The 47,887-nt window shown below is 71.0% G+C and carries 44 protein-coding genes (1 of these 44 only partly in view); 33 read left to right on the top strand and 11 right to left on the bottom strand.

Annotated features, from left to right (window positions below; all coding sequences use genetic code 11):
* Positions 1-240, top strand: partial view of a dicarboxylate/amino acid:cation symporter gene (locus tag ACIHEI_RS00765; protein ID WP_396605152.1) — the 3' portion only. Its footprint begins 1,077 nt before the window's first position; only the last 240 of its 1,317 coding nucleotides appear in the window; the start codon falls outside the window, past its left edge; it ends in the stop codon at positions 238-240.
* 120 nt (positions 241-360) lie between these two features.
* Positions 361-921: a Uma2 family endonuclease gene (locus ACIHEI_RS00770; RefSeq protein WP_387865722.1), complete on the top strand. Its 561-nt coding sequence runs from the start codon at positions 361-363 to the stop codon at positions 919-921.
* A gap of 56 nt (positions 922-977) precedes the next feature.
* Here the strand turns inward: ACIHEI_RS00770 and ACIHEI_RS00775 are convergent, their stop codons facing one another.
* The 5 genes from ACIHEI_RS00775 to ACIHEI_RS00795 all read right to left on the bottom strand — a co-directional run bounded on the left by ACIHEI_RS00775 (position 978) and on the right by ACIHEI_RS00795 (position 5,383).
* A complete protein-coding gene (locus ACIHEI_RS00775; RefSeq protein ID WP_396605153.1) occupies positions 978-2,510 on the bottom strand; it encodes an FG-GAP-like repeat-containing protein in 1,533 nt (510 codons plus the stop codon).
* A gap of 107 nt (positions 2,511-2,617) precedes the next feature.
* Positions 2,618-3,979: an FG-GAP-like repeat-containing protein gene (locus tag ACIHEI_RS00780; protein ID WP_396605154.1), complete on the bottom strand. Its 1,362-nt coding sequence runs from the start codon at positions 3,977-3,979 to the stop codon at positions 2,618-2,620.
* Between the two features lie 320 nt (positions 3,980-4,299).
* Complete coding sequence (locus tag ACIHEI_RS00785) at positions 4,300-4,710, bottom strand: hypothetical protein (RefSeq protein WP_396605155.1); 411 nt, start codon at positions 4,708-4,710, stop codon at positions 4,300-4,302.
* Positions 4,711-4,836: 126 nt separating this feature from the next.
* Positions 4,837-5,148 carry a hypothetical protein gene (locus tag ACIHEI_RS00790; protein ID WP_396605156.1) on the bottom strand — a complete coding sequence of 104 codons (312 nt, stop codon included), beginning with the start codon at positions 5,146-5,148 and terminating at the stop codon, positions 4,837-4,839.
* A 4-nt stretch (positions 5,149-5,152) separates the two neighbouring features.
* Complete coding sequence (locus ACIHEI_RS00795) at positions 5,153-5,383, bottom strand: hypothetical protein (RefSeq protein ID WP_396605157.1); 231 nt, start codon at positions 5,381-5,383, stop codon at positions 5,153-5,155.
* A gap of 377 nt (positions 5,384-5,760) precedes the next feature.
* Between ACIHEI_RS00795 and ACIHEI_RS00800 the strand changes: the two genes are divergently transcribed.
* Positions 5,761-6,762, top strand: coding sequence for a LuxR C-terminal-related transcriptional regulator (locus ACIHEI_RS00800; RefSeq protein ID WP_396605158.1), 1,002 nt, complete (start codon positions 5,761-5,763; stop codon positions 6,760-6,762).
* 32 nt (positions 6,763-6,794) lie between these two features.
* On the opposite strand, the gene ACIHEI_RS00805 is transcribed toward ACIHEI_RS00800, so the two are convergent.
* From ACIHEI_RS00805 to ACIHEI_RS00815, 3 genes are all read right to left on the bottom strand, one after another.
* A complete protein-coding gene (locus tag ACIHEI_RS00805) occupies positions 6,795-7,346 on the bottom strand; it encodes a DUF1707 domain-containing protein (protein WP_396605159.1) in 552 nt (183 codons plus the stop codon).
* A complete protein-coding gene (locus tag ACIHEI_RS00810) occupies positions 7,343-8,374 on the bottom strand; it encodes a bile acid:sodium symporter family protein (RefSeq protein WP_396605160.1) in 1,032 nt (343 codons plus the stop codon). Before ACIHEI_RS00810 ends, ACIHEI_RS00805 begins: the two co-directional genes overlap by 4 nt.
* Before the next feature lie 225 nt (positions 8,375-8,599).
* Positions 8,600-8,803, bottom strand: a complete 204-nt coding sequence (locus ACIHEI_RS00815) for a cold-shock protein (protein WP_031063656.1) — start codon at positions 8,801-8,803, stop codon at positions 8,600-8,602.
* Between the two features lie 389 nt (positions 8,804-9,192).
* On the opposite strand from ACIHEI_RS00815, the gene ACIHEI_RS00820 reads away from it, so the two are divergent.
* From ACIHEI_RS00820 to rarD, 28 genes are all read left to right on the top strand, one after another.
* Positions 9,193-10,092: a menaquinone biosynthetic enzyme MqnA/MqnD family protein gene (locus ACIHEI_RS00820; RefSeq protein ID WP_392946783.1), complete on the top strand. Its 900-nt coding sequence runs from the start codon at positions 9,193-9,195 to the stop codon at positions 10,090-10,092.
* A gap of 33 nt (positions 10,093-10,125) precedes the next feature.
* Positions 10,126-11,814, top strand: coding sequence for a serine/threonine-protein kinase (locus ACIHEI_RS00825; protein WP_396605161.1), 1,689 nt, complete (start codon positions 10,126-10,128; stop codon positions 11,812-11,814).
* Between the two features lie 75 nt (positions 11,815-11,889).
* On the top strand, positions 11,890-13,098 hold the full coding sequence (gene mqnC / locus ACIHEI_RS00830; protein ID WP_387638433.1) for a cyclic dehypoxanthinyl futalosine synthase: 1,209 nt from the start codon (positions 11,890-11,892) through the stop codon (positions 13,096-13,098).
* A gap of 10 nt (positions 13,099-13,108) precedes the next feature.
* A complete protein-coding gene (locus ACIHEI_RS00835) occupies positions 13,109-13,708 on the top strand; it encodes a hypothetical protein (protein ID WP_396605162.1) in 600 nt (199 codons plus the stop codon).
* Positions 13,709-13,980: 272 nt separating this feature from the next.
* Complete coding sequence (locus ACIHEI_RS00840) at positions 13,981-14,550, top strand: hypothetical protein (RefSeq protein ID WP_387638428.1); 570 nt, start codon at positions 13,981-13,983, stop codon at positions 14,548-14,550.
* A gap of 44 nt (positions 14,551-14,594) precedes the next feature.
* The gene (locus tag ACIHEI_RS00845) at positions 14,595-15,290 is read left to right on the top strand and encodes a demethylmenaquinone methyltransferase (protein WP_387638426.1); all 696 of its coding nucleotides are present in this window, start codon (positions 14,595-14,597) and stop codon (positions 15,288-15,290) included.
* Between the two features lie 90 nt (positions 15,291-15,380).
* Positions 15,381-16,661: a geranylgeranyl reductase family protein gene (locus tag ACIHEI_RS00850; protein ID WP_100587508.1), complete on the top strand. Its 1,281-nt coding sequence runs from the start codon at positions 15,381-15,383 to the stop codon at positions 16,659-16,661.
* Positions 16,662-16,868: 207 nt separating this feature from the next.
* Positions 16,869-17,807: a restriction endonuclease gene (locus ACIHEI_RS00855; RefSeq protein ID WP_396605163.1), complete on the top strand. Its 939-nt coding sequence runs from the start codon at positions 16,869-16,871 to the stop codon at positions 17,805-17,807.
* 531 nt (positions 17,808-18,338) lie between these two features.
* A complete protein-coding gene (locus tag ACIHEI_RS00860) occupies positions 18,339-18,698 on the top strand; it encodes an NADH-quinone oxidoreductase subunit A (RefSeq protein ID WP_014137597.1) in 360 nt (119 codons plus the stop codon).
* 66 nt (positions 18,699-18,764) lie between these two features.
* Positions 18,765-19,319, top strand: coding sequence for an NADH-quinone oxidoreductase subunit B family protein (locus ACIHEI_RS00865; protein ID WP_035865125.1), 555 nt, complete (start codon positions 18,765-18,767; stop codon positions 19,317-19,319).
* Complete coding sequence (locus ACIHEI_RS00870) at positions 19,316-20,035, top strand: NADH-quinone oxidoreductase subunit C (RefSeq protein ID WP_387638421.1); 720 nt, start codon at positions 19,316-19,318, stop codon at positions 20,033-20,035. The genes ACIHEI_RS00865 and ACIHEI_RS00870 overlap by 4 nt, the downstream gene beginning before the upstream one ends.
* Positions 20,035-21,363: an NADH-quinone oxidoreductase subunit D gene (locus ACIHEI_RS00875; RefSeq protein ID WP_392946794.1), complete on the top strand. Its 1,329-nt coding sequence runs from the start codon at positions 20,035-20,037 to the stop codon at positions 21,361-21,363. Before ACIHEI_RS00870 ends, ACIHEI_RS00875 begins: the two co-directional genes overlap by 1 nt.
* 17 nt (positions 21,364-21,380) lie before the next feature.
* Entirely contained in the window at positions 21,381-22,100 is a 720-nt protein-coding gene (gene nuoE, locus ACIHEI_RS00880; RefSeq protein WP_392947236.1) for an NADH-quinone oxidoreductase subunit NuoE, read from the top strand.
* Positions 22,100-23,458: an NADH-quinone oxidoreductase subunit NuoF gene (gene nuoF, locus ACIHEI_RS00885; RefSeq protein WP_392946796.1), complete on the top strand. Its 1,359-nt coding sequence runs from the start codon at positions 22,100-22,102 to the stop codon at positions 23,456-23,458. The genes nuoE and nuoF overlap by 1 nt, the downstream gene beginning before the upstream one ends.
* Positions 23,455-25,902: an NADH-quinone oxidoreductase subunit G gene (locus ACIHEI_RS00890; protein ID WP_396605164.1), complete on the top strand. Its 2,448-nt coding sequence runs from the start codon at positions 23,455-23,457 to the stop codon at positions 25,900-25,902. The genes nuoF and ACIHEI_RS00890 overlap by 4 nt, the downstream gene beginning before the upstream one ends.
* On the top strand, positions 25,899-27,233 hold the full coding sequence (nuoH, locus tag ACIHEI_RS00895) for an NADH-quinone oxidoreductase subunit NuoH (RefSeq protein WP_387638411.1): 1,335 nt from the start codon (positions 25,899-25,901) through the stop codon (positions 27,231-27,233). Before ACIHEI_RS00890 ends, nuoH begins: the two co-directional genes overlap by 4 nt.
* Before the next feature lie 8 nt (positions 27,234-27,241).
* On the top strand, positions 27,242-27,823 hold the full coding sequence (nuoI, locus tag ACIHEI_RS00900; RefSeq protein WP_387638409.1) for an NADH-quinone oxidoreductase subunit NuoI: 582 nt from the start codon (positions 27,242-27,244) through the stop codon (positions 27,821-27,823).
* On the top strand, positions 27,820-28,671 hold the full coding sequence (locus ACIHEI_RS00905; protein WP_396605165.1) for an NADH-quinone oxidoreductase subunit J: 852 nt from the start codon (positions 27,820-27,822) through the stop codon (positions 28,669-28,671). The genes nuoI and ACIHEI_RS00905 overlap by 4 nt, the downstream gene beginning before the upstream one ends.
* Positions 28,668-28,967: an NADH-quinone oxidoreductase subunit NuoK gene (gene nuoK / locus ACIHEI_RS00910; protein ID WP_043915678.1), complete on the top strand. Its 300-nt coding sequence runs from the start codon at positions 28,668-28,670 to the stop codon at positions 28,965-28,967. The genes ACIHEI_RS00905 and nuoK overlap by 4 nt, the downstream gene beginning before the upstream one ends.
* A gap of 15 nt (positions 28,968-28,982) precedes the next feature.
* On the top strand, positions 28,983-30,878 hold the full coding sequence (nuoL, locus tag ACIHEI_RS00915) for an NADH-quinone oxidoreductase subunit L (protein ID WP_387865690.1): 1,896 nt from the start codon (positions 28,983-28,985) through the stop codon (positions 30,876-30,878).
* Positions 30,878-32,491, top strand: a complete 1,614-nt coding sequence (locus ACIHEI_RS00920; RefSeq protein ID WP_387638399.1) for an NADH-quinone oxidoreductase subunit M — start codon at positions 30,878-30,880, stop codon at positions 32,489-32,491. The genes nuoL and ACIHEI_RS00920 overlap by 1 nt, the downstream gene beginning before the upstream one ends.
* Positions 32,488-34,125 (top strand): NADH-quinone oxidoreductase subunit NuoN, encoded by a 1,638-nt coding sequence (gene nuoN / locus ACIHEI_RS00925; RefSeq protein WP_396605166.1) that lies wholly within the window; start codon positions 32,488-32,490, stop codon positions 34,123-34,125. Before ACIHEI_RS00920 ends, nuoN begins: the two co-directional genes overlap by 4 nt.
* A gap of 144 nt (positions 34,126-34,269) precedes the next feature.
* A complete protein-coding gene (locus ACIHEI_RS00930; RefSeq protein WP_396605167.1) occupies positions 34,270-34,854 on the top strand; it encodes a Uma2 family endonuclease in 585 nt (194 codons plus the stop codon).
* 163 nt (positions 34,855-35,017) lie between these two features.
* Entirely contained in the window at positions 35,018-36,031 is a 1,014-nt protein-coding gene (locus ACIHEI_RS00935) for a polyprenyl synthetase family protein (protein ID WP_387865687.1), read from the top strand.
* A 115-nt stretch (positions 36,032-36,146) separates the two neighbouring features.
* Positions 36,147-36,806 (top strand): response regulator, encoded by a 660-nt coding sequence (locus ACIHEI_RS00940; RefSeq protein ID WP_387638885.1) that lies wholly within the window; start codon positions 36,147-36,149, stop codon positions 36,804-36,806.
* A 171-nt stretch (positions 36,807-36,977) separates the two neighbouring features.
* Positions 36,978-38,900, top strand: a complete 1,923-nt coding sequence (locus ACIHEI_RS00945) for a 2-oxoacid:acceptor oxidoreductase subunit alpha (protein WP_396605484.1) — start codon at positions 36,978-36,980, stop codon at positions 38,898-38,900.
* Positions 38,897-39,934 carry a 2-oxoacid:ferredoxin oxidoreductase subunit beta gene (locus ACIHEI_RS00950; RefSeq protein WP_392946815.1) on the top strand — a complete coding sequence of 346 codons (1,038 nt, stop codon included), beginning with the start codon at positions 38,897-38,899 and terminating at the stop codon, positions 39,932-39,934. The genes ACIHEI_RS00945 and ACIHEI_RS00950 overlap by 4 nt, the downstream gene beginning before the upstream one ends.
* Positions 39,935-40,036: 102 nt before the next feature.
* Positions 40,037-40,972, top strand: coding sequence for an EamA family transporter RarD (gene rarD, locus ACIHEI_RS00955; protein ID WP_387638387.1), 936 nt, complete (start codon positions 40,037-40,039; stop codon positions 40,970-40,972).
* A gap of 52 nt (positions 40,973-41,024) precedes the next feature.
* Here the strand turns inward: rarD and ACIHEI_RS00960 are convergent, their stop codons facing one another.
* Positions 41,025-42,224: an outer membrane lipoprotein carrier protein LolA gene (locus ACIHEI_RS00960; RefSeq protein WP_396605168.1), complete on the bottom strand. Its 1,200-nt coding sequence runs from the start codon at positions 42,222-42,224 to the stop codon at positions 41,025-41,027.
* A gap of 183 nt (positions 42,225-42,407) precedes the next feature.
* Here ACIHEI_RS00960 and ACIHEI_RS00965 point away from each other — a divergent pair, with 183 nt between their 5' ends.
* Both ACIHEI_RS00965 and ACIHEI_RS00970 read left to right on the top strand, forming a co-directional pair.
* Positions 42,408-44,996 (top strand): bifunctional FO biosynthesis protein CofGH, encoded by a 2,589-nt coding sequence (locus tag ACIHEI_RS00965; protein ID WP_396605169.1) that lies wholly within the window; start codon positions 42,408-42,410, stop codon positions 44,994-44,996.
* A 273-nt stretch (positions 44,997-45,269) separates the two neighbouring features.
* On the top strand, positions 45,270-46,370 hold the full coding sequence (locus ACIHEI_RS00970) for an ADP-ribosylglycohydrolase family protein (protein WP_396605170.1): 1,101 nt from the start codon (positions 45,270-45,272) through the stop codon (positions 46,368-46,370).
* 70 nt (positions 46,371-46,440) lie between these two features.
* Here the strand turns inward: ACIHEI_RS00970 and ACIHEI_RS00975 are convergent, their stop codons facing one another.
* The gene (locus ACIHEI_RS00975) at positions 46,441-46,647 is read right to left on the bottom strand and encodes a DUF397 domain-containing protein (protein ID WP_396605171.1); all 207 of its coding nucleotides are present in this window, start codon (positions 46,645-46,647) and stop codon (positions 46,441-46,443) included.
* A complete protein-coding gene (locus ACIHEI_RS00980) occupies positions 46,644-47,501 on the bottom strand; it encodes a helix-turn-helix domain-containing protein (RefSeq protein ID WP_387638375.1) in 858 nt (285 codons plus the stop codon). Before ACIHEI_RS00980 ends, ACIHEI_RS00975 begins: the two co-directional genes overlap by 4 nt.
* Between the last annotated feature and the right edge of the window lie 386 nt (positions 47,502-47,887).

Here is a 47,887-nt window from a genome sequence, read left to right on the forward strand (position 1 = left end):
ATCGTGATGCTCACCCTGACCCTCTCCACCCTGGGCCTCCCGCTGGAGGGCGTCGGCCTGCTGCTGGCCATCGACCCGATCCTCGACATGATGCGCACCGCCACCAACGTGGCCGGTCAGGTCGTCGTCCCGATCCTGGTCTCGGCCCGTGAGAAGACCCTCGACCTCACTGCCTACAACCGCCCCACCGGCGACCTCCTCACCGAGGACCGTCCCGCCGCGGTTCCGGCCGCCGCCTGACACACACCCTGCCCGACGGCCCGCACCCCCCTGGGGGTGCGGGCCGTCGCTCGTTGGGGTGAGATTCCTTTGGGACGAGCAGGGACGATCGGTAGCGTGGAGCCGACGAAGGAGGGGTCGATGAGTGCTCTGCCCAGCGAACTGCCGTACAACTCGGTCGATCCGGAACAGGCCCTGAAGTACGCGATCCAGCATCACGCCGGTGAACGCGTCCAGATCATTGAGGGGGTAATCGAGCCGATGGCACCGGGGTGGGACCACGAGGCGATCGCCAGTCATGTGCGCCGCCAACTGAACGACAAGGTCCACGCGCTCGACTGTGTGATGGGCGCGGGCGATCTCGATCTTCCAGGGTCCAGCAACTGGTTCATCCCGGACGTGGCCGTCGTACCCACCCCGTTGGCCAAGGGCAGCGGCGCACTGCTCCCCGACCAGACCTTGCTGGTGGTCGAGGTGACGTCCGACTCCAACGGCGACACCGACCGGGTGGTGAAGCGGCGGCGGTACGCCGAGTACGGGGCTCCGCTCTATCTGCTGATCGACCGCCGGGACCGGGCCTGCACGCTGTTCTCAGAGCCTGGCCCGCTCGGGTACACCCGGGCGATCGGCCCGCTGCCCTTCGGGGAGCCGGTCGAACTGCCGGAACCGTTCGGGCTGCGGCTGGACACCTCGGACTTCTGACCGCCCGACGGCCCGCACCCCTTTCCGGGGGTGCGGGCCGTTCTGCTGGGTGGGGGTCAGACGCCGGTGGCGATCTGGCCGAGGTCGGTCCAGCCGCCGCCGGTGTCGTCGCCGCCGTTGTTGGCGAAGGCGCGGGTGGGGCCGTTGACGATGAGGTAGTCGGCGCGGGCGTCGCCGGTGATGTCGGCGAGGTGGACGGTGTTCTGGTCGGTGGTGAGGCCGGCGGCGATCTTGGGGCGGAGGGTCCAGCCGCCGTGGGTGTCGCCGCCGTTGTTGGTGTAGCTGGTGATGGAGCCGTCCGGGTTGATGACGTTGTAGTCGGCGCGGCCGTCGCCGGTGACGTCGGCGAGGCGGACCCGGGAGCGGTCGGTGGTGACGCCGCCGGCGACCTTGCCCTGGACGTTCCAGCCGCCGTGGCCGTCGCCGCCGCGGTTGAGGAAGACGTTGACGGCGCCGTCGTCGCCGATCGTCACGTAGTCGGCGCGGCCGTCGCCGTCGAAGTCGGCGAACCGGACCTGGTCGGGGTTGCTGGTGGTGCCGCTGGCGACCTGACCGTAGTCCTGCCAGCCGCCGCGGCCGTCGCCGCCCTTGTTGAGGAAGACGTTCACCGCGCCGCCCGGCTGGATGACGAGGTAGTCGGCCTTGCCGTCGCCGTCGAAGTCGGCGAACCGGACGCGGGACTTGTCGCTGGTGAGGCCGGTGGCGACCTGGCCGAGGTCCTGCCAGCCGCCGTGGCCGTCGCCGCCCTTGTTGAGGAAGACCCGGACGGCGCCGGAGTCCTCGACCACGATGTAGTCGGCCTTGCCGTCGCCGTCGAAGTCGGCGAACCGGGCCCGGCCCGCGCCGCCCGCCTCGGTGCCGGCCCGCGGGGCGGCGGGGCGGACGGCCAGGCCGTCGGTGAACGCCTGGTCGAGGCCGGCGGTGAAGACCTGGGCCATCCGCGCGTAGCCCTTGTCGTTGGGGTGCAGACGGTCGTTCATCTCGGCGGTGGTGAGCGCGGGCGGCGTGAGGTAGCGGACCTTGCGGCCGGCGTCGGCGCGGCTCTGGAGCTGGGCCTGGACGGCGGCGTTGAAGGTCTGGGCGGCGCTCTCCAGCTGGCCGGTGGTCGGGATGAGGCCCTGGACCAGCACGGTCGCGGTGGGCCGGTCGGCGGCGATCCGGTCGACCAGGGCGGCGAGCCGGTCGGGGGCGTGGGTCCGGTCGCCGCGGTCGAGGTCGTTGATGCCGAGGTGCAGCAGGACCACGTCGGGCTGGGCGCCGGCCAGCCAGCTGTCGATGTTCTGGGTGATCTCGTCGATCAGCGCGCCGCTGTGGCCGTCGTTGTCCGGGTCGCCGACCGCGCCGCCGGACCAGGAGCCGACCAGGTCGAAGCGGTAACGGGACTGTCCGGACAGCGTGTTGTAGAGCGGCAGCCGGTAGCCGGCGCCGGAGGTGCTGCCGACGCCCGCGGTGATGGAGTCGCCGAGCGGCATGACGCGCAGCGGGGCCGGGGTGGGCGGAACGGTGGCGGCGGAGGAGGGGGCGGCGGTCGCGGAGAGGACGCCCACGGCGATTGCGGCGGCCAGGGCGAGGGAGGTGGGGCGCTTCACAGCGATGTCCTTCGGCTCGTACGGGTGCGGTCGGAGGGCGGCGCCGGCCGGCCGCTCCCCGGGCGGGGACGGCGGGCCGGCGCTGCGGCGATGCGGTGCTGCGGGGGTCAGACGCCGGCGGCGATCTGGCCGAGGTCGATCCAGCCGCCGCCGGTGTCGTCGCCGCCGTTGTAGGCGAAGGCGTTGGTCGGGCCGTTGACGACCAGGTAGTCGGCGCTCCCGTCGCCCGTGACGTCGGCGAAGTGGACGACATTCTGGTTGGTGGTCAGGCCGGATGCGATCTTGGCGCGCAGGGTCCAGCCGCCGCCGGTGTCGCCGCCGTTGTTGGTGTAGCTGGTGATCGAGCCGTCCGGGTTGATGATGTTGTAGTCGGCCCGGCCGTCGCCGTTGATGTCGGCCCAGCGGATCCGGGAGCGGTCGGAGGTGACGCCGCCCGCGACCTTGCCGAGGTCCTGCCAGCCGCCGGCGCCGTTGGTGTTGCGGAAGACGCCCACCGAGCCGTCGGCCTGGGTCATGACGTAGTCGGCCTTGCCGTCGCCGTCGAAGTCCGCGAACCGGACCTGGTCGGGGTCGGTGGTGAGGCCGGTGGCGACCTGGCCGAGGTCCTGCCAGCCGCCGCGGCCGTCGCCGCCGTTGTTCTTGAACACGCCGACGGCCCCGTTCGGCTGGATGACGATGTAGTCGGCCTTGCCGTCGCCGTCGAAGTCGGCGAACCGGACCCGGGACTTGTCGTTGGTCAGGCCGGAGGCGACCTGGCCGAGGTCCTGCCAGCCGCCGTGGCCGTCGCCGCCCTTGTTGAGGAAGACCCGGATCGCGCCGGAGTCCTCGACCAAGATGTAGTCGGCCTTGCCGTCGCCGTCGAAGTCCGCGAACCGGGCCCGGCCCGCGCCGCCCGACTCGGTGCCGGCGCTGCCGTTGATGACCTTCTTGTAGCGCAGCGCCTTGTAGTCACCGTTCGGGTGCGAGTCGAAGGTGGCGGCGTTGATCGACTGGCCGGTGACGTGCTTCACCGGGGTGGACCCGAAGGAGTAGTAGGAGAAGGTGGTGTGCGCGGCGTCGTCCCATTTCTCGAACAGCAGCACGTGGTCGTAGAAGCTGTTGAGGATGTCGCCCGGCTTGAGGTCGCTGCGCGAGATCTCGGTGGCGACGCCCGGCAGGGTCTGGGTGCTCAGGCTGGAACCCAGGTGCCAGGCCATCGAGACGTAACCCGAGCAGTCGGTGCGGTAGCTGCGGCCGGAGGAGTCGCCGTACGAGCCGCCCTGGTTGTAGGGGATCGACTTGCCCAGCCAGTACTGGGCGCGCTGGATGATCTCGCTGCGGGTGATCGGACCGTCCACCGAGGACGTGGTCGCGGCGTGCGCCGAGGTGGCGCCGAAGACGGCCGTGGCGGCGGTGGTGGCGACCGCACCGGAGAGCGAGACGGTGGCGGCCAGGGCGAGGCGGGCGAGCTTGGACGCGTTTGCGGGCATGGTGAATCTCCTTGTGGCGCGGGTTGGTTGATGGGCTGTGCCGCCGATGGGGCGGCGTGCTCGGGTGGACGGCTGTCCTGCAGGGCCAGCGGTCGGGTCTGCGCGGGTGAGCGAACGGGCTTGCCCGGCGCGGGAGTTCAAGCGCTCGGGCGGGGCGGGTTCCCGTGCCGCGCCAGGAAGCGTCGGCGTGGCGCGGGGGAGGTGCGGATGCTGCGATTGGATGCGCGAACGTCGGTGCCCGGTGTGGGAGTTCAGTGCCCGGGCGGGGCGGGCGTCGGTGCCCGGAAGTGGCGAGGTCCGGCGGCCGCGGTGTTGCCGGGTCAGACGCCGGTGGCGATCTGGCCGAGGTTGATCCAGCCGCCGGCGTCGTCGCCGCCGTTGTAGGCGAAGGCGGTGGTGGGGCCGTTGACGACGAGGTAGTCGGCGTGGCCGTCGCCGGTGACGTCGGCGAAGTGGACGGTGTTCTGGTCGGTGGTCGTACCGGTGGCGATCTTGGCGCGCGTGGCCCAGCCGCCGCGCCCGTCGCCGCCCTGGTTGTAGGGGATCGACTTGCCGTACCAGTACTGGGCGCGCTGGATGATCTCGCCGCGGGTGACCGGGCCGTCCACGGCCGAGGCGGCCCGGGCGGTGGTGGCGGTGGCGAGGGTGACGGCGGTGGCGGCGACCGAGCCCGAGACGGCGATGGCGGTGGCCAGGGCGACGCGGGCGAGCTTGGACGTGGCGGCGGGCATGACGGATCTCCTTGTGGCATCGAACGGTTGACGGGCGATGCCCCCGAGGGGCGACGTGCGCGGGCGGACGGCTGTCCTGCAGGGTCAGCGGTCGGTTGTGCGAACGGGCTTGCCTGGTACGGGAGTTCAGTGCTCGGTCGGAACGGGCTCCGGGGTCGGCGCCTGGAAGCGTCGGCGCAGCACGGGGGAGGCCTGGTGGCTGCGGACGAGCAGGCTGTGGGCGGCGGCCACGGGTGGTGGCGTGGCGGCGCCGGGCCGGGGGGTGAGCAGGTAGAGCAGCAGGTCGAGGCGGTCGCGCTCGCTGCGGGCGCTCACGTGCTCGAGGTTCTCCTCGGGGCGGGCGTGCGCCCACAGGATGCCGAGGACCTCGCCCACCTCGTTGGGCGGGACCGGGTCGGTGGTGTTTCTGCGATGCAGGCTGGCGTAGACGATTTCCATCGGGTCAGCTGCCCCAGCCGAGGCTGTCGCCCTGGGCGATGTTGCCGCCCCAGCCGAGGCTGTCGCCGCTGACGATGTTGCCGCCCCAGCCGAGGCTGCCGTCGATCGGGCCGTCGGCGACGGTGGTGCGGGTGGTCGGGGCGGAGTCGGCGGCGGCCAGGGCGGCGGGGGCGGTGATCAGGGCGCCCAGGGCGAGCGGGACCGCGGCGGCCTTGGCGAAGTGCTTGCGAAGCATCGATTTCTCCTCAACTGTCGGTTTCGGCAAAGGGGTTGGTCGTTCCCGTGGGGGCGTCCCGCGGTTGACGCGCTCTCCGGTTCGCCGCCCGGCCGGTTCTCCCTGGCGGCGATGACTACTCTCGTCGCCCGGCCGCCCGTCGAGAAGGCTTCCGGGCCGTCCCCAATCCGCCTGTCCGACTTCGGACACGGAGACATGTCCATGTCAATAGTCTCCCCGCAATGCGGCCATATCGGCTGCAACGGTGATGTGCCGCACACGCAGGATCCTTCCGGCATCCGGTGCGAGAGCCCAGCAATGCCACATATTCGATCTTGTGAGCGATTCTCTGTGCTGAGAGGATTCCGTGACGCTTCGTGTGGGGGAGCTCACGAGGCATGCACGTCCGCCACCTGGAGGGGGTACTCATGCTGGAAGCACTCGGACTGTCGGCCCGTGCCGGTCGGGTCTATCAGGCCATGCTCGACCACCCGGCCGATTCGGTGACCGACGTGGCAGTGCGCTGCGGCCTGGCACCCGGAGACGTCCACGACAGCCTGGACGAGCTCGGCGCGCTGATGCTGGTCCGCGCCTCCGCCGAGCAGCCGGGCCGGATGCGCGCGGTCGACCCGTCGATCGGCCTGGCCGACATGCTGGCCCGGCAGGAGGCCGAACTCGCCTCCCGGCAGGCCGCGCTGGCCGCCTCCCGGGCCGCCGTCACCCGCATGGTCGCCGACCGCGCCGAGCACCACGCCGCGCACGGCGAGCGGCTCACCGGCATGGACGCCATCCACCGTCGGCTGGAGCGGATGGGGCGCGCCGCCGCCGTCGAGGTGCTGAGCAGCCAGCCGGGCCAGCAGTTCGCGGAGGACCTCGACGCGTCCCGGCCCGCCGATGCGGAGGTGCTCGACCGCGGGGTGGCCGTCCGGACGCTCTATCAGGACTCCACCCGCAGCCAGCCGCACGTGTCCGGATACGCGCACTGGTTGCTCAGCCGCGGCGGCGAGGTCCGCACCGCACCCGTCATCCCGCAGCGGATCGTGCTGGTGGACCGGCGGGAGGCGCTCGTCCCGATCGACCCGGACGACAACCGCAAGGGCGCGCTGCACGTCACCGAGCCCGGCATCCTGCGCGCCCTGGCGGACCTCTGCGAGCAGGCCTGGAACACCGCCGTCCCGCTCGGCGCCGCCACCCCCGACGACCCCGCCACCGGACTCACCCCCACCGAGCGGGAGTTGCTGCGGCTGCTCGGCACCGGGCTCACCGACGACACCGCCGGGCAGCGGCTGGGCATCTCCTCGCGCACCGTCGGCCGGCACATGGCGTCGATCATGGAGCGGCTGAGCGCGGCCAGCCGGTTCGAGGCGGGCATCAAGGCGGCGCAACGCGGCTGGCTCTGAACGGCCGGCTTCGGAGCGGCCGGCCGCGCAGGTCAGCGGCCGCGGGCGTGCCGGACGCGCAGGCGGCCGAAGCCGGGGGTGCCCGTGATCCGGATGAGCGGGCCGCCCGGGACGGCGTGCCGGGGTGGCCGGTAGCGGACGTCCTTCCAGCCGCCCTGGACGCCGGACACGTCGACGGTGGCGTTGTGCGGGACGGTGATGGTGGCGCGGCCGAAGCCCAGGCCGAGCTCGATGTCGACCACCGGGTGGTCGATGATCGCGTGCGACAGGTCGAGCCGGACCTTGCCGAACGGGGAGGCGACCTTCAGGACGCGCGGCACCCGCCAGGCGCCGCGGCGGACGATCCGGCCGCCGGCGGCCGCGATGGTGGCGGTGTCGTCCTCGACCGGCCGGTCCGCGGGCAGATCGGCGGTGACCAGGTCGAGTTCGGCCCGGGTGGTGGCGGTGAGCGCCTGCTGCAGGCGCTGCTCCATCTCCTCGTGGGTGATCCGTTCTTCGGCGTACGCCTGCTGGAGGCGTTCCGTGGTGGCGTCGCGCTCGGCGGAGCCGACCCGGGTCTGCGGGGTGTCCGGCAGTGAGGTCACCCGGGCAGCGTAGTGGCTGATGCCCCGTCAGGGACATTCCTCGCCCAGCGTTGGGCGAGGACGGTGCAGACCATCAGCTGGATCTGGTGGAACAGCATCAGCGGCAGCACCGTCAGCCCGACCGCGCCCGCCGGGAACAGGATGGTGGCCAGCGGCAGGCCGTTGGCCAGGGACTTCTTGGAGCCGCAGAACTGGATGGTGATCCGGTCCGGGCGGGAGAAGCCGAGCCGCCGGGAGGCCACGTGGGTGAAGCCGAGGACGGTGGCCAGCAGCACCGAGGACAGCACCACGAGAGCCAGCAACTGCCCGACCGTGACCCGGCTCCAGATGCCCTCGCGGACGCCCTCGCCGAACGCGCTGTAGACGATCAGCAGGATCGAACCCCGGTCCACCAGCCGGGTCACCAGCCGGTGCCGGGCGATCCACGGCCCGACCCAGCGGCGCAGCAGCTGACCGGCGGCGAACGGGACCAGCAACTGCAGCACCACGTCCAGCACCTGGCCGCCGTCCACCGAGACGCCGGACGCGCCGGAGAGCAGCCAGGCGGCGAGCAGCGGGGTCAGCACGATGCCCAGCAGGCTGGAGAAGGTCGCGGCGCAGATCGCGGCGGCCACGTTGCCGCCGGCGATCGAGGTGAACGCGATCGAGGACTGCACGGTGGACGGCAGCAGGGTGAGGAACAGGACGCCGGTGAACAGCTCCGGCGGCAGCACCGCGTCGGGCAGCAGCCGGGTGGCCTTGCCGAGCAGTGGGAACAGCACGAAGGTGCAGCCGAGGATCAGCAGGTGCAGCCGCCAGTGCCGGGCACCGGCCAGCGCCTCCTGCGGGGAGAGCCGGGCGCCGTACAGGAAGAACAGCAGGCCGACGGCGAGGTGCACACCGCCGGTGACGGCACTCGCGGCGGCGCCCCGGGCGGGCAGCACGGTGGCCAGCAGGACGGTGCCGAGCAGCAGCAGGAGATAGGTGTCGATACCGATCCGGCGCAGCGTGCGGTCGAGGGTGCGGTGGGCGGATCGGAGGCGGTGCATGCCTCGATGATCCCCCCGTCGGGCCGCGGCCCGGATAGCGGGGTCGGGGCCGCTCCGGCGGTGGGGCCGGAGGTTTATCGGAAATGCGTCCGGAATGCGGACGGAATGTGTCGGGAGGGGAAATTCGGGCGGAAAAGGCAGGGGGCCCGCCGATGGGCGGGCCCCCTTGGGGACTTCAACTCATACGGACCCGAGGGGCCGTGAGCGATCAGAAGTGCAGAGATGTCAGATAGCGACGACGTTCTCGGCCTGCGGGCCCTTCGGGCCCTGGGTGACGTCGAAGCTGACCGCCTGGTTCTCCTCCAGCGAGCGGAAGCCGCTCGCGTTGATGGCGGAGTAGTGGACGAAGACGTCGGGGCCGCCGCCCTCCTGGGCGATGAAGCCGAAGCCCTTCTCGGCGTTGAACCACTTGACGGTTCCGGTCGCCATACCGTTCTCCTTGCAAGGGACGTAGTGGACACCACACCTTGTGGCGCCCGGGTCCGCTGCGCTGATCGCCCTGCCTCCGGACGAGCCCGGAGTTTTTTCGCACAGTGCTCAATCAATGCTCAATTGATGCCTGATACTGCTGAAAAATTACAAAAAGCCCGCGGTTACATGCTCCGCAGGCTCCAAGTACTGCAAGGGGAATCAAACTGCAACTGGTGTGAACGGTAGCACGCGGTGGCGGCCCCGACCAGGGGCCGACGGAGGTGTCGGAGAGCGTGTCGGAGAGCATGTCGGAGCGCCCCCGAACGGTGTGTCGGGCACCGGGTGCGAGCCCCCCGGAGCGGCAGGCATACGCTGCCCGGAGAGCACCAACGGCAAGGGAGTACACGGTGAGCAGTCGGGAAGCCGAACGGCCGGCGGCCGCGGTCAGGCCGCGGGTCGGACACATTCAGTTCCTCAACTGTCTTCCCCTCTACTGGGGGCTGGCGCGCACGGGGAACCTGCTCGACCTCGACCTCACCAAGGACACCCCGGAGAAGCTGAGCGACCGGCTGGTGGCCGGCGAACTCGACCTCGGCCCGATCACCTGCGTGGAGTACCTGCGCAACGCGGACCGGCTGGTGGTCCTCCCCGACATCGCGGTGGGCAGCGACGGCCCGGTGATGTCCTGCGTGATCGTCAGCAAGGTCCCGCTGGACCAACTGGGTGGCCGCAAGGTCGCGCTCGGCTCGACCAGCCGCACCTCCGTCCGGCTGGCCCGGCTGCTGCTGGAGGAGCGCGAAGGGGTGCGCCCCGAGTACTTCAGCTGCCCGCCCGACCTGGACGCGATGCTCGCCGAGGCCGACGCCGCCGTGCTGATCGGCGACCCCGCGCTGCGCGCCTCGCTGGAGCAGGCCCCCCGGCAGGGGCTGGCCGTGCACGACCTCGGCGCGATGTGGAAGGAGTGGACCGGCCTGCCCTTCGTGTTCGCGGTCTGGGCCGCCCGCCGCGAGTACGTCGAGCAGCACCCGGAGCTGACCGCCGCCGTGCACCGGGCGTTCCTGGAGTCCCGCGACCTCTCGCTGACCGAGGCCGCCAAGGTCGCCGAACAGGCCGCCCGCTGGGAGGAGTTCGACGCGCCGCTGCTGGAGCGGTACTTCAGCGAGGCGCTGGACTTCTCGCTGGGCGAGCGCCAGTTGGCCGGTCTGGCCGAGTTCGCCCGCCGGGTCGCGCACGACAGCGGCTTCGCGCCGGACGTGGAGATCCGGCTGCTGGAGCCGGTCGGGGCCGAAACGGCCGTTCCTGCCTGAGAATTGACGCGCCGGACCTCCGATCATTTTGGGATGATCGCACCGGTCCTGGTGGGTTTCGCCGGCGGTCGAGGGGCGGCGGCCGGCGCCGGAGGGGGAACGGTCATGGAGCTGCTGACGGCTGACGACCCGTCGACGATCGGCGACTACCGGCTGCTGCGGCGGCTCGGCGCCGGCGGCATGGGGCGGGTCTACCTGGGCCGGACGGCGGGCGGGCGGACCGTCGCCGTCAAGGCCGTCCGCCCCGAACTCGCCGACGACCCGGAGTTCCGGGCCAGGTTCCGCCAGGAGGTGTCCGCCGCCCGCAAGGTCGGCGGCCGGTGGACCGCGCCCGTCCTGGACGCCGACACCGAAGGCCCCCGCCCCTGGGTGGCCACCGGCTACATCGCCGGCCCCTCGCTCGGCGCCGCCGTGCACACTGGCGGACCGCTGCCCGCCCCCTCCGTGCACGCCCTCGGCGCCTGGCTGGCCGAGGCCCTGGACCAGGTGCACACGCTCGGCCTGGTGCACCGGGACGTCAAACCGTCCAACGTGCTGCTCACCCTGGACGGCCCCCGGCTGATCGACTTCGGGGTGGCCCGGGCGCTGGACGCCGCCGCCTCGCTCACCCACAGCGGGTACGTGGTCGGCTCGCCCGGCTTCATGTCGCCCGAGCAGGCCGCCGGTTCGCCGGTCGGACCGGCCGGCGACGTCTTCTCGCTGGGCGCCCTGCTCGCCTTCGCCGCCACCGGCACCGCCCCGTTCGGCGAGGGCGTCAGCGCCGCCGTCCTGCTCTACCGGGTGCTCCACGAGGAACCGGAACTGCGCGGCCTGGACGGTGAGCTGCGCGAGATCGTGACGGAGTGCCTGGCCAAGGACCCGGACCGCCGCCCCACCCCCGCCGAACTGCGCGCCCGGCTCGCCCCCGGCGCCGCCGCCGTCGGCCCCGAGACCTGGCTGCCCGGCCCACTGGCCGCCGCGGTCGGCCGCGCCGCCGTCGAGCTGCTCGACCTGGAGGCCGACGGCGCGCCTGGCGTCGCCGGCCCGGCGACGCCCGCCGTCGTGGACCGGGTGCCCACCGCGCTGGACGGCGGAGCGGCGCGGGTCGCCCCGGGCGCGGTGACGGAACAGCTGGAACGCGGGCGGCGGAGCCGGGTGTGGATGGCGGTGGCGGCCGGGGTGGTGCTGCTGGGCGCGCTGTACGGCGGGCTGGCCGCGACCGGGAACCTGCCCTGGCAGTCCGGGACGCCGGGCGCCACGCAGTCTCCTGCCGCGCCGGCTCCTCCGTCGGGCGCCACGCAGTCTCCTGCCGCGCCGGTTCCTCCGTCGGGCGCGGCCAGTAGCAGCCCGTTCGGCGGCAGTTCCGGTTCGGCAAGCAACGGGAAAGCGCTTCCCGGCGCGTTCCTCGGCACCTGGAAGGGCACCATCACCACCAAGGTGGTCGCGCTGCCGTCCACGTTCACGGCCACCTTCACCGCCGGGAAGGTCGGCGAGGACGTCGGACGGACCAGCAACGCCTCGGCGTTCAGCAGCACCGTCTGCCGCGGCGTGCTGACCCTGGTGTCGGCCGACGCCCGGACGATCACCCTGCGGGAACGGCTGGACGGTCCGCAGTCCGGGTGCGGCGTGGTGTCCGAGACGCAGACGTACACCGTCCTGGACAACGGTGCGGGCCTGCACGTGTCGGTCACCGGGGCGCAGCTCGGCACCGACCCGGAAGGGGACTTGCTGAAGCAGCAGTAGGGCTGAGCAGGGGCGGAAATGCCCTGGCGTAGTCTGGGCGGGACGCCCCTCCGACGATGAAAGCAGGCCCGCCAGGTGTCCGAGCAGAACCTTTCCGCCGCCCAGCTGCAGGCCGTTCTGGACCGTGCGGCCGAGGGCGGCCGGATCACCGCCGAAGAGGCGCTGGAGCTGTACCGTTCGGCCCCGCTGCACGCGCTCGGCGCGGCAGCCGACGCGGTGCGCCGGCGGCGGTACGCGGGCGTGGAGCACATCGCCACGTACATCATCGAACGGAACATCAACTACACCAACGTCTGCGTGACGGCGTGCAAGTTCTGCGCGTTCTACGTCCCGCCGAAGAGCGACAAGGGCTGGTCGCGGGACCTCGAGGAGATCCTGCGCCGCTGCGCGGAGACCGTCGAGCTCGGCGGCACCCAGATCATGTTCCAGGGCGGGCACCACCCCGACTACGGGGTCGAGTACTACGAGCGGAACTTCTCCGCGATCAAGGAGCGCTTCCCCGAGCTGGTGATCCACTCGCTGGGCGCCTCCGAGGTCGAGCACATGGCGAAGATCTCCGGCGTCTCCATCGAAGAGGCGATCACCCGAATCCACGCCGCCGGCCTGGACTCGTTCGCGGGCGCCGGCGCCGAGCTGCTGCCGGAGCGGCCGCGCAAGGCGATCGCCCCACTGAAGGAGTCCGGCGAGCGCTGGCTGGAAATCATGGAGACCGCGCACCGCCTCGGCGTCGAATCCACCTCCACCATGCTGATGGGCACCGGCGAGACCAACGCCGAGCGGATCGAGCACCTGCGGATGATCCGCGACGTGCAGGACCGCACCGGCGGCTTCCGGGCCTTCATCCCCTACACCTACCAGCCGCAGAACAACCACCTGAAGGGCTCCACCCAGGCCACGGTGTTCGAGTACCTGCGGATGATTGCCATCGCCCGCCTGTTCCTCGACAACGTCGCCCACATCCAGGGCTCCTGGCTGACCACCGGCAAGGAGGCCGGCCAGCTGTCGCTGCACTACGGCGCGGACGACCTCGGCTCGGTCATGCTCGAGGAGAACGTGGTCTCCGCGGCCGGCGCCAAGCACCGCTCCAACCTGCACGAGCTGATCCACCTGATCCGCACGGCCGGCCGCGTCCCCGCCCAGCGCTCCACCACGTACCAGCACCTGCGCGTCCTGGACGACCCCGCCAACGACCCGGTGGACCCGCGAGTCGCCTCGCACATCGCCTCCACCGCGATCGAGGGCGGCACCGCGCACCCCGAACTGACCATCCTGGCCACGAACTGACCACTGTCCCGTGCTGACGCTTCATCGCGCCCGCGAGGTCGTGGCCGACCCTGCCGCCCCGTCGATCGTGGACGGGGCGGTGCTTGTCGCTGACGCGACGGTCACTGCGATCGGGCCGTTCGCCGAGCTGGCCTCCGGGTCGGCCAGGGTGCGTGAGTGGGACGGCGTGCTGGTGCCCGGGCTGGTCAACCGGCACGGGCGGTGGCTGCTGGAGAGCGCCTACCACCCGGACCCGCGCGAGGAGTTGGGGGACCGGCCGCTGCTGCCGTCCGGCGAGTTGAGCGAGGAACGGTGGGGCGGGAGTGCCCGTCGGGGCCTCCAGCGGATGCTCGGGTTCGGCGCGACGGCCGTGACGGGCCCGTTCGACCGGGCGTCGGTGCGGACCGCGGTGGCGCGGTCCGGGCTGCGAGCGCTACCAGGGACCGGGGAAGCGGGGGAGCTCGATCCGCTGGACGGTCAGTCGCTGCGTGCTGCCGTGCATGGGCCGTTGACGGTCGGCGGGGCGGCGGACTTCGCGGTGTTCGACGCCCGGACGCTGGAGGAGCTGGAGACCGGGGCGAGCTGCTTGGCGACGGTCCTCGGCGGACGGCTGCTTTTTCGCAGAAGGTGAGGAAAGCCAGGGGCCCGGGGAACGGCGGGGCCGGGCTGCGGGGGGTCGTGGCTGCGGCGGGTCAAAGGCGGGGACCAGAAACGACGGGACCTCTTCGCACCCTGTTGATCCTCCGCGGACTCGCCCTCGCCGTTCTCCCCCAGCCCTGGGGGCTGGGAGGTGCCCCCACGAGCCCCTGGTCGTTGACCCCAAATCCTGACGCATCGTGACCTGATGGCCTACCAGCGGCTACGATCCCGATTCAGTACTTCGCCGAGTCAGGAACAGGACGCATGCGACCCGCCACCTCCGATTATTCGCGGACCAGGTCCGGCCGGGGGTGGTACGTGGGGGCGGTGCTGAGTGCCGTGGTGGCCGTCACGATGTGTCTGCTGGGGTGGCGGCAGGCGGACCAGGCGGACCGGATCAATGCGCATCCGGTGCGGGTCGAGGGCACGGTGACCCAACTGCCGGGTGGCAGCGGGACGTACAGCCAGGTGAGCTATCTCGCGGACGGGCGGAAGCTGACGGCCGCGGACCTGTGGCTGCCGGAGGGCGCGAAGGTCGGCGATCCGATCTGTCTGGAGCGAGCGGCGGACGACGCGGGTGCGGTGCGGGTGTGCGGGAAGCGGTATCCGCAGCCGGTGGGTGTCGGGTTGGCGCAGACGAGTGTGCCGGTGGCGGTGCTGCTGTGCCTGGTGTGCGTGTTGCGGATCCGGCGGCTGAGGCGGGCGTACCCGGCGGACGGGCAGGCGGGGGCGGCCGGGATCACGGTGGCGTTCGCGGCGGAGGGGATGCCCGCGCTGACGCACGGGAAGCGGTCGCGTCGGCGCCGCAAGGGGGGCCGCCGCGCGCTGCGGTGAGCCCTGGTGACGGTCGTCCGGGGGGCTGGGTTAACAATGGGGGCGTGACCCGAGCCCATCTGGACAAGCAGCCGCACGATGTCGCCGCCATGTTCGACGACGTCGCGGCCAAGTACGACCGCACCAACGACGTGCTCTCGCTGGGCCAGGCCCGGCTGTGGCGCCGCGCGGTGGCCGATGCGGTGGGGGCCGTCGCGGGCCAGCGCATCCTGGACCTCGGTGCGGGCACCGGGACGTCCTCGCTGCCGTTCCTGGAGGCCGGCGCGGATGTCGTGCCGTGCGACTTCTCGATCGGGATGCTGACCGAGGGCAAGAGCCGGCACCCCGAACTGGCGCTGACCGCCGGCGACGCGACCCGGCTGCCGTTCGCGGACGAGTCGTTCGACGCGGTGACGATCTCCTTCGCGCTGCGCAACGTGCAGGACCACCAGGGCGCGATGCGCGAGATGCTCCGGGTCACCAAGCCCGGTGGCAAGGTGGTGATCTGCGAGTTCTCCACGCCGACCTGGACGCCGTTCCGCACCGTGTACACCGAGTACCTGATGCGGGCGCTGCCGCCGGTGGCCACCAAGGTGTCCTCGAACCCGGAGGCGTACGTCTACCTCGCCGAGTCGATCCGGTCCTGGCCCGACCAGCCTTCGCTGGCCGCCGAGTTGCAGCAGGCCGGCTGGACGAAGGTGGCCTGGCGCAACCTGACCGGCGGCATCGTGGCCCTCCACCGCGGCTTCAAGGCCCCGTAGACTGCGAGGGTTCGGCACTCCGGGCCGTTTCCGACGACGGAGGGTCCGGACCCGACCCCCGTGACCCCGACGCGCTCAGGAGAGAGCCGAATGACCGAGACCGCCGTGGAGTCCACCGCCGACGTCATCGTGGTCGGGGCCGGTCCGGCCGGCTCCACCACCGCGTACTGGCTGGCCCAGGCGGGCCTGGACGTACTGCTGCTGGAGAAGACCGAGTTCCCGCGCGAGAAGGTGTGCGGCGACGGCCTGACGCCGCGCGCCGTCAAGCAGCTGGTGGACATGGGCATCGACGTGTCCACCGAGAACGGCTGGCTGCCCAACAAGGGCCTGCGGATCATCGGCGGCGGCGTCCGGCTGGAGCTGGACTGGCCGGAGCTGGCCTCGTTCCCCGACTACGGACTGGTCCGCAAGCGCGCCGACTTCGACGAACTGCTGGCCCGTCAGGCGCAGAAGGCCGGCGCCCGGCTGTACGAGAACTGCAACGTCAGCGGCCCCATCCAGGACCGCACCGGCCGGATCACCGGCGTCACCGCCAAGCTCGGGCCGGAGAAGCGCGAAGTCGCCTTCCACGCCCCGCTGGTGGTCGCCGCCGACGGCAACTCCACCCGGCTGTCGCTGGCCATGGGCCTGCACCGGATCGAGTCCCGGCCGATGGGCGTCGCCTACCGGACGTACTTCACCTCGCCCCGGCACGACGACGACTACCTGGAATCCTGGCTGGAGCTGTGGGACACCCGCGGCGGGCAGAAGAAGCTGCTGCCCGGCTACGGCTGGATCTTCGGCATGGGCGACGGCACCTCCAACGTCGGCCTCGGCATCCTCAACTCCTCGCCGGCGTTCGGTGACCTGAACTGGCGCGAGGTGCTGAAGAGCTGGTGCGCCGGCATGCCCGAGGAGTGGGGCTACACGCCGGAGAACATGACCGAGCCGATCCGCGGCGCCGCCCTGCCGATGGCCTTCAACCGCCAGCCGCACTACACCCGGGGCCTGCTGCTGGTCGGCGACGCCGGTGGCATGGTCAACCCGTTCAACGGCGAGGGCATCGCCTATGCGATGGAATCCGGCCAGCTCGCCGCCGGCGTCATCGTCCAGGCCATGGCCCGCATCACCCCCGAGGGCCGCGAGCGGGCCCTGGCCCGCTACCCGCAGATCCTCAAGGACACCTACGGCGGCTACTACACCCTCGGCCGCGCGTTCGTGAAGATGATCGGCAACGACCGCGTGATGCGCATCGCCGCCGAGCGCGGCCTCACCCACCCGGTCCTGATGAAGTTCGTCCTCAAGCTCCTGGCCAACCTCACCGACCCCACCGGCGGCGACGCCGCCGACCGCATCATCAACGGCCTCGCAAAGGTCGCCCCCCGGGCCTGAGGACGCAGCGCCCTCAACAGGGCCCGCCGGAAGTACCGATCGCCTGAAGGACGCCCGCCGCACTCGATGCGGCGGGCGTCCTTTTCGTTGCCGCCACCGGCGGGTCCACCAGGAGCCAGGGACGACGGGCGAAAAGGTCTGGCGGACGCTCGGGGCGATCGGGTACTTTTATAGGGTTAGATTTTCACCTAAACGCAGGGGGATCCAGTGAGCGACTGGAACATCGAGATCGGGCGCGAGCTCAAGCGGGTGGACATCCATGCCGAGTACGGCGGTCGCAGGCAGGGCGGGATCGGGCCGTCGCGCGTCGCGCCGGTCGTCCTGCTCTTCACCGACCCGGTGAAGGGGCACCGCCACGGTTACTTCGACGGGTGGGGCGAGGACGGCTGCTACCACTACGCGGGGGAAGGCCAGGTGGGCGATCAGAAGATGACCCAGGGCAACCTCGCGATCCTGAACCACCGCAAGGACGGAAGGGATCTCCACCTCTTCCAGGGCGTGTCGTCGGGGGTGACCAGGTACATCGGGCAGTTCGAGCTCCCCGCGGACGACCCGTGGTACCTGACGGACGCGCCCGAGACGAACGACGGCCCGGTGCGCAGTGTGATCATGTTCCGCTTGCAGCCGGTGAAGGCCGCACCGCCCAGCGGCGTGCAGCTTCCGCACACGCCCGAGCCCAAACTCCTCGTGCGGGAAGTGGAGATCGAGCAGCAGTACGTCGAGCGAACCTACGTCGAGCCGCACCGTGAGCCGTACGAGGCCGAGCGCCGTGAGGCCAAGCTCGTCCGGGACTACGCGGATCACCTCCGTGCTGCCGGGCACGTTGTGGTCCGGCAGCGGATCGAGCCTGCCGGCGAGCTCAAGCCGATCATCACGGACCTCTTCGACAAGACGGCCAACCGCCTCGTCGAGGCCAAGGGCACGGTCACTCGCGAAGCGGTCAGGATGGCCGTTGGCCAACTGTTCGACTACGGGCGTCACTTCGAGCCGATCCCGAGCTGGGCCCTGCTGGTTCCGTCGAAGCCTCGACCGGACCTGATCGCGCTCTGCGGCTTCGCGGGGGTGGAGGTCATCTGGCCCGAGGATGGCGGGTTCCACGAGGCGGGCAACCTGCGGGCTGCCGAGGAGCGAGGAGCGGGCGCCTAACGGGGAGTCGTGGTGCCGAGGGGCGGCGGGCGGACGGAAGCGTCTGTTCGCCGCCTTTTGCGTGCCGTGGGGGCGGTACCGCGGTGCCGGCGGCCGGTCGTTCTTGAGTGCTTGTGAACGAAGGGTCAAGCGGGTGGGGGTCGGGGTCCATCGGGTGGGTGAGGGGCTTTATCACGTAAACGTGATCATGCAGAAATTTGCTTGTTCCGCCGCACAATTGATATAGGCCGTGGCCGAACAGCGGTTGTTTCGCGTTGAGTTGCGACTGTATGTGGCCAAGTGCCTGCTCTGGGTCGAACAGTGGTGCCCTGTGCCGGTCTGTGCGGTTCGTCGGGTGGCGAAGATCACAAAGATCGTCGGGAACTGCGTGTCGCAGATCACAAGCAGACAGGCATAGGATGCGCTCCAACCTGGCTTTGTGAACTGCCTCACATGGAGCCGGATCTCACGAAGTGGATCATCGGTTCACCGCTGGTGACCTGGTGGTTCCGATCTGCAGTCAAGGACGACTGGACGGAGGGAGCGGGGGCTATGAATGCCTACGCGCCGATCCTCGTACTCGGTGCCATTGCCGCGGCGTTCGCGGTCGGCTCCGTGGTGATGGCCTCGCTCACCGGCCCGAAGCGCTACAACCGGGCCAAGTTGGAGGCGTACGAGTGCGGCATCGAACCGACCCCGCAGCCCGTGGGCGGCGGTCGGTTCCCGATCAAGTACTACCTGACGGCGATGCTGTTCATCGTCTTCGACATCGAGATCGTCTTCCTCTACCCGTGGGCGGTCAGCTTCGACGCCCTGGGGATCTTCGGGCTGGTCGAGATGCTCCTGTTCATCGCCACCGTGTTCGTCGCCTACGCCTATGTGTGGCGCCGCGGCGGCCTGGAGTGGGACTGACCCCCGACCCCGTGTTTGTGAACGGGCGGACAAGCCACCGGACTCGAAGGCATTGAGAGGGAACTGATGGGTATCGAGGAGAAGCTGCCGAGCGGCTTTCTGCTCACCAGCGTGGAGGCCGCCGCGGGTTGGGTGCGGAAGGCTTCGGTCTTCCCGGCCACCTTCGGGCTCGCCTGCTGCGCGATCGAGATGATGACCACGGGGGCGGGCCGTTACGACCTGGCCCGGTTCGGCATGGAGGTGTTCCGCGGGTCGCCGCGGCAGGCCGATCTGATGATCGTGGCGGGCCGGGTGAGTCAGAAGATGGCTCCGGTGCTGCGCCAGGTGTACGACCAGATGCCGAATCCCAAGTGGGTCATCTCGATGGGCGTGTGCGCCTCCTCCGGCGGCATGTTCAACAACTACGCGATCGTCCAGGGCGTCGACCACATCGTGCCCGTGGACATCTACCTGCCGGGCTGTCCGCCCCGTCCGGAGATGCTGCTGGACGCGATCCTCAAGCTGCACGACAAGATCCAGCACGAGAAGCTCGGCGTGAACCGCCGCCGGGCCGAGGAGGAGGCCGAGCGCCTCGCGCTGCAGGCCACCCCGACCAGTGAGATGCGGGGGCTGCTGCGATGAGCGAGCAGGAGAAGGGCGAGCAGGCCGAGGTTCCGGCGACGCGGCGGGAGATTCCGGTCGAGGTGGTCGGCACCCGGCAGGGGATGTTCGGTGCGCACGGTACCGGCGACACCTCGGGTTTCGGTGGACTGAACGCCGCGATCGTGCTGCCCGGCCCGAGCGAGCGGCCGTACGGCGGCTACTTCGACGAGGTGGCGGACGAGTTCGAGGGCGCGCTGGAGGAGCAGGGCCTCGACGTCGACGACGTGATCGAGAAGACCGTCGTGGACCGCGGCGAACTGACCTTCCACGTCGCCCGCGAGCACCTGCTGAAGGCGGTGCGGATCCTGCGCGACGACCCGGCGCTGCGGTTCGAACTGTGCCTGGGCGTCAGCGGCGTGCACTACCCGAGCGAGGTGGGCCGGGAGCTGCACGCGGTCTACCACCTGCGTTCGATCACCCACGGCCGGCTGATCCGGATCGAGGTGACCGCGCCGGACGCGGACCCGCGGATCCCGTCCGTGGTGAGCGTCTACCCGACCAACGACTGGCACGAGCGGGAGACCTACGACTTCTTCGGCCTGGTCTTCGAGGGCCACCCGGCGCTCACCCGGATCATGATGCCGGACGACTGGCTGGGGCACCCGCAGCGCAAGGACTACCCGCTCGGAGGCATTCCCGTCGAGTACAAGGGCGCCCAGATCCCGGCGCCCGACCAGCGGAGGTCGTACACCTGATGAGCAGCACACAATACGAAGCGGGCTCCAGGGAGACCACCGAAGGACGGGTGTTCACCGTCACCGGTGGCGACTGGGGCGAGGTCGCCGAGGCCGTCGTGGGCGCCGACGACGAGCGGATCATCGTCAATATGGGCCCGCAGCACCCGTCCACCCACGGCGTGCTGCGGCTGATCCTGGAGATCGACGGCGAGACGGTCACCGAGGCCCGCTGCGGCATCGGGTACCTGCACACCGGCATCGAGAAGAACATGGAGTTCCGCAACTGGGTGCAGGGCACCACGTTCGTGACGCGGATGGACTACCTCACTCCGCTGTACAACGAGACCGCCTACTGCCTGGCCGTGGAGAAGCTCCTCGGGATCACCGCTGACATTCCCGAACGGGCTTCCGTGATCCGGGTGTTGATGATGGAGCTGAACCGGATCTCCTCGCACCTGGTGGCCCTCGCCACCGGTGGCATGGAGATCGGCTCCACCACCCTGATGATCTACGGCTTCCGCGACCGCGAGACCATCCTGGACATCTTCGAACTGGTCACCGGCCTGCGGATGAACCACGCCTACGTCCGCCCGGGCGGGCTGGCGCAGGACCTGCCGCCCGGCGCGGTCGACAAGATCCGCGAGGGCGTCAAGCTGCTCCGCTCCCGGATGCACGAGTACGACAAACTCGCCACCGACAACCCGGTGTTCAAGGCCCGCCTGGTCGACGTCGGCTTCCTCGACCTGCCCGGCTGCCTGGCGCTCGGCGCCACCGGCCCGATCCTGCGCTCCACCGGGCTGCCGCACGACCTGCGCAAGACCGACCCGTACTGCGGGTACGAGAACTACGAGTTCGACGTCGCGACGGCCGACAGCTGCGACTCCTACGGGCGGTTCGTGATCCGCCTGGAGGAGATGAAGCAGTCGCTGCGGATCGTCGAGCAGTGCCTGGACCGGCTGAAGCCCGGACCGGTGATGGTCGCCGACAAGAAGATCGCCTGGCCCGCCCAACTCGCCGTCGGCCCCGACGGCATGGGCAACTCGCTGGACCACATCCGGAAGATCATGGGCACCTCGATGGAGGCCCTGATCCACCACTTCAAGCTGGTCACCGAGGGCTTCAAGGTGCCGGTCGGGCAGGCGTACGCGGCCGTCGAGTCGCCCAAGGGCGAGCTCGGCGTGCACGTGGTCAGCGACGGCGGCACCCGGCCCTACCGGGTGCACTTCCGCGACCCGTCGTTCACCAACCTGCAGACGATGGCGGCGATGTGCGAGGGCGGCCAGGTGGCCGACGTGATCGTGGCAGTGGCCGGGATCGACCCGGTGATGGGAGGCGTGGACCGGTGAGCAGCACAGAACTCGGCCTGCCGGCGCTGCCGGCCAAGCCCTACCCGCCGGAGGTCGAGCAGCGACTGGCCGCCGACGCCGCCGAACTGATCGCCCGCTACCCGCACTCCCGCTCCGCGCTGCTGCCGCTGCTGCACCTGGTGCAGGCCGAGGAGGGCTTCGTCTCGGCGACCGGAATCCGGTTCTGCGCCGAGCAGTTGGACCTCACCACCGCCGAGGTCACCGCGGTCGCGACCTTCTACACCATGTACCGGCGCCGCCCGGCCGGCGAGTACCACGTCGGGGTGTGCACCAACACGCTGTGCGCGGTGCTCGGCGGCGACCAGATCTTCGACGAGTTGAAGCAGCACCTGGAGATCGAGAACAACCGCACCACCGAGGACGGCGCGATCTCGATCGAGCGGATCGAGTGCAACGCGGCCTGCGACTACGCGCCCGTGGTGATGGTGAACTGGGAGTTCTTCGACAACCAGACACCGGAATCCGCACGGGAGTTGGTGGACCGGCTGCGCGCGGGCGAAGAGGTCCGGCCGACCCGCGGCGCGAAGCTCTGCTCGTTCAAGGAGACCTCCCGGATCCTGGCCGGTTTCGCCGACGAACGCGAGGGCGCGGTCGACGAGTCCGGGGCCGGCGGCGCGCCCTCGCTGGCCGGCCTGCGGCTGGCCAAGGGCGAGGCACTGCCCGGCACCCCGGGCGCCAAGGTGGTCTCCCCCCGGCACGAAGGGACGGAAGCGTGATGACCTCCGCCGAGCCGGCCGAGAAGCTGCTCTCCCCGGTCCTCTCCGCGTTCTGGGACGACCACCGCCCCTGGACGCTCGAAACCTACCGCCGGCACGGCGGCTACGACGGCCTGCGGGCCGCCCTGGCGATGGCCCCGGACGACGTGATCGCCCTGGTCAAGGACTCCGGCCTGCGCGGCCGCGGCGGCGCCGGCTTCCCCACCGGCATGAAGTGGCAGTTCATCCCGCAGAACGACGGCAAGCCGCACTACCTGGTGGTCAACGCCGACGAGTCCGAGCCGGGCACCTGCAAGGACATCCCGCTGCTGTTCGCCAACCCGCACTCGCTGATCGAGGGCATGGCGATCGCCTCCTACGCGATCCGCTGCAACCACGCCTTCATCTACCTGCGCGGCGAGGTCGTCCCGGTGCTGCGCCGCCTGCAGGCCGCCGTCGCCGAGGCTTACACGGCGGGGTTCCTCGGCAAGGACGCCCTCGGCGAGGGCATCGACCTCGACATCACCGTGCACGCGGGGGCCGGCGCGTACATCTGCGGCGAGGAGACCGCACTGCTGGACTCGCTGGAGGGCCGCCGCGGCCAGCCCCGGCTGCGCCCGCCGTTCCCGGCGATCGCCGGCCTGTACGCCTGCCCGACGGTGGTCAACAACGTCGAGTCGATCGCCTCGGTGCCGCCGATCCTGGCCCGCGGCAAGGAGTGGTTCAAGTCGTTGGGCACCGAGAAGTCGCCCGGCTTCACGCTGTACTCGCTGTCCGGGCACGTCACCAACCCCGGGCAGTACGAGGCCCCGCTCGGCATCACGCTGCGCCAGCTGCTGGACATGTCCGGCGGCGTCCGGACCGGGCACCGCCTCAAGTTCTGGACGCCGGGCGGCTCGTCCACCCCGATGTTCACCGACGAGCACCTCGACGTCCCGCTCGACTACGAGGGCGTCGGCGCGGCCGGCTCGATGCTCGGCACCAAGGCCCTGCAGGTGTTCGACGAGACCACCTGCGTGGTGCGGGCCGTCACCCGGTGGACCGAGTTCTACGCCCACGAGTCCTGCGGCAAGTGCACCCCCTGCCGGGAGGGCACCTACTGGCTGGTCCAGCTGCTGAAGCGGATCGAGGCCGGCCAGGGCGTGCCCGGCGACCTGGAGAAGCTGCTGGACATCGCCGACAACATCAACGGCAAGTCCTTCTGCGCGCTGGGCGACGGTGCCGCCAGCCCGATCGTCTCCTCGCTCCAGCACTTCCGTGCCGAGTACGAGCAGCACATCAACGAGCACCGCTGCCCGTTCGACCCGGCGGCCTCCACCGTCTGGGCCGACCGGGCCTCCGTCCACGAGTCCGCCACCGAGAGGGAGGTGCACGCGTGACGGTCACGGAGCCTTCGTCCACCCAGACCGAGCTGGTCACGCTCACCATCGACGGCGTCGAAGTCAGCGTCCCCAAGGGCACGTTGGTGATCCGCGCCGCCGAGCAGATCGGCACCCAGATCCCGCGCTTCTGCGACCACCCGCTGCTCGACCCCGCCGGGGCGTGCCGCCAGTGCATCGTGGAGGTCGAGGGGCAGCGCAAGCCGGTCGCCTCCTGCACCATCCCGGTCGCCGAGGGCATGGTGGTGCGCACCCAGCTGTCCTCGCCGGTCGCCGAGAAGGCGCAGCGCGGCGTGATGGAACTGCTGCTGATCAACCACCCGCTGGACTGCCCGGTCTGCGACAAGGGCGGCGAGTGCCCGCTGCAGAACCAGGCGATGACCAACGGCGACGCGGAGTCCCGGTTCGAGGGCGTCAAGCGGACGTACGAGAAGCCGATCCCGCTCTCCACCCAGGTGCTGCTGGACCGCGAGCGGTGCGTGCTGTGCGCGCGCTGCACCCGGTTCTCGCAGCAGATCGCCGGTGACCCGTTCATCGACCTGGTCGAGCGCGGCGCGCTCCAGCAGGTCGGCACCGGCGTCGACCAGCCGCTGGACTCGTACTTCTCCGGCAACACCATCCAGATCTGCCCGGTCGGCGCGCTCACCTCCGCCGCCTACCGGTTCCGCTCCCGCCCGTTCGACCTGGTGTCCTCCCCGTCCGTGTGCGAGCACTGCTCGGCGGGCTGCGGGCAGCGCACCGACCACCGGCGCGGCAAGGTGCTGCGGCGCCTGGCCGGCAACGAGCCGGAGGTCAACGAGGAGTGGAACTGCGACAAGGGCCGGTTCGCGTTCCGCTACGCCCAGCAGCGGGACCGTTTCACCTCGCCGATGGTGCGCCGTGACGGCGAACTCGTCGCGGTGTCCTGGTCGGAGGCGCTCGCCGAGGCCGCCGAGGGGCTGCGCGGCAAGCGGGCCGCGGCGCTGGCCGGCGGCCGGGTCACCGTCGAGGACGCCTACGGCTGGGGCAAGTTCGCCCGCCTGGCACTCGGCACCAACGACGTCGACTTCCGCTCCCGCCCGCACAGCGCCGAGGAGGCCGAGTTCCTGGCCGCGGTCGTCGCCGGGCACGGGACGGATGTGGACGGCGGCGGGGTGACGTACCGCGAGCTGGAGGCCGCACCGGCCGTGCTGCTGGCCGGACTCGAAGCGGAGGAAGAGGCGCCGATCGTCTTCCTGCGGCTGCGCAAGGCCAACCGGGCCACCGGACTGCGGGTGTTCTCGATCGCCTCGCACGCCACCCGGGGCCTCGCCAAGCTGCACGGCGCGCTGCTGCCCGCCGCCCCCGGCACCGAGGCCGAATGGCTCGGCGCGCTCGCGGGCGACGAGGTGCTCGCCGACGACGCGGGACGCTGCGCCGACGCGCTGCGCTCCCCGGGCGCGGTGATCCTGGTCGGCGAACGGCTCGCCCAGACCGCCGGCGGCCTGACCGCCGCGCTGCGCCTGGCGCAGACCACCGGGGCGAAGCTCGCCTGGGTGCCGCGCCGGGCCGGCGAGCGCGGCGCGGTCGAGGCGGGCGCGCTGCCCGGGCTGCTGCCCGGCGGCCGGTCCGTCGAGGTGCCCGCCGCCCGCGCCGAGGCCGCCACCCACTGGGGCGTCGACGAACTGCCCGCCGCGCCCGGCCGCGACACCGGCCGGATCCTGGCCGCCGCCGCGGCCGGCGAGCTGGACGCGCTGGTGATCGGCGGCGTCGGCCTGGACGACCTGCCGGACCCGGCGTTCGCCGAACAGGCCCTGGAGAGCGTTGAGTTCGTGCTCTCGCTGGAGCTGCGCCCGTCCGCCGTGACGGCGCACGCCGACGTGGTGCTGCCGGTCGCGGCCGTCGCCGAGAAGGCCGGCACCTTCCTGGACTGGGAGGGCCGGGTCCGGATGTTCGAGCCGGCCATCAAGCCCGACCAGCTGATGGGACGCCACCTGCACGCCGACGTCCGGGTGCTGTCGATGCTCGCGGACGCGCTGGAGCGGCCGATCGGCCTGCCCGACGTCCGGGCGGCCCGGCTGGAGCTGGACCGCTTCGCCCCCTGGCAGGGCGACCGCCCCGCCGAGCCCGCCGCGCACCCCGCCGCGCTGCCCCGTCCCGTCACCGGGCAGGCCGTGCTGGCCGGGCACCGGATGCTGCTCGACAACGGCTCGCTGCAGGACGGCGACGAGCACCTGGCCGGCACCCGGCACCCCGTGGTGGCCCGGCTGTCCGCCGCCACCGCCGCCGAGATCGGCGCCACCGGCGCGCTGCTGCGGATCTCCGGCCCGGCCGGGTCGCTGACCCTGCCGCTGGAGGTCACCGGGGCGATGCCGGACCGCACGGTCTGGCTGCCGCTCAACTCGACGCCCGGCGGCGGCGTGCACCGCACGCTCGGCACCACGCTCGGCCACCTGGTCACCATCGCCCCGGCGGAGGAATCATGACGGACCTCGCTGCTGCGTACGACACTCTGGGCTACTTCGGCCGCGACCCGTGGTGGCTGGTGCTGCTGAAGGCGGTGTTCTGCTTCGCCTTCCTGGTGCTGACGGTGCTGATCGCGATCGTCTGGGAGCGCAAGGTCGTCGCCTGGATGCAGCTGCGGATCGGCCCGAACCGGCACGGCCCGTGGGGTCTGCTGCAGTCGCTGGCCGACGGTGTGAAGCTGGCGCTGAAGGAAGATCTGGTGGTGAAGGGCGCCGACAAGGCGGTCTACATCCTGGCGCCGATCGTCGCGGCGATCCCCGCGTTCATGGCGTTCGCGGTGATCCCGTTCGGCCCGGCGGGCAACGAGGTGTCGATCTTCGGTACCCGGACGCCGCTGCAGCTCACCGACCTGCCGATCGCGCTGCTGTACATCCTGGCCACCGCCTCGGTGGGCATCTACGGCATCGTGCTGGCGGGCTGGTCGTCCGGTTCGACGTACCCGCTGCTCGGCGGTATCCGCTCGTCCGCCCAGATGATCAGCTACGAGATCGCGATGGGCCTGTCGTTCGCGGCGGTGTTCATCTACTCGGGCTCGATGTCGACCTCGGAGATCGTCTCCTCGCAGCAGCCGACCTGGTTCGCGGTGCTGCTGCCGGTGTCGTTCATCGTCTACATCATCGCGATGGTCGGCGAGACCAACCGGGCCCCGTTCGACCTCCCGGAGGCCGAGGGCGAGCTGGTCGGCGGTTTCAACACCGAGTACTCCTCGCTGAAGTTCGCGATGTTCATGCTGGCCGAGTACGTCAACATGGTCACCGTCTCGGCGGTCGCCTCGACGCTGTTCCTCGGCGGCTGGCGGGCCCCGTGGCCGATCTCGACGTTCTGGGCGGGTGCCAACCACGGCTGGTGGCCGATGCTGTGGATCGTGCTGAAGATCCAGCTGCTGCTGTTCTTCTTCATCTGGCTGCGCGGCACGCTGCCCCGGCTGCGCTACGACCAGTTCATGAAGCTCGGCTGGAAGGTGCTCATCCCGGTCTCGCTGGTGTGGCTGGTGATGGTGTCCGCGGTGCGGGCGCTGCGCAACGAGGGCTACGACTTCACCAAGGTGCTGCTGTACGTGGGCGCCCCGCTGGCGGCGATCCTGCTGATCGCGCTGGTGGCGGACGTGATCCGGAAGAAGCCCGCGGAGCCGCCGGCCGCCGCCCCGCCCGCGGCGTTCGACCCGATGGCCGGCGGCTATCCGGTGCCGCCGCTGCCCGGTCAGCAACTGCCGCCCGTCCCGCGCCGCCGTCGCCGGACCCCGCAACTCCAGGACGCCCTCAACGGGGCCGACCATTCCGAAGGGAGCTGAGCCCCGCCATGTCTGACGAATCTTCGGAAAAGTCGGTCCTCGGGCCGGCCGCCGGCTTCGGCGTGACCTTCAAGGCCATGTTCAAGAAGCGGCTCACCGAGCAGTACCCGGAGTACAAGAAGCCCACCGCTCCGCGTTTCCACGGTCGCCACCAGCTGAACCGGCACCCGGACGGTCTGGAGAAGTGCGTCGGCTGCGAGCTGTGCGCCTGGGCCTGCCCGGCCGACGCGATCTACGTCGAGGGCGCCGACAACCATGACGACGAGCGGTACTCGCCCGGCGAGCGGTACGGCGCGGTCTACCAGATCAACTACGCCCGCTGCATCCTGTGCGGGCTGTGCATCGAGGCCTGCCCGACCCGGGCGCTCACCATGACCAACGAGTACGAACTGGCCGACGACAGCCGGCAGGACCTGATCTTCACCAAGGAGCAGCTGCTGGTCGGGCTGACCGAGGGCATGGTCGACTCGCCGCACGCGTACTTCCCCGGCGCGGACGAGGGCGCCTACTACCGGGGCGAGATCACCGGCGCCGCGCCGGGCACCGTGCAGCAGGAGAAGCACGCGCACGACAAGGAGGCGCAGTCATGACCTCCACCGGCGAGGCCGTGCAGTTCTGGGTGCTGGCCGTGATCGCGGTCGGCGGGGCGCTCGGCATGCTGCTGATGAAGAAGGCGGTGCACTCGGCGCTCTGCCTGGCCGCCACCATGCTGTCGCTGGCGGTCTGTTACCTGGCGCAGGGCGCGGTGTTCCTGGGTGTGGTGCAGATCGTGGTCTACACCGGCGCGATCATGATGCTGTTCCTGTTCGTGGTGATGCTGGTCGGCGTCTCCTCGGCGGACTCGCTGAAGGAGCAGCTCAAGGGCCAGCGGATCGCCGCGGTGCTCTGCGGCGTGGGCTTCGGCGTGCTGCTGATCGCCGGTCTGGCGAACGCCAAGCTGTCGCACTTCACGGGCCTGTCCGAGGCGAACGCCGAGGGCAACGTGCAGGGCCTGGCGAAGCTGATCTTCACCAAGTACGTCTGGGCGTTCGAGGTGACCGGCGCGCTGCTGATCACCGCGGCGGTCGGCGCGATGGTGCTGACCCACCGCGAGAAGGTCCGCGACCGCCTGACGCAGCGTCAACTCGCCGCGCAGCGCGTCAAGGACAACATCCAGGTGCCGCCGATGCCCGCCCCCGGCGTGTACGCCCGGCACAACGCGGTGGACATCCCGGCGCTGCTGCCCGACGGCACCGTCGCCGAGGACTCGGTGATGGGCACCCTGCGCGAGCGCGGCCAGATCCGTGACGTCAGCCAGGAGATGCTGCGGCGGATGGCCGAGCTGGAGGAGAGCACCGCCGACTGGCTCGGCCGGCCGTCCTCCGCCCGTCCGAAGGTCACCGGGCCCCGCCAGGCGCTGGAGACCGTGCCGACCCCGAGCAAGGAGGAGGCGGAGTGAACCCGGTCAACTACCTGTACCTGGCCGCGCTGCTGTTCACCATCGGCGCCTCCGGCGTGCTGATCCGGCGCAACGCGATCGTGCTGTTCATGTGCGTGGAGTTGATGCTGAACGCCTCGAACCTGGCGCTGGTCACGTTCTCCCGGCTGCACGGCAACCTGGACGGCCAGATCCTCGCGTTCTTCACCATGGTGGTCGCGGCGGCCGAGGTCGTGGTCGGCCTCGCCATCATCGTCTCCATCTTCCGGACCAGGCACTCCGCTTCGGTCGACGACAGCAACCTGATGAAGCTGTAGGCGGAGGGCCCTTCAGTGAACTCTCTCATTCCGCTGCTGGTCGCGGCGCCGCTGGCCGGCGCTGCCCTGCTGCTGCTCGGCGGACGGGCCCTGGACCGTTTCGGGCACTGGATCGCGACCGCTCTCGCGGCGCTTTCCTTCGCCTTCGGCCTCACCCTGTTCGCGGACATGCTCGGCCGCGACACCGCGCACCGGGCCGTCATCGAGCGGCTGTACACCTGGATCCCGGTGGACGGCTTCCAGGCCGACATCTCCTTCCAGCTCGACCAACTGTCCATCGTCTTCGTGCTGTTGATCACCGGCGTCGGCACCCTGATCCACCTGTACTCGGTGGGCTACATGGCGCACGACGAGCGCCGCCGCCGGTTCTTCGGCTACCTGAACCTGTTCGTGGCCGCCATGCTGCTCCTGGTGCTGGCCGGCAACTACCTGCTGCTGTACGTCGGTTGGGAGGGCGTGGGCCTCGCGTCCTACCTGCTGATCGGGTTCTGGCAGCACAAGCCGAGCGCCGCGACGGCCGCCAAGAAGGCGTTCATCGTCAACCGGGTCGGCGACATGGGCCTGTCCATCGCGATCATGCTGATGTTCGCGGAGTTCGGCTCGTTCGCCTTCGGCCCGGTGTTCGGCGCGGCCGGCGACGCGAGCCAGGGCAAGCTCACCGCGATCGCGCTGATGCTGCTGCTCGCCGCCTGCGGCAAGTCCGCGCAGGTGCCGCTGCAGTCCTGGCTGGGCGACGCGATGGAGGGCCCGACCCCGGTCTCCGCGCTGATCCACGCGGCCACCATGGTGACCGCCGGCGTCTACCTGATCGTCCGCTCCGCGGCGATCTTCGACCTGGCCCCCGACGCGCAGACCGTCGTCGTGGTGGTCGGCGCGGTGACGCTGCTGTTCGGTGCGATCGTCGGTTGCGCGAAGGACGACATCAAGAAGGCGCTGGCCGGCTCCACCATGTCGCAGATCGGCTACATGATCATGGCGGCCGGCCTCGGCCCGATCGGCTACGCCTTCGCGATCATGCACCTGGTCACCCACGGCTTCTTCAAGGCCGGACTGTTCCTCGGCGCCGGATCGGTCATGCACGGCATGAACGACGAGGTGAACATGCGTCACTACGGCGGCCTGCGCAAGTACATGCCGGTCACCTTCTGGACGTTCATGGCCGGCTACGCGGCGATCATCGGCTTCCCGTTCCTGTCGGGCTTCTGGTCGAAGGACCAGATCATCGACGCGGCGTTCGCCAAGGGCGGCACCGAGGGCTGGATCCTCGGCGTGTGCGCGCTGACCGGTGCCGCGATCACCGCGTTCTACATGACCCGGGTGGTGCTGCTCACCTTCTTCGGCGAGAAGCGCTGGCAGCCGGACGAGAACGGCAACCCGCCGCACCCGCACGAGTCGCCGAAGAGCATGACCGTTCCGATGGTCCTGCTGGCCTTCGGCTCGGTGTTCGCGGGCGGGCTCTTCACCCTCGGCAGCTCCTTCGTGAACTTCCTGACGCCGGTCACCGGCCACGAGGAGGGCCACTCCCCGATCAACTCGGTGACCGTCAGCGTGATCGCCACCGTCTGCATGCTGGCCGGCGCCGGCCTGGCCTATGCGATGTACGGCCGCAGCCCCGTCCCGGTGCAGGCACCGGTCGGCTCGCTGCTCACCCGGGCCGCCCGCCGCGACCTGCTGCAGGACGACTTCAACCACGCCGTCCTGGTCCGGCCCGGCTCGGCGCTCGCCGCCACCCTGGTCTGGTTCGACAGCAGGGGCCTGGACGGCTTCGTCAACGGCTTGGCCGCCGCCATCGGCGGGCTGTCCGGGCGGCTGCGCCGGATCCAGACCGGATACGTCCGGACGTACGCGCTCTCCATGTTCGGCGGCACGCTGGTGCTGGTCGCCTCCACTCTCCTGATGAGGTCGGTCTGATGAGCTACCTCCTCTCCGCCACCTGTGCCGTCCCGGCCGCCGGAGCAGTGCTCACCGCTGCCCTCCCGGCCGGCACCGGCGAGGCCCGGCGGCGCACCACCAAGGCCGTCGCGCTCGCCGTCTCGGCGGTCACCCTGGGGCTGGCCGTCGCGGTCGCCGTCGCCTTCGAACCCGGCGGCCCCCGTTACCAGTTGACCGAGTCCTACAGCTGGATCCGGTCCTTCGGGATCAGCTTCTCGCTCGGCGTGGACGGCATCGGCGCCGTGCTGGCACTGCTCACCGCCGTGCTCGTCCCGCTGGTGATGCTGGCCGGCTGGCACGACGCCGACCCCGCCGCGCCGGAGGGCTCCTTCGAGTCCAAGCGCCGCACCCAGGGCTTCTTCGCCCTGATCCTCGCCGTCGAGGCGATGGTGCTGGTGTCCTTCCTGGCCACCGACGTGTTCGTGTTCTACGTGTTCTTCGAAGCCATGCTGATCCCGATGTACTTCCTGATCGGCGGCTTCGGCGACCGGGCCGGCGGACCCGACTCGGACCGCCAGCGCTCCTACGCCGCAGTGAAGTTCCTGCTGTACAACCTGCTCGGCGGACTGGTCATGCTGGCCGCCGTGATCGGCCTGTACGTGGTGGCCGCCGACCAGGGGCACGCGACGTTCAGCCTGCCCGCGCTGACCGACGCGATCTCCTCCGGCAAGCTGGTGATCGACCCGACCGCGCAGCGCGCGCTGTTCCTCGGCTTCTTCTTCGCCTTCGCGGTGAAGGCCCCGATGTGGCCGCTGCACACCTGGCTGCCGAACGCGATGGGGGAGTCCACCGCCGGAACCGCCGTGCTGATCACGGCAGTTGTCGACAAGGTCGGCACCTTCGCGATGCTCCGGTTCTGCCTCGGCCTGTTCCCGGACGCGTCCAAGACCTTCGCCCCGGCGATCCTGGTGCTGTCGCTGATCGGCATCGTCTACGGCGCGCTGGTCGCCATCGGACAGAAGGACATGAAGCGGCTGGTCGCCTACGCGTCCATCTCGCACTTCGGGTTCATCATCATGGGCATCTTCGCGATGACCAGCCAGGGCCAGTCCGGCGCCACCCTCTACATGGTCAACCACGGCATCTCCACCGCCGCGTGGATGTTGGTCGCGGGCTTCCTGATCTCCCGCCGCGGCTCGCGCCTGATCGCCGACTACGGCGGCGTGCAGAAGGTCGCGCCCGTGCTGGCCGGCACCTTCCTGATCGGCGGACTCGCCACCCTGTCGCTGCCCGGCATGGCCCCGTTCGTCAGCGAATTCCTGGTCCTGGTCGGCACGTTCACCCGCTACCCGGTGATCGGCATCATCGCCACCTTCGGCATCGTGCTGGCCGCGCTGTACGCGCTGATGCTGTACCAGCGCACCATGACCGGCCCGGTGAAGGCCTCCGTGCAGGGCATGCCCGACCTGAAGGCCCGTGAACTCGCCGTCGTAGCCCCACTGGTGGCCCTCACCCTGCTGCTCGGCGTCTACCCGCAGCCGCTCACCAAGATGGTGAACCCGGCCGTGAACGACACCCTCGGCCAGGTCCACCGGACCGACCCCGCGCCCGCCCACCCGGTCGCCGCCACCAACGGAGGTGAGCAGAAGTGATCGCCACCCACGCGCTGGCCGCCGCCGGCGGCAACAGTCCGAGCATCCCCGCCCCGCACATCGAGTACGGCCAACTCTCGCCGATGCTGGTGGTGTTCGGCGCCGCCCTGATCGGCATCCTGGCCGAGGCGTTCCTGCCGCGACGGCTGCGCGCCTCCAGCCAACTCGGCATCTCGCTGACCGGCCTGGTCGGCGCGTTCGTCGCCGTGGTGGTGCTCGCCGCCCAGGGCCACGCCTCCACCAAGGCCGGGCTGCTCGCGATGGGCTCGGTCGCGATCGACGGGCCCGCGCTGTTCCTGCAGGGCGTCATCCTGCTGACCGCCGTCCTCGCCGTCCTCACCTACGCCGAGGGCCGGCTGGAGCCGCGCATCAACGGCCACCGGATCGACGCGTTCACCGCGCAGGCCGCCGCCGTCCCCGGCGGCGAACAGGAACGCGAGGCCACCCGCGAGGGCATGCGGACCACCGAGATCTACCCGCTCACCCTGTTCGCGGTCGGCGGCATGCTGCTCTTCCCCGCCGCCAACGACCTGCTGACCATGTTCGTGGCGCTCGAAGTGCTGTCCCTGCCGCTGTACTTGATGTGCGCGATCGCCCGGCGCCGCCGCCTGCTCTCGCAGGAGGCCGCCGTCAAGTACTTCCTGCTCGGCGCGTTCGCCTCCGCGTTCTTCCTGTTCGGCACCGCCCTGCTGTACGGCTACGCGGGCAGCGTCCGGCTCGGCGACATCGCCGACGTGGTCGCCGGCACCGCCCCCGTCACCCCCGCGCTCGCCGTCACCACCCAGAACGACGCGCTGCTGCTGATCGGCCTGGCCATGCTCGCCGTCGGCCTGCTGTTCAAGGTCGGCGCGGTGCCGTTCCACTCCTGGACGCCGGACGTCTACCAGGGCGCGCCCACCCCCGTCAGCGGGTTCATGGCCGCCGCCACCAAGACCGCCGCGTTCGGCGCCATGCTGCGGCTGTTCTACGTCGCCTTCCCCGGCATCCGCTGGGACTGGCGGCCCGTCATGTGGGGCGTCGCCATCCTCACCATGGTGGTCGGCTCGATCCTCGCCGTCACCCAGCAGGACGTGAAGCGCCTCCTCGCCTACTCCTCGGTCGCGCACGCCGGCTTCATCCTCACCGGCCTGATCGCCACCGACCGGCGCGGCGTCGCCGCCGTCCTCTTCTACCTGCTCGCCTACTCCTTCGTCACCCTCGGCGCGTTCGCCGTCGTCACCCTGGTGCGCGACTCCAAGGGCGAAGCCACCCACCTCTCCAACTGGGCCGGCCTCGGCCGCCGCTCACCGCTGCTCGCCGCGGTCTTCGCGCTGTTCCTGCTGGCCTTCGCGGGCATCCCGCTCACCTCCGGCTTCACCGGCAAGTTCGCGGTCTTCCAGGCCGCGGCCGCCGGCGGCGCCACCCCCCTGGTGATCGTCGGTGTGCTGTCCTCCGCGATCGCCGCCTTCTTCTACATCCGCGTCATCGTCCTGATGTTCTTCTCCGACCCCCAGCCCGCCGGCCCCGCCGTCGCCGTCCCCAGCGCCCTCACCGCCACCACCATCGCCTTCGGCGTCCTGGTGACGCTCGGCCTGGGTCTGCTCCCGCAGTACTTCCTCGACCTGGCCACCAAGGCGTCGGTCTTCATCCGCTGAGCCCTTCCCCCCGGCCACCGGCCCCCGCCACCACCCGGCGGGGGCCGGACTGCTGTTCGGAGGGTGAACGGCACGTCGGCGAACCGATTCGGCAGTCATTGGTCGCCGTAGGTTCGGCTCATAGACTGGGCACAGGAGGTGGCCATGACTGCCGAACCGATCGACTGGACGTCCCCGCCCTCGGGAGGCTGGACCTACGACCAGGTCAAGGACCTCGATCTGCCCTTCGAGTTCGAACTGGTGGATGGGGCGATCGTGGTCCGCGGTATGACCAATTTGTGGCACGACACCGTGCGGGACGAGTTGTACTTCGCACTTCGCAGTGCTCGCCGAGACCCGTACCAGGCCAGCACTGAACGGTGCGTATTGGTCAATCCCTCCAACGCGCCCAAGCCCGACGCAATCGTCTTCGACCGCACCGGGCTCGACTTCTTCACCACGGAGTGCGTCCCCGTCGCTGCCGTGGCGCTCGCCGTCGAGGTGGTCTCCCACGGCTCGCGCAGCGACGACCGCTTCCGCAAGCCCGGCATGTACGCCGAGGCGGGAATCCCGTACTTCTGGCGGGTCGAGCGCGGCGAGGACGGCGACCCGGCGGTCTACGAGTTTCACCTGGACGAAGAGACAGGGGTGTATGCGCCCGCGCCCGGACTCGCTGTCCACCACGGCAAGTTGATCACTGGCCTGCCGTTCCCGGTCGAACTCGACCTGACCCGGATCGTTCCGCGCTGACCTGCGCTCCCTGCGCCCGGCACTGCCCCGGCCCCGCCACCAGCGGCGGAAGGGCCCATGCCCGTGCAGTGATCCACTCGGGACCGGATACGCTGCCTTGTATGTGCATCGGCGGCGCTGAGGGACCGGCCCGCTGGATCGACCAGGGACAGGAGTGGTCAGCGTGACCGTCGTGGGGCCCTTCGGGCTGAGCGTGCAGGACCGCGATCTGACCCGTGACGTCCAGGCCGGGATGGAGGCCGTGGAGGCCGCCCTGATCGAGGCCGTCAAGTGCGACGTGCCCTTCATCACGGTGACCGCCAGCCACCTCATCGAGGCAGGGGGGAAGCGGTTCAGGCCGCTGCTGGTGATGCTCGCCGCCCAGTTCGGCGACCCCGCCGCGCGCGGGGTGGTGCCGTCCGCGGTGGTGGTCGAACTGACCCACCTCGCGACGCTGTACCACGACGACGTGATGGACGAGGCCCCCGTGCGGCGCGGCGCCCCCAGCGCCAACAGCCGCTGGGACAACTCGGTCGCCATCCTCACCGGCGACTTCCTGTTCTCCCGCGCCTCCCAGGTGCTCTCCGACCTCGGCCCCGAGGCCGTCCGGGTCCAGGCCGACGCGTTCGAACGGCTGGTCACCGGCCAGATCCTGGAGACCGTCGGGCCCCGCGCCGAGGACGACCCGCTGCAGCACTACCTGGACGTCCTCTCCGGCAAGACCGGCTCGCTGATCGCCGTCTCCTGCCGCTTCGGCGCGATGATGGCCGGCGCCGAACCGTGGATCGTCGACCTGCTCACCCAGTACGGCGAGCGCATCGGCACCGCGTTCCAGCTCGCCGACGACGTCCTCGACATCGCCAGCGACGGCCACGAGTCCGGCAAGACCCCCGGCACCGACCTGCGCGAGGGCGTCCCCACGCTGCCGGTCCTGCTGCTGCGTCAGATGCCCGTCGACCCGGCCGACCCCGAGGACGTCCGGCTGCGGGAGCTCCTCGACACCGATCTGGCGTCCGACGACGACGCCCACGCGGAAGCGCTGCGCCTGCTGCGTCGGCACCCCGCGCTGGAGCGGGCCCGCCGCGAGACGCTGCGCTACGCCGAGGAGGCGCGGGCGCTGCTCGACCCGCTGCCGGACTGCCCGGCGAAGGCGGCGCTGCAGGAGCTTTGCGACACGGTGGCGATTCGCACCATGTGACCGTCCGGTTGGGCGCTCTCACGTGCAAGTGGCTGTCCGTGCCGCGATCCTGCGATCGGGTGCGTTCCCCTTCGCGCAGTTCTCCGCGCCCCTGCGCGCTAGGGTTCGGGCTATGTTGCGTGTGGTGATCGCCGAGGATTCCGTGCTGCTCCGGGAGGGGCTGACGCGGTTGCTGACGGACCGGGGGATGGAGGTCGTGGCGGGGGTCGGTGACGGGGAAGCGCTGTTGCGGGCGGTGGACGGCCTGCACGGGGAGGGCTCGTTGCCGGATGTGGTGGTGGCGGATGTGAGGATGCCGCCGACGCACACCGACGAGGGGGTGCGGGCGTGCGTGGAGTTGCGCAAGCGGTACCCGCAGCTGGGGGTGCTGGTGCTGTCGCAGCACGTGGAGGAGCAGTACGCGGGTGAGCTGCTGGCGGGTTCGACCCGCGGGGTGGGGTACCTGCTGAAGGACCGGGTCGCGGAGGTGCGGGAGTTCGCGGACGCGGTGACCCGGGTCGCGGAGGGCGGCACGGCGCTGGACCCGGAGGTGGTGCAGCAGTTGCTGAGCCGCAGCCGGCAGGTGGACACGCTGGCGAATCTGACGCCTCGTGAGCGTGAGGTGCTGGGCCTGATGGCGGAGGGCCGGACCAACGCGGCGATCGCCAAGCAACTGGTGGTGTCCGACGGGGCTGTGGAGAAGCATGTGTCGAACATCTTCCAGAAGTTGCGTTTGGGACCGAGCCAGGAGGATCACCGGCGGGTTCTCGCGGTGCTGGCGTATCTGGAGTCCTGACCGGCCCGCGGACCCGCGTGGCGGTCTTCGCGAGTTCCCTTCCAGCGGTGCTCTGCCCGCTTAGGATTCCCTTGGTGCGCCAGGCGGACGGGGCACACGGCTCACGCCCGCTGCTGGCTCCCCTCGAGGAGGTCCGCGGCAGTGACCAGTCAGGTCGATCAGTCAGAGGCAGTGGACGGCCCGGGCGGCGAGCGCCGGTCGGGTCCGGCCTCGGCCCGGTCCGGGCGGCCGGCCAAGCCGATCCGGCGGTTGGACCGGGTGATCATCCGGTTCGCCGGTGACTCGGGCGACGGTATGCAGCTCACCGGCGACCGGTTCACCTCGGAGACGGCGGCGTTCGGCAACGACCTGTCCACGCTGCCGAACTTCCCGGCCGAGATCCGGGCCCCCGCAGGCACCCTGCCGGGTGTGTCGAGCTTCCAGCTGCACTTCGCCGACCACGACATCCTGACGCCGGGCGACGCCCCGGACGTGCTGGTGGCGATGAACCCGGCGGCGCTGAAGGCGAACCTGCCGGACCTGCCGGCCGGCGCCGAGATCATCGTCAACACCGACGAGTTCACCAAGCGCGCGCTGGCGAAGGTCGGGTACGACAAGGACCCGCTGGCGGACGGCTCGCTGGAGTCGTTCCGGCTGCACCCGGTGCCGCTGACCACGCTGACGCTGGAGGCGCTGAAGGACAGCGGGCTGGCCCGCAAGGACGCCGAGCGGGCGAAGAACATGTTCGCGCTGGGCCTGCTGTCGTGGATGTACCACCGGCCGACCCACGGCACCGAGCTGTTCCTGCGGCAGAAGTTCGCGAAGAAGCCGCAGATCGCCGAGGCCAACGTGGCGGCGTTCCGGGCGGGTTGGAACTTCGGCGAGACCACCGAGGACTTCGCGGTCTCCTACGAGATCCCGCCGGCCAAGCTGCCGGCCGGCACGTACCGCAACATCTCCGGGAACCTGGCGCTGTCGTACGGCCTGGTCGCGGCGGGGGAGCGGTCCGGGCTGCCGGTGTTCCTCGGCTCGTACCCGATCACCCCGGCCTCGGACATCCTGCACGAGCTGTCGAAGCACAAGAACTTCGGCGTGCGGACGTTCCAGGCCGAGGACGAGATCGCCGGTATCGGCGCGGCGCTCGGCGCGGCGTTCGGCGGCGCGCTGGGCGTCACCACCACGTCCGGTCCGGGTGTGGCGCTGAAGTCGGAGACCATCGGCCTGGCGGTGTCGCTGGAACTGCCGCTGCTGGTGGTCGACATCCAGCGCGGCGGCCCGTCCACCGGCCTGCCGACCAAGACCGAGCAGGCGGACCTGCTGCAGGCGATGTTCGGCCGCAACGGCGAGGCCCCGGTGCCGATCGTCGCCCCCGCGACGCCCGCCGAGTGCTTCGACGCCGCGCTCGACGCGGCCCGGATCGCGCTCACCTACCGCACCCCGGTGTTCCTGCTCTCCGACGGCTACCTGGCCAACGGCTCCGAGCCGTGGAAGCTCCCGGACGTCGACGAACTCCCGGACCTGCGCGTCGAGTTCGCCACCGAGCCGAACGGCCCCGACGGCACCTTCCGCCCCTACCAGCGCGACCCGCACACCCTCGCCCGCCCGTGGGCGGTGCCCGGCACCCCCGGCCTCGAGCACCGGATCGGCGGCATCGAGAAGCAGGACGGCACCGGCAACATCTCCTACGACCCCGCCAACCACGACTTCATGGTCCGCACCCGGCAGGCCAAGATCGACGGCATCGAGGTGCCCGACATCGAGGTCGACGACCCGAGCGGCGAGGCCCGGGTCCTGGTGCTCGGCTGGGGCTCCACCTACGGCCCGATCACCGCCGCGGTGCGCCGGGTCCGGGCCGACGGCGGCCAGGTCGCCCAGGCCCACCTGCGCCACCTCAACCCGTTCCCGGCCAACCTCGGCACGGTGCTGAGCCGGTACGAGCGGGTGATCGTCCCCGAGATGAACCTCGGGCAGCTCGCCCTGCTGCTGCGCGCGAAGTACCTCGTCGACGCGCAGTCCTACAACCAGGTGCGCGGCCTGCCGTTCAAGGCCGCCCAACTCGCCGACGTGCTGCACGCGGCGATCGGCACGCTCGACGCGGAGGCGACGACCCGATGACCGACTTCCCCGCCCTGCGGCTCGTTCCCAAGGCCGACGGCCCGCAGACCGCGAAGGACTTCAAGACCGACCAGGAAGTGCGCTGGTGCCCCGGCTGCGGCGACTACGCGATCCTGGCCGCCGTCCAGTCCTTCATGCCGGAGCTCGGCATCCGCCGGGAGAACACCGTCTTCGTCTCCGGCATCGGCTGCTCGTCCCGCTTCCCGTACTACATGAACACGTACGGCATGCACTCGATCCACGGCCGCGCCCCGGCGATCGCCACCGGCCTGGCCGCCTCCCGCCCCGACCTGTCGGTGTGGGTGGTGACGGGTGACGGCGACGCGCTGTCGATCGGCGGCAACCACCTGATCCACGCGCTGCGCCGGAACGTCAATCTGAAGATCCTGCTGTTCAACAACCGGATCTACGGACTGACCAAGGGTCAGTACTCGCCGACCAGCGAGGTCGGGAAGATCACCAAGTCCACCCCGATGGGTTCGCTGGACGCACCGTTCAACCCGCTGTCGCTGGCGATCGGCGCCGAGGCTTCGTTCGTGGCCCGGACGATCGACTCCGACCGGCAGCATTTGCAGTCCGTGCTGCGGGCCGCGGCGCAGCACGAGGGCACCGCGCTGGTGGAGATCTACCAGAACTGCAACATCTTCAACGACGGCGCGTTCGAGATCCTCAAGGAGCCCGGCACCCGGGACGAGGCGCTCATTCGGCTGGAGCACGGGCAGCCGGTCCTGGTCGGCGCGGACCGGCACGTGGTGCGGGGCGCGGACGGGGAACTGCGGATCGCTCCGCGGAGCGAGGGGGAGGCGCTGGTGCACGACGCGCACGCCAGCAGTCCTGCGACGGCGTTCGCGCTGACCCGGCTGACCGAGACGGACCTGCTGCACAACACGCCGATCGGTGTGCTGCGGGATGTGAAGCGGGCTGTTTACGACACGCAGATGGCCGAGCAGTTGGCGCTTGCGGAGGAGCAGAAGGGGCGGGGGGAGCTGGCTGGTTTGCTGGCTGGGTCCAGCACCTGGACGGTGACCGCCTAGCCCGGAAGCTGTCAGCAGCAAAAGTTCCGTTTGGGGATGACACCTTCACCCGCGTGCCGCTACCTTTCGTAGGACGTTTCGTGCGCGGGTGAAGGGCAGGCCATGGCGGAGAGTGCGCGGGAGGCCAGGGTCGGGCTCTGGAACGGGTTCGCGGCGTACGGGATGTGGGGGCTGTTCCCGCTGTTCTGGCCGTTGCTGGAGCCGGCCGGGGCGGCGGACATCCTGGCCAACCGGATGGTGTGGTCGCTGGTGGCGGTGGTGGTGATGCTGCTGATACGCCGGCGCTGGGGGTGGATACGCCCGCTGTTGCGTCAGCCGCGCAGGCTGGCGCTGCTGGCGGTGGCGGCGGCGACCGTCTCGGTGAACTGGGGCGTGTACATCTGGGCCGTGAACGCCGGGCATGTGGTGGAGACCAGCCTCGGGTACTTCATCAATCCGCTGGTGACGATCGCGTTCGGCGTCCTGGTGCTGCGCGAGCGGCTGCGTACCGCGCAGTGGGCGGCGGTCGGGGTCGGGGTGGCGGCGGTGGCGGTGCTGACGGTGGCGTACGGGCGGCTGCCGTGGATCGCGCTGACGCTGGCGCTGTCGTTCGCCACGTACGGTCTGCTGAAGAAGAAGGTCGCGCTGGGCGGTGCGGAGAGCCTGGCGGTGGAGAGCGCGGTGATGTTCCCGTTCGCGCTGGGGTTCCTGGTGTACCTGGGCGTGCGCGGTGAGGGCAGTCTGACGCACTACGGCTGGGGTCACACCGCGCTGCTGGTGGCCAGCGGGGTCATTACGGCGGTGCCGCTGATGTGCTTCGGGGCGGCGGCGCTGCGGGTGCCGCTGACCACGCTGGGTCTGTTGCAGTACCTGGCGCCGGTGTTCCAGTTCCTGATCGGGGTGACGGTCTTCCACGAGTCGATGTCACCGGCCCGCTGGGCGGGTTTCGGGCTGGTGTGGGTGGCGCTGGTGGTGCTGAGCGTGGACGCGCTGCGCCGGGTGCGGTCGGAGCGGCGGCAGGTCGCGGTGCCGGTGCCGGCGGAGACGGTCGCCAACTGAACGACGACGCGGGGCCCCGGGCGGTCCCGGGGCCCCTCGTGGTTGTTTGTGGTTACTTGCCGGAGGCCGCGGCCTGCTCCAGGGTCTCCGGGGTGACGGCGCCCATGTAGACCTTGCCGTCCTTGGTGATCAGGGCGTTGACGATGCGGGTGGACACCAGGGTGCCGCCCTTGACCTCGCGGCCGGCGAACTTGGCGATGCCCTTGGCGGCGTCCGCGCCGGCGTCGCCGTGGGCGATGGCCGTCCAGCCCTCGCCGATGACGCCGCCCTTGGCGCCGTCCTTGGCGCCGTCCGTGCCGCCGCCGGTGGGCAGCGAGGGCAGGCCGGGGATGGACGGCATCGGGTTGGCGGTGTGGTCCTTCGCGGACTGCTCGATCACCTTGGCGCCCTTGGGGACGCTGAACTGGAAGGTCTTGGCGTCGGGCTTGTCGTAGGACAGGGTGCCGAAGCGCACGTCGAACGCGGTGGCGCCGTCCACGGTGCGCAGCTGCACGGCCAGCGGCATGCCCTTGTCGGCGTCGATCGAGACGCGGATCTCGGCGACGGTGGAGCCGGCCTGCTTGGGCTTGATGCTGAGCTTGTACGCGGCGTGCCCGGCGACCCGCTCGGTGCCGTCGACCGTCACCGAGGTGGTGTCGGAGGAGTGCTCGAGGAGCTGCTTGGCGACGTCCTGCGGGGTGATGGAGCCGATGCCCTCCTTGCCGTCGGGCCGGTGGCCGTCGGTGCCCGTGCCGGTGAGGTGCAGGGCCTGCTGGGAGCTGCGGTCGTACGCCCATACCTGGTCGCCGTTGTGGACCAGCTCGTAGCCGGACTTCTGGCCGGACAGGGTGAGCCGCTGGCGGTCCGGGCCGTCCGAGGAGACGGACAGGGTGTGCGAGCCGCCGAGCAGTTCGACGGCCTTCATCTGCGGGTCGGCGCTGCCGGTCTTGGCGCCGGCGCCGCGGGCCATCTCGCCGAGCGGGCCGGAGCCGGAGGCGAGGTCGGTCAGCGCGGTGGGCAGGCCCAGGTCGGCGTTGACCCGGACGGTGCCGCTGAAGGTGTCGGTGTTCGCGGAGACGGCCTTGGCGATCAGGTCCTGGGCGCTGATGGCCGGCAGGTTCGGCGACTCGTCGCTGGCCAGTGCGGGCACCAGGCCCATGCCGATGGCGACGACGGTGGCGATCGCCGCCGGCACGCCGATCCGGACGGCGGTGCGGCGCCTGCCCGCCCGAACCGCCGTCATGTCCTCTACTGCGGTGGCTTCCTGGTTCACTGCGGCCCCCTCCAGAGCTCGTCTGCTGTCACTGTCCATTGAAGCCCCGCGGCACCCCTCGACGCGTCGCCCGGCGGCAGCAGATCGCGCTACGTCTCGCGTTGTATCCGGAGTATTGCGACCCTGAGACGCCGTCAGGGTCGTGTCCATCCGGAGGTGTACGCCTCGCGTAGGGTCGGGCCCATGAGCCACCAGCCCCCGTTGCCCGCCCCTTCTTCGCCCACCCCGACCGCGATGCGGCGTGCGCTGCGCCGGGCCCGTGACGGGGTGGCGCTGGACGCCGCGGAGGCGGCGGTGCTGCTCCAGGCGCGCGGCGCGGACCTGGCGGAGCTGTGCGGGGCCGCGGCGCGGATCCGGGACGCCGGGCTGGAGCAGGCGGGCCGTCCGGGCGTCATCACGTACTCGCGCAAGGTGTTCATCCCGCTGACCAGGCTGTGCCGGGACCGCTGCCACTACTGCACCTTCGCCACCGTGCCCGGCAAGCTCCGCAAGGACGGCCACGGGCTGTACCTGTCCCCGGACGAGGTGCTGGAGATCGCCCGCCGGGGCGCCGAACTCGGCTGCAAGGAAGCCCTGTTCACGCTCGGCGACCGCCCCGAGACCCGGTGGCCCGAGGCCCGCGAGTGGCTGGACGCGCACGGCTACGACGACACCCTGGCGTACGTGCGGGCGATGGCGGTGCGGGTGCTGGAGGAGACCGGGCTGCTGCCGCACCTGAACCCGGGCGTGCTGTCCTGGACGGACTTCCAGCGCCTCAAGCCGGTCGCCCCGTCGATGGGCATGATGCTGGAGACCACCGCCACCCGCCTCTGGTCGGAGCCCGGCGGCCCGCACCACGGTTCCCCGGACAAGGAGCCGGCGGTTCGGCTGCGGGTGCTGGAGGACGCCGGGCGCAGCGCCGTGCCGTTCACCACCGGGGTGCTGATCGGCATCGGCGAGACCTTCGAGGAGCGGGCCGAGTCGCTGCTGGCGATCCGCAAGGTGGCCCGCGCCTACCAGGGCGTGCAGGAAGTGATCGTGCAGAACTTCCGGGCCAAGCCGGACACCGCGATGCGGGCCATGCCGGACGCCGAACTGTCCGAGCTGGCGGCCGCGGTGGCGGTGGCCCGGCTGGTGCTCGGCCCGGCCGCCCGGATCCAGGCGCCGCCGAACCTGGTGGACGCCGAGTTCGCGCTGCTGATCGGCGCGGGCATCGACGACTGGGGCGGCATTTCGCCGCTGACGCCCGATCACGTCAACCCGGAGCGTCCCTGGCCGCACATCGAAGAGTTGGCCGAACGGACCGCCGAGTCCGGGTACCTGCTGCGCGAGCGGTTGACGATCTACCCCGAGTACCTGAAGCGCGGCGAACCCTGGCTCGACCCCCGGCTGCTGCCGCACGTGCGGGCGCTCGCCGACCCGGCCACCGGCCTGGCCGCCGAGGGCCGCCGCCCCGCCGGCCTGCCCTGGCAGGAGCCCGACGAGCCGATGACCGGCGGCGGCCGCACCGACCTGTTCCGCACCGTCGACACCGAGGGCCGCACCGGCGACCGCCGCTCCGACTTCGACGAGGTCTACGGCGACTGGGAGTCGCTGCGCGAACAGGTCGCCGTCCCCGCCCCGAGCCGCCTGCCCGCCGACGTCCGCGCCGCACTGTCCACCGCCGCCGACGACCCGACGAAGCTGACGGACGACCAGGCCCTCGCGCTGTTCCAGGCCGACGGGGACGCGCTGGACGCGCTGTGCCGGATCGCCGACGAGCTGCGCCGCGACACGGTCGGCGAGGAGGTGACGTACTGCGTCACCCGGAACATCAACTTCACCAACGTCTGCTACACCGGCTGCCGGTTCTGCGCGTTCGCGCAGCGCCGCACCGACGCCGACGCGTACACCCTGTCGCTGGACCAGGTCGCCGAACGGGCCGAGCAGGCCTGGGAGGTGGGCGCGACCGAGGTGTGCATGCAGGGCGGCATCCACCCGGACCTGCCGGGCACCGCGTACTTCGACATCGCCCGGGCCGTGAAGCAGCGGGTGCCGGGCATCCACGTGCACGCGTTCTCGCCGATGGAGGTGGTCAACGGCGCCACCCGCACCGGGCTTTCGATCCGCGACTGGCTGGCCGCCGCGAAGGAGGCCGGCCTGGACTCCATCCCCGGCACCGCCGCGGAGATCCTCGACGACGAGGTGCGCTGGGTGCTCACCAAGGGCAAGCTGCCCGCCGCGACGTGGGTGGAGGTGGTCAGCACCGCGCACGAACTGGGCCTGCGCTCCTCGTCCACCATGATGTACGGGCACGTCGACACTCCCAAGCACTGGCTGGGCCACCTGCGGCTGCTGGCCGAAGTCCAGCAGCGCACCGGCGGGTTCACCGAGTTCGTCACGCTGCCGTTCGTGCACACCAACGCCCCCGTGTACCTGGCGGGCATCGCCCGGCCCGGCCCGACCGCGCGCGACAACCGGGCGGTGACCGCGATGGCCCGGCTGCTGCTGCACCCGCACATCCCCAACATCCAGACCAGCTGGGTGAAGCTCGGCGCGGAGGGCGCCGCCGAGATGCTCCGCAGCGGCGCCAACGACCTGGGCGGCACGCTGATGGAGGAGACCATCTCCCGGATGGCGGGCTCCGGTTGGGGCTCCTACAAGTCGGTCCGCGACCTGGAGGCGATCGCCGCCCTGGCCGGCCGCCCCGCCCGGCAGCGCACCACCGACTACGGGCAGGTGCCTGCCGAACGCCGCGCGGCGGCCCTCGCCTCGGACGGCCACCTGCCGCGGCTGCTGCCCGTGTTGGACTAGTGCCGCAACAGGCAACCTTTGCCCCGTCGCGGCCCGATGCATCCCGCCTGGACGCACCGCCAAAGCACCTAAGTACACCCAGTACGAGGGCGCTTCGGCGGCACGCCCAGCCGGGCGCCTCGGGCCGCTCCTTGACGGGCAAAAGTTGCCTGCCGCGGCACTAGTGCCTGTCCGGCGGATGGATGTTCGGTGGAGCCCGGCGGTTTCGGCCGGGCCTTCGAATACAGTGCGTCTGCTGTCCGACGCCCGCCGACCGAAAGGCCCCCACCCGTGATGCCCCTGTGGTCACGCGCCCAGCAGCAGGACTTCCGCAGCCGGGTGCGGGGCTGTCTGCTCGGTGGCGCGATCGGCGACGCCCTCGGCGCCGGCATCGAGTTCGAACGGCTGGGGCAGATCCGCGCCACCCACGGCGAGGCGGGCGTCACCGGCTATGTCCCCGCCTACGGGCGGCGCGGCGCCGTCACCGACGACACCCAGATGAGCCTGTTCACCGTCGACGGCCTGATCCGCGCCCACATAGGCCGCGACACCGGAGCCTGGCACCCGCCGTCCGACGTGCACCGCGCCTACCTGCGCTGGTACGCCACCCAGCAGGACTGGGGCCCGGACGAGCGCCGCAAGGACCTCGGCTGGCTGGGCCGCGAGGAGTGGCTGTACGAACGCCGGGCCCCCGGCAACGCCTGCCTGTCCGGTCTGGCCGGTACCGGGGACGGGTCGCCGGCCACCGTCGAGGAGCCGCGCAACCCGAACTCCAAGGGCTGCGGCACCGTGATGCGCGCCGCCCCGTTCGGGCTGCTCACCGCCTGGGACCCGACCCTGGTGTTCCAACTCGCCGTCGAGTGCTCGGTGCTGACCCACGGCCACCCCACCGGCTACCTGTCCGCCGGGGCCTTCGCGGTGATCGTCCACGCGGTGGCCCGCGGCGGCACCCTGGAGGAGGGCGTCCACCTCGCCCTGGCGCTGCTGTCCGAGCGGCCGGGCCACGAGGAGACCACCGCCGCGCTGCGGGCCGCGCTGGACGCCGTCCGGGCCGGCGTGCCGTCCGCCGAACGGGTCGAGCAGCTCGGCGAGGGCTGGACCGCCGAGGAGTCGCTCGCCATCGGCCTGTACTGCGCCCTGGTCGCCGAGGACGTCCGCAGCGGCCTGCTGCTGGCCGTCAACCACTCGGGCGACAGCGACTCCACCGGCTCCATCTGCGGCAACCTGCTGGGCACCCTGCACGGCGAGACCGCGCTGCCGCCCGAGCTGCTGGCCGAACTCGAGGGCCGCGGCACGATCCTGGAACTCGCCGACGACCTGGTGCTGGAACTGCTGCACGGCCCCGCGCTGCACGGCACCGAGGGCTGGAACACCCGCTACCCCGTCGGCAGTTGACGCTCCTCGGTACGACGGTGCCCGCCGCGGGGGAGCGACGGGCACCGGGAGTTGTGCAGGGAGCCGTGGATCAGACCTCGCCGAAGGCGCCGGTGCCGGCAGCCGCCGCGAAAGCCGCCCAGCTCTCGTTGGAGAAGTGCAGCTGCGCGCCGTTCGGATCCTTGGAGTCCCGGACCGCGACAGAGGCAGAAGTCGGGACGGCGATCTCGACGCACGCGCCGTTGCCGCCGCTGTAGCTGCTCTTGCGCCAGGTCAGGGTCTCGATGGCCTTGCTCATTTCATGAACTCCTCTGCCAAATCGGTGATCATCGACCGGCTTTCCGTGACACTCATCGCCGCGGCTCGCAGGTGGTCGTAGAGATTGGTATAGCGGCGTACGTCGGCTTCCTTCTCCAAGTAGAGATCGGCCGTCACTCCTTCGAAGTAGACGACTGTGGAATCCGCTGACTCGGGGAACTCCATCAGGGAGAATGTCCCGGTCATCCCGGGGTGGGCACCGTGCTTGAACGGTATGACCTGCAGGTTGATGTTCGGTCGTTCGCCGAGCTCGACCAGCTGGAACAGCTGCTCGGCCATCACCCGCGGCCCGCCGACCTGGCGGCGCAGCACCGCCTCGTCCACCACCACCCACAGGCTGCCGAGCTGGTCGTCACCGTGTATCCGGAGCTGGCGCTTGAGTCGCACCTCCACCCGGCGGTGGATCGCCGCCGGATCGGTGTCCGGCTGGGTGCCGGCCACCACCGCCTCCGCGTACTCCCGGGTCTGCAACAGCCCCGGCACGAAGGAGGATTCGTAAGCGCGGATCGACGAGGCCTCCGCCTCCAGTCCGATGTACACGCTGTAGGGGATGTCCCCGAACTCGTGCCACCAACCGCGCTGGCGCGACTCCTTGGCCATCTCCATCAGCCCGTTGCGGACCCGCTCGTCCTCGACCTCGTAGACCTCGCACAGGTCGCGCACATCGCGCGGGCTGATCGATCGGCGGCCGTTCTCCAGTCGGCTGATCTTCGACTGGGAGACCATCAGGCGGCCGGCCACCTCCTCGGCGGTCATCCCCCTGAGCTCGCGCAGCCGCCGGAGCTCGGCGCCGAGCCTGCGGCGGCGAACCGTCGGATTCACGCTGGCGGACACATCGACCTCCGGCCCTACTACTGGCAACAGTGCGGTAATTGGTACCAACCCCCTGACGCTGAGCAGCATGCCACCTCAACTGCGGTCCACGCCCGGGAATCGAGGCAGCACGGTAGAACAGATCATCGGAAAATAGCTCAATCGGGATGGGGGTACTTGCGGACCACCCGCCCCACGCGCTAAAGGGCTTTTCTTGCGCCCCAGGACACTTGACGCGGCGCCGGGAAAACGCCCGCCGTGAGAGAACGCCCAAAGGCGGGGGGGGGCGGGGGGGGGGCCCCCCCCCCCCCCCCCCCCCCCCCCCCCCACCCCACACCCCACCCCCCCCCCCCCCCCCCACCACCACCCCCCCCCCGGGGGGCCACCCCCACCCCCCAAATAAAAAA

This window comes from Kitasatospora sp. NPDC051984 (assembly GCF_044593455.1).
Taxonomy (GTDB): Bacteria; Actinomycetota; Actinomycetes; order Streptomycetales; family Streptomycetaceae; genus Kitasatospora.

Bases quoted from the DNA above. Each gene is read 5' to 3' on its own strand.
- ACIHEI_RS00770 (WP_387865722.1), top strand. From the start codon at position 361: ATGAGTGCTCTGCCCAGCGAACTGCCGTACAACTCGGTCGATCCGGAA.
- ACIHEI_RS00780 (WP_396605154.1), bottom strand. From the start codon at position 3,979: ATGCCCGCAAACGCGTCCAAGCTCGCCCGCCTCGCCCTGGCCGCCACC.
- ACIHEI_RS00785 (WP_396605155.1), bottom strand. From the start codon at position 4,710: ATGCCCGCCGCCACGTCCAAGCTCGCCCGCGTCGCCCTGGCCACCGCC.
- ACIHEI_RS00790 (WP_396605156.1), bottom strand. From the start codon at position 5,148: ATGGAAATCGTCTACGCCAGCCTGCATCGCAGAAACACCACCGACCCG.
- ACIHEI_RS00795 (WP_396605157.1), bottom strand. From the start codon at position 5,383: ATGCTTCGCAAGCACTTCGCCAAGGCCGCCGCGGTCCCGCTCGCCCTG.
- ACIHEI_RS00800 (WP_396605158.1), top strand. From the start codon at position 5,761: ATGCACGTCCGCCACCTGGAGGGGGTACTCATGCTGGAAGCACTCGGA.
- ACIHEI_RS00810 (WP_396605160.1), bottom strand. From the start codon at position 8,374: ATGCACCGCCTCCGATCCGCCCACCGCACCCTCGACCGCACGCTGCGC.
- ACIHEI_RS00815 (WP_031063656.1), bottom strand. From the start codon at position 8,803: ATGGCGACCGGAACCGTCAAGTGGTTCAACGCCGAGAAGGGCTTCGGC.
- ACIHEI_RS00825 (WP_396605161.1), top strand. From the start codon at position 10,126: ATGATCGCACCGGTCCTGGTGGGTTTCGCCGGCGGTCGAGGGGCGGCG.
- ACIHEI_RS00840 (WP_387638428.1), top strand. From the start codon at position 13,981: ATGCGACCCGCCACCTCCGATTATTCGCGGACCAGGTCCGGCCGGGGG.
- ACIHEI_RS00850 (WP_100587508.1), top strand. From the start codon at position 15,381: ATGACCGAGACCGCCGTGGAGTCCACCGCCGACGTCATCGTGGTCGGG.
- ACIHEI_RS00860 (WP_014137597.1), top strand. From the start codon at position 18,339: ATGAATGCCTACGCGCCGATCCTCGTACTCGGTGCCATTGCCGCGGCG.
- ACIHEI_RS00865 (WP_035865125.1), top strand. From the start codon at position 18,765: ATGGGTATCGAGGAGAAGCTGCCGAGCGGCTTTCTGCTCACCAGCGTG.
- ACIHEI_RS00870 (WP_387638421.1), top strand. From the start codon at position 19,316: ATGAGCGAGCAGGAGAAGGGCGAGCAGGCCGAGGTTCCGGCGACGCGG.
- ACIHEI_RS00875 (WP_392946794.1), top strand. From the start codon at position 20,035: ATGAGCAGCACACAATACGAAGCGGGCTCCAGGGAGACCACCGAAGGA.
- nuoF (WP_392946796.1), top strand. From the start codon at position 22,100: ATGACCTCCGCCGAGCCGGCCGAGAAGCTGCTCTCCCCGGTCCTCTCC.
- nuoH (WP_387638411.1), top strand. From the start codon at position 25,899: ATGACGGACCTCGCTGCTGCGTACGACACTCTGGGCTACTTCGGCCGC.
- nuoI (WP_387638409.1), top strand. From the start codon at position 27,242: ATGTCTGACGAATCTTCGGAAAAGTCGGTCCTCGGGCCGGCCGCCGGC.
- ACIHEI_RS00905 (WP_396605165.1), top strand. From the start codon at position 27,820: ATGACCTCCACCGGCGAGGCCGTGCAGTTCTGGGTGCTGGCCGTGATC.
- ACIHEI_RS00920 (WP_387638399.1), top strand. From the start codon at position 30,878: ATGAGCTACCTCCTCTCCGCCACCTGTGCCGTCCCGGCCGCCGGAGCA.
- ACIHEI_RS00930 (WP_396605167.1), top strand. From the start codon at position 34,270: ATGACTGCCGAACCGATCGACTGGACGTCCCCGCCCTCGGGAGGCTGG.
- ACIHEI_RS00950 (WP_392946815.1), top strand. From the start codon at position 38,897: ATGACCGACTTCCCCGCCCTGCGGCTCGTTCCCAAGGCCGACGGCCCG.
- rarD (WP_387638387.1), top strand. From the start codon at position 40,037: ATGGCGGAGAGTGCGCGGGAGGCCAGGGTCGGGCTCTGGAACGGGTTC.
- ACIHEI_RS00965 (WP_396605169.1), top strand. From the start codon at position 42,408: ATGAGCCACCAGCCCCCGTTGCCCGCCCCTTCTTCGCCCACCCCGACC.
- ACIHEI_RS00970 (WP_396605170.1), top strand. From the start codon at position 45,270: ATGCCCCTGTGGTCACGCGCCCAGCAGCAGGACTTCCGCAGCCGGGTG.
- ACIHEI_RS00975 (WP_396605171.1), bottom strand. From the start codon at position 46,647: ATGAGCAAGGCCATCGAGACCCTGACCTGGCGCAAGAGCAGCTACAGC.